The organism is Dyadobacter sp. CY343 (assembly GCF_021390335.1).
Taxonomy (GTDB): Bacteria; Bacteroidota; Bacteroidia; order Cytophagales; family Spirosomataceae; genus Dyadobacter.
Genome location: NZ_JAJUXK010000006.1, coordinates 115,344 through 173,014, shown reverse-complemented (window position 1 = coordinate 173,014; position 57,671 = coordinate 115,344). Strand labels below are relative to the sequence as shown.

Annotated in this window: 50 protein-coding genes and 1 riboswitch (2 of these 51 cut by a window edge); of the genes, 22 read left to right on the top strand and 28 right to left on the bottom strand. The window is 45.9% G+C overall.

Annotated elements, in window-relative coordinates; all coding sequences use genetic code 11:
• A protein-coding gene (locus LZG94_RS20545) for a YqgE/AlgH family protein (protein WP_233793655.1) crosses the window boundary here: on the top strand, positions 1-340 show its 3' portion. The gene continues 221 nt to the left of window position 1, outside the view; the window shows 340 of its 561 coding nt (coding positions 222-561); its start codon lies off the left edge, out of view; the stop codon is at positions 338-340.
• 7 nt (positions 341-347) lie between these two features.
• On the opposite strand, the gene LZG94_RS20540 is transcribed toward LZG94_RS20545, so the two are convergent.
• Positions 348-569: a hypothetical protein gene (locus LZG94_RS20540; RefSeq protein WP_233793654.1), complete on the bottom strand. Its 222-nt coding sequence runs from the start codon at positions 567-569 to the stop codon at positions 348-350.
• An 89-nt stretch (positions 570-658) separates the two neighbouring features.
• On the opposite strand from LZG94_RS20540, the gene LZG94_RS20535 reads away from it, so the two are divergent.
• The 3 genes from LZG94_RS20535 to gcvP all read left to right on the top strand — a co-directional run bounded on the left by LZG94_RS20535 (position 659) and on the right by gcvP (position 5,224).
• Positions 659-1,915: a metallophosphoesterase gene (locus LZG94_RS20535; protein ID WP_233793653.1), complete on the top strand. Its 1,257-nt coding sequence runs from the start codon at positions 659-661 to the stop codon at positions 1,913-1,915.
• Between the two features lie 82 nt (positions 1,916-1,997).
• The gene (locus tag LZG94_RS20530) at positions 1,998-2,204 is read left to right on the top strand and encodes a hypothetical protein (protein WP_229254736.1); all 207 of its coding nucleotides are present in this window, start codon (positions 1,998-2,000) and stop codon (positions 2,202-2,204) included.
• Between the two features lie 131 nt (positions 2,205-2,335).
• Positions 2,336-5,224: an aminomethyl-transferring glycine dehydrogenase gene (gcvP, locus tag LZG94_RS20525; RefSeq protein ID WP_233793652.1), complete on the top strand. Its 2,889-nt coding sequence runs from the start codon at positions 2,336-2,338 to the stop codon at positions 5,222-5,224.
• A gap of 76 nt (positions 5,225-5,300) precedes the next feature.
• Here gcvP and LZG94_RS20520 read toward each other — a convergent pair whose 3' ends face one another.
• From LZG94_RS20520 to LZG94_RS20450, 15 genes are all read right to left on the bottom strand, one after another.
• Positions 5,301-5,819 carry an NADH-quinone oxidoreductase subunit J gene (locus LZG94_RS20520; RefSeq protein ID WP_215234977.1) on the bottom strand — a complete coding sequence of 173 codons (519 nt, stop codon included), beginning with the start codon at positions 5,817-5,819 and terminating at the stop codon, positions 5,301-5,303.
• 33 nt (positions 5,820-5,852) lie between these two features.
• On the bottom strand, positions 5,853-6,446 hold the full coding sequence (locus tag LZG94_RS20515; RefSeq protein WP_215234976.1) for an NADH-quinone oxidoreductase subunit I: 594 nt from the start codon (positions 6,444-6,446) through the stop codon (positions 5,853-5,855).
• Positions 6,447-6,463: 17 nt separating this feature from the next.
• A complete protein-coding gene (gene nuoH / locus LZG94_RS20510; RefSeq protein ID WP_233793651.1) occupies positions 6,464-7,543 on the bottom strand; it encodes an NADH-quinone oxidoreductase subunit NuoH in 1,080 nt (359 codons plus the stop codon).
• Between the two features lie 22 nt (positions 7,544-7,565).
• Complete coding sequence (locus LZG94_RS20505; protein ID WP_233793650.1) at positions 7,566-8,681, bottom strand: 2Fe-2S iron-sulfur cluster-binding protein; 1,116 nt, start codon at positions 8,679-8,681, stop codon at positions 7,566-7,568.
• A 34-nt stretch (positions 8,682-8,715) separates the two neighbouring features.
• Positions 8,716-10,056 carry an NADH-quinone oxidoreductase subunit NuoF gene (gene nuoF / locus LZG94_RS20500; RefSeq protein WP_215234973.1) on the bottom strand — a complete coding sequence of 447 codons (1,341 nt, stop codon included), beginning with the start codon at positions 10,054-10,056 and terminating at the stop codon, positions 8,716-8,718.
• A gap of 28 nt (positions 10,057-10,084) precedes the next feature.
• Entirely contained in the window at positions 10,085-10,582 is a 498-nt protein-coding gene (gene nuoE, locus LZG94_RS20495; RefSeq protein ID WP_233793649.1) for an NAD(P)H-dependent oxidoreductase subunit E, read from the bottom strand.
• Positions 10,583-10,611: 29 nt separating this feature from the next.
• Positions 10,612-11,838, bottom strand: a complete 1,227-nt coding sequence (gene nuoD, locus LZG94_RS20490) for an NADH dehydrogenase (quinone) subunit D (protein WP_215234971.1) — start codon at positions 11,836-11,838, stop codon at positions 10,612-10,614.
• Between the two features lie 18 nt (positions 11,839-11,856).
• The gene (locus LZG94_RS20485; RefSeq protein WP_215234970.1) at positions 11,857-12,357 is read right to left on the bottom strand and encodes an NADH-quinone oxidoreductase subunit C; all 501 of its coding nucleotides are present in this window, start codon (positions 12,355-12,357) and stop codon (positions 11,857-11,859) included.
• Positions 12,358-12,362: 5 nt separating this feature from the next.
• Positions 12,363-12,905, bottom strand: coding sequence for an NADH-quinone oxidoreductase subunit B (locus tag LZG94_RS20480; protein WP_215234969.1), 543 nt, complete (start codon positions 12,903-12,905; stop codon positions 12,363-12,365).
• Between the two features lie 26 nt (positions 12,906-12,931).
• Positions 12,932-13,306, bottom strand: coding sequence for an NADH-quinone oxidoreductase subunit A (locus LZG94_RS20475; protein ID WP_215234968.1), 375 nt, complete (start codon positions 13,304-13,306; stop codon positions 12,932-12,934).
• A 196-nt stretch (positions 13,307-13,502) separates the two neighbouring features.
• A complete protein-coding gene (locus tag LZG94_RS20470) occupies positions 13,503-15,638 on the bottom strand; it encodes a sialate O-acetylesterase (RefSeq protein WP_233793648.1) in 2,136 nt (711 codons plus the stop codon).
• 160 nt (positions 15,639-15,798) lie between these two features.
• Positions 15,799-18,972 carry a sialate O-acetylesterase gene (locus LZG94_RS20465; RefSeq protein WP_233793647.1) on the bottom strand — a complete coding sequence of 1,058 codons (3,174 nt, stop codon included), beginning with the start codon at positions 18,970-18,972 and terminating at the stop codon, positions 15,799-15,801.
• 75 nt (positions 18,973-19,047) lie between these two features.
• A complete protein-coding gene (gene obgE / locus LZG94_RS20460) occupies positions 19,048-20,055 on the bottom strand; it encodes a GTPase ObgE (protein ID WP_233793646.1) in 1,008 nt (335 codons plus the stop codon).
• Positions 20,056-20,078: 23 nt separating this feature from the next.
• Positions 20,079-20,651, bottom strand: coding sequence for an adenylate kinase (locus tag LZG94_RS20455; protein ID WP_215234964.1), 573 nt, complete (start codon positions 20,649-20,651; stop codon positions 20,079-20,081).
• 151 nt (positions 20,652-20,802) lie between these two features.
• Positions 20,803-21,612 carry a T9SS type A sorting domain-containing protein gene (locus tag LZG94_RS20450; protein ID WP_233793645.1) on the bottom strand — a complete coding sequence of 270 codons (810 nt, stop codon included), beginning with the start codon at positions 21,610-21,612 and terminating at the stop codon, positions 20,803-20,805.
• Positions 21,613-21,783: 171 nt separating this feature from the next.
• On the opposite strand from LZG94_RS20450, the gene LZG94_RS20445 reads away from it, so the two are divergent.
• From LZG94_RS20445 to LZG94_RS20425, 5 genes are all read left to right on the top strand, one after another.
• Positions 21,784-23,583 (top strand): sensor histidine kinase KdpD, encoded by a 1,800-nt coding sequence (locus LZG94_RS20445; RefSeq protein ID WP_233793644.1) that lies wholly within the window; start codon positions 21,784-21,786, stop codon positions 23,581-23,583.
• Positions 23,584-23,661: 78 nt separating this feature from the next.
• Positions 23,662-26,304 carry a valine--tRNA ligase gene (locus LZG94_RS20440; protein ID WP_233793643.1) on the top strand — a complete coding sequence of 881 codons (2,643 nt, stop codon included), beginning with the start codon at positions 23,662-23,664 and terminating at the stop codon, positions 26,302-26,304.
• Positions 26,305-26,562: 258 nt separating this feature from the next.
• Positions 26,563-27,558: a class 1 fructose-bisphosphatase gene (gene fbp / locus LZG94_RS20435; RefSeq protein WP_233793642.1), complete on the top strand. Its 996-nt coding sequence runs from the start codon at positions 26,563-26,565 to the stop codon at positions 27,556-27,558.
• Between the two features lie 37 nt (positions 27,559-27,595).
• On the top strand, positions 27,596-28,933 hold the full coding sequence (locus LZG94_RS20430) for a DEAD/DEAH box helicase (RefSeq protein ID WP_215234959.1): 1,338 nt from the start codon (positions 27,596-27,598) through the stop codon (positions 28,931-28,933).
• A 69-nt stretch (positions 28,934-29,002) separates the two neighbouring features.
• The gene (locus tag LZG94_RS20425; RefSeq protein WP_215234958.1) at positions 29,003-29,743 is read left to right on the top strand and encodes a M48 family metallopeptidase; all 741 of its coding nucleotides are present in this window, start codon (positions 29,003-29,005) and stop codon (positions 29,741-29,743) included.
• 92 nt (positions 29,744-29,835) lie between these two features.
• On the opposite strand, the gene LZG94_RS20420 is transcribed toward LZG94_RS20425, so the two are convergent.
• Complete coding sequence (locus LZG94_RS20420; protein WP_233793641.1) at positions 29,836-30,915, bottom strand: DUF5074 domain-containing protein; 1,080 nt, start codon at positions 30,913-30,915, stop codon at positions 29,836-29,838.
• Positions 30,916-30,959: 44 nt separating this feature from the next.
• Positions 30,960-32,885, bottom strand: a complete 1,926-nt coding sequence (locus LZG94_RS20415) for a TonB-dependent siderophore receptor (RefSeq protein ID WP_233793640.1) — start codon at positions 32,883-32,885, stop codon at positions 30,960-30,962.
• Positions 32,886-32,961: 76 nt separating this feature from the next.
• Positions 32,962-33,162: riboswitch (cobalamin riboswitch) on the bottom strand.
• Positions 33,163-33,224: 62 nt separating this feature from the next.
• Between LZG94_RS20415 and LZG94_RS20410 the strand changes: the two genes are divergently transcribed.
• Positions 33,225-34,157 (top strand): DMT family transporter, encoded by a 933-nt coding sequence (locus tag LZG94_RS20410; protein ID WP_233793639.1) that lies wholly within the window; start codon positions 33,225-33,227, stop codon positions 34,155-34,157.
• An 87-nt stretch (positions 34,158-34,244) separates the two neighbouring features.
• A complete protein-coding gene (locus LZG94_RS20405; RefSeq protein WP_233793638.1) occupies positions 34,245-34,805 on the top strand; it encodes a DUF255 domain-containing protein in 561 nt (186 codons plus the stop codon).
• 4 nt (positions 34,806-34,809) lie between these two features.
• On the opposite strand, the gene prfA is transcribed toward LZG94_RS20405, so the two are convergent.
• On the bottom strand, positions 34,810-35,883 hold the full coding sequence (gene prfA, locus LZG94_RS20400) for a peptide chain release factor 1 (protein ID WP_215234954.1): 1,074 nt from the start codon (positions 35,881-35,883) through the stop codon (positions 34,810-34,812).
• 129 nt (positions 35,884-36,012) lie between these two features.
• Here prfA and LZG94_RS20395 point away from each other — a divergent pair, with 129 nt between their 5' ends.
• Positions 36,013-36,594 carry a hypothetical protein gene (locus LZG94_RS20395; protein ID WP_233793637.1) on the top strand — a complete coding sequence of 194 codons (582 nt, stop codon included), beginning with the start codon at positions 36,013-36,015 and terminating at the stop codon, positions 36,592-36,594.
• Positions 36,595-36,619: 25 nt separating this feature from the next.
• On the top strand, positions 36,620-37,534 hold the full coding sequence (locus LZG94_RS20390) for an S-adenosyl-l-methionine hydroxide adenosyltransferase family protein (protein WP_233793636.1): 915 nt from the start codon (positions 36,620-36,622) through the stop codon (positions 37,532-37,534).
• Between the two features lie 10 nt (positions 37,535-37,544).
• Here the strand turns inward: LZG94_RS20390 and LZG94_RS20385 are convergent, their stop codons facing one another.
• On the bottom strand, positions 37,545-38,420 hold the full coding sequence (locus LZG94_RS20385) for an aldo/keto reductase family oxidoreductase (RefSeq protein WP_233793635.1): 876 nt from the start codon (positions 38,418-38,420) through the stop codon (positions 37,545-37,547).
• 32 nt (positions 38,421-38,452) lie between these two features.
• The gene (locus LZG94_RS20380) at positions 38,453-38,809 is read right to left on the bottom strand and encodes a hypothetical protein (RefSeq protein ID WP_215234950.1); all 357 of its coding nucleotides are present in this window, start codon (positions 38,807-38,809) and stop codon (positions 38,453-38,455) included.
• 237 nt (positions 38,810-39,046) lie between these two features.
• Here LZG94_RS20380 and LZG94_RS20375 point away from each other — a divergent pair, with 237 nt between their 5' ends.
• Positions 39,047-39,382, top strand: a complete 336-nt coding sequence (locus LZG94_RS20375; RefSeq protein ID WP_233793634.1) for a single-stranded DNA-binding protein — start codon at positions 39,047-39,049, stop codon at positions 39,380-39,382.
• Positions 39,383-39,457: 75 nt separating this feature from the next.
• On the opposite strand, the gene LZG94_RS20370 is transcribed toward LZG94_RS20375, so the two are convergent.
• Positions 39,458-40,942 (bottom strand): xylulokinase, encoded by a 1,485-nt coding sequence (locus LZG94_RS20370; RefSeq protein WP_233793633.1) that lies wholly within the window; start codon positions 40,940-40,942, stop codon positions 39,458-39,460.
• Between the two features lie 316 nt (positions 40,943-41,258).
• Between LZG94_RS20370 and LZG94_RS20365 the strand changes: the two genes are divergently transcribed.
• From LZG94_RS20365 to LZG94_RS20355, 3 genes are all read left to right on the top strand, one after another.
• The gene (locus tag LZG94_RS20365; RefSeq protein WP_233793632.1) at positions 41,259-42,722 is read left to right on the top strand and encodes a M28 family peptidase; all 1,464 of its coding nucleotides are present in this window, start codon (positions 41,259-41,261) and stop codon (positions 42,720-42,722) included.
• A 10-nt stretch (positions 42,723-42,732) separates the two neighbouring features.
• Positions 42,733-43,542 carry a 4-(cytidine 5'-diphospho)-2-C-methyl-D-erythritol kinase gene (ispE, locus tag LZG94_RS20360; protein WP_233793631.1) on the top strand — a complete coding sequence of 270 codons (810 nt, stop codon included), beginning with the start codon at positions 42,733-42,735 and terminating at the stop codon, positions 43,540-43,542.
• 78 nt (positions 43,543-43,620) lie between these two features.
• The gene (locus LZG94_RS20355) at positions 43,621-44,232 is read left to right on the top strand and encodes a heme-copper oxidase subunit III (RefSeq protein WP_233793630.1); all 612 of its coding nucleotides are present in this window, start codon (positions 43,621-43,623) and stop codon (positions 44,230-44,232) included.
• Here the strand turns inward: LZG94_RS20355 and LZG94_RS20350 are convergent.
• Entirely contained in the window at positions 44,229-45,443 is a 1,215-nt protein-coding gene (locus LZG94_RS20350; RefSeq protein ID WP_233793629.1) for a TCR/Tet family MFS transporter, read from the bottom strand. The genes LZG94_RS20355 and LZG94_RS20350 overlap by 4 nt on opposite strands.
• Positions 45,444-45,544: 101 nt before the next feature.
• Between LZG94_RS20350 and LZG94_RS20345 the strand changes: the two genes are divergently transcribed.
• The gene (locus tag LZG94_RS20345; protein WP_233793628.1) at positions 45,545-46,711 is read left to right on the top strand and encodes an AraC family transcriptional regulator; all 1,167 of its coding nucleotides are present in this window, start codon (positions 45,545-45,547) and stop codon (positions 46,709-46,711) included.
• A 106-nt stretch (positions 46,712-46,817) separates the two neighbouring features.
• A complete protein-coding gene (locus LZG94_RS20340) occupies positions 46,818-48,005 on the top strand; it encodes an acyltransferase family protein (RefSeq protein WP_233793627.1) in 1,188 nt (395 codons plus the stop codon).
• Here LZG94_RS20340 and LZG94_RS20335 read toward each other — a convergent pair.
• From LZG94_RS20335 to ettA, 4 genes are all read right to left on the bottom strand, one after another.
• Positions 47,995-49,569 (bottom strand): OmpA family protein, encoded by a 1,575-nt coding sequence (locus LZG94_RS20335; RefSeq protein WP_233793857.1) that lies wholly within the window; start codon positions 49,567-49,569, stop codon positions 47,995-47,997. The two genes, LZG94_RS20340 and LZG94_RS20335, sit on opposite strands and share 11 nt — an antisense overlap.
• 17 nt (positions 49,570-49,586) lie before the next feature.
• Positions 49,587-50,183: a TIGR00730 family Rossman fold protein gene (locus LZG94_RS20330; protein WP_233793626.1), complete on the bottom strand. Its 597-nt coding sequence runs from the start codon at positions 50,181-50,183 to the stop codon at positions 49,587-49,589.
• A gap of 23 nt (positions 50,184-50,206) precedes the next feature.
• Positions 50,207-51,595 carry a UDP-N-acetylmuramate--L-alanine ligase gene (gene murC, locus LZG94_RS20325; RefSeq protein ID WP_233793625.1) on the bottom strand — a complete coding sequence of 463 codons (1,389 nt, stop codon included), beginning with the start codon at positions 51,593-51,595 and terminating at the stop codon, positions 50,207-50,209.
• Between the two features lie 245 nt (positions 51,596-51,840).
• On the bottom strand, positions 51,841-53,508 hold the full coding sequence (gene ettA, locus LZG94_RS20320; protein WP_233793624.1) for an energy-dependent translational throttle protein EttA: 1,668 nt from the start codon (positions 53,506-53,508) through the stop codon (positions 51,841-51,843).
• A 71-nt stretch (positions 53,509-53,579) separates the two neighbouring features.
• Between ettA and LZG94_RS20315 the strand changes: the two genes are divergently transcribed.
• Positions 53,580-54,860, top strand: a complete 1,281-nt coding sequence (locus LZG94_RS20315; protein ID WP_233793623.1) for a DUF349 domain-containing protein — start codon at positions 53,580-53,582, stop codon at positions 54,858-54,860.
• 1 nt (position 54,861) lies between these two features.
• Here the strand turns inward: LZG94_RS20315 and LZG94_RS20310 are convergent, their stop codons facing one another.
• Complete coding sequence (locus LZG94_RS20310) at positions 54,862-55,881, bottom strand: LacI family DNA-binding transcriptional regulator (RefSeq protein WP_233793622.1); 1,020 nt, start codon at positions 55,879-55,881, stop codon at positions 54,862-54,864.
• A 344-nt stretch (positions 55,882-56,225) separates the two neighbouring features.
• On the opposite strand from LZG94_RS20310, the gene LZG94_RS20305 reads away from it, so the two are divergent.
• On the top strand, positions 56,226-56,783 hold the full coding sequence (locus tag LZG94_RS20305; RefSeq protein WP_233793621.1) for an RNA polymerase sigma-70 factor: 558 nt from the start codon (positions 56,226-56,228) through the stop codon (positions 56,781-56,783).
• A gap of 189 nt (positions 56,784-56,972) precedes the next feature.
• Positions 56,973-57,671 carry the 5' portion of a mannonate dehydratase gene (gene uxuA / locus LZG94_RS20300; RefSeq protein ID WP_233793620.1) on the top strand. 501 nt of this gene lie beyond the right edge of the window, so the window shows 699 of its 1,200 coding nt (coding positions 1-699); its start codon is at positions 56,973-56,975; its stop codon lies off the right edge, out of view.

Genomic DNA, 57,671 nt, shown 5'->3' with positions numbered 1-57,671 from the left:
AAACACACTGCATTTTATTCATCGCCGGCCCGATCTGATTCACGGCGGGGCGGAAATTATGCAGGGTGTATATTGGGGCGGAGATTTTACGAGTGTGAAAACCCTGTTGAATATCAATACCTTGGGTCAGGAAGATATCCGGTTTTTTATCGGCTATTCAGGTTGGGGCGGCGGGCAGCTGGACGATGAGCTCGAACAAGATTCATGGATTATCACCAATACGACCTCCGATTTTCTGTTTTCTACGCCACCGGGGAACTTCTGGCGCGAAGTATTGCGCAATATGGGAGGCGAATACAAGTCAATCGCGCATTACCCGATAGACCCGCGGTTGAACTAAAAGCTCATTAATTGGGCTGATCCATTCCTGTTACAGATTCGTAATCCGACTTAATTCTGCTTACTTCCTTTGTCAGAAAGTATTGCAGCTCTTCATTAAATACTTTTTTGTCACTCTCCGAAAGAGAATCGTATAATTCTTTCAGCTCCTGATTAATGCTGGCCCTTTCTTCTGCCGAGGCTGCATTCATCGAACGGATATGGAATCTCTTGAAATCGTAATTGGGCATAAAACAGGATCTTGAAATTATCGCATAAACTTACCGAACGAGAAAATCCGGACAAACGTTTACGATCAATATGAAAACGAATATTTAAAATGCCAAGATCCGTCTTTTTTTTATTACTGACTTTCATCCTTCTTGCAATAGATTTTTATGTTTTGCAAGGTTTGAGATTCGCGATCCGCAATCTTTCTCCCGTCACGCAACGCTGGATCGGAGGTGCCTACTGGGCTTTTACGCTGCTTACACTTTTGGCTTATGTGGGAATGCAGCTGCTGCCGGCCGATTATTTCAAAAGTTCTACCCGGACTTTCGTGGTCGCATTCATTGCGATACCTTATCTGTCGAAACTACTGGCAGTATTGATATTGCTGGTGGATGATGTTCGCCGCTTTTTGCAGTGGATAGTGAGCTATTTCTTTCCCTCCGCAGCCACCATTTCACCCGAAACCGGCGAGCCGACCATTCCACGTTCACAATTTTTGGCAACCACCGCAGTAGTGGCGGGGACTGGATTAATGGGCACGTTTGCATTCGGGATTTTGTCGGGCGCCCACGATTACCGCATTCGGCGGGTAAAGGTGCCTTTGAAGAATTTGCCGCGCGCTTTTCATGGAATCAAAATTGCACAATTGTCAGATATTCACTCGGGAAGTTTTTTCAATAAAACTGCGGTGAAAGGTGGCGTGGAAATGTTGATGAAGGAAAAACCGGATATCGCTTTCTTTACAGGCGACCTCGTTAACGACCGGGCAAAAGAAGTACAGGATTATATTTCCATATTCGATAAAGTGAAGGCGCCGCTGGGCGTACATTCCATTCTTGGAAACCACGATTACGGTGACTATTTTCAATGGCCTGACATTAATGCAAAAAACAATAACCTGGCCGACTTGCAAAGGGCGCACAAGCTTTTAGGCTGGAATCTGATGCTGGATGAAAATCGCGCGATCCGCGTCGACGGAGAGGAAATCGGGTTGATCGGCATTCAGAACTGGGGCGCGGGGAATTTTGCCAAATACGGAAATCTTGCTAAAGCATACCAGAATACAGCCGACTATCCGGTGAAAATATTGCTTTCACACGATCCCAGCCACTGGGACCAGCAGGTTTTGCCACAATACAAAGACATCGACCTTGCCCTGGCCGGCCATACACACGGAATGCAGTTTGGTGTCGAGATCGGGAAATTGAAATGGAGCCCGGTACAATACAGGTACAAACGCTGGGCTGGTTTATATGAACAAAATGAGCAGTTTTTGTATGTAAACCGCGGTTTTGGCTACCTAGGCTACCCTGGAAGAGTGGGTATTTTGCCTGAAATCACTATCTTGGAGTTAGTAAAAGCATAATATTTGCGAATGCAGTCGGATGCTATACGGTATTTTGTATTCGCTACGTTGAATAAGTGACATTGTGTTGACTAATATAAAAATGATGAAGAAAATCACTCCCTGGCTTCTGATACTCGGCCTGACATTTGGCTTCTCCGGCATTGAGCAACTCCATGCAAAGCCCGTTAATTCCAAGATGGAGCTGATGGGGAAAAAGAAAAAATTCAAGGGCTACAAAAAGCCCAAGTCAAAAAAGATACTGGGCATATTCAAGCGGAAAAGCGACTGCGGCTGCCCTAATCATTGATTCTTTCAGACTATCAAAATTTGTACATATTCAAGAGTAAGCATTGAGACCAATCGCAAAAAGATTCGGTCGGATTTGCTTACTTTTGTATTTTAAAACTAATCAACACGAACGTTTTCGGTCTCACTCGAATGAAAATTAACCTTCGAAACCAGGATAAATTTGAAAACCGTCACCACGGTAAGGATGCGCAGGAATTACAGGAAATGTTGAACAAGATAGGAGCTGCATCGCTGGACGAACTGATAGACCAGACGCTTCCTTCGGCAATACGCCTGCAAAAGCCGCTTAATCTTCCCAACCCAAAATCGGAACGGGAGTTTTTGGAAGGGATTAAAAGGATAGCCAGCAAGAATGCGGTTTTGAAATCGTATATCGGCACAGGCTACTATGATACTATTACGCCAAATGTAATTCTCCGCAATATCCTCGAAAATCCCGCTTGGTATACTGCTTATACGCCTTACCAGGCTGAAATTGCGCAAGGCAGACTTGAAATGCTGCTCAATTTTCAAACTGTTGTGACAGATTTGACCGGGATGGAGATTGCAAACGCGTCGCTCCTGGACGAAGCTACTGCGGCAGCTGAGGCGATGACAATGCTGCACAGCCTGCGTGCGGGCGGCAGAAAGAAAGCCAACACGTTTTTTGTCTCCGAGCTTTGTCACCCGCAAACGATCGACCTGATCTACACGCGCGCAAGGCCGATCGGCATTGAGGTAGTAGTGGGCGATCATGCAACTGTTGACCTGACAGACGAAAATATTTATGGTGTTTTGATTCAATATCCTGCTACAAATGGCGATGTAATCGATTACACCGACTTTATCAGTGCGGCTCACGAGCTAAATATCTCTGTTGCCGTCGCTGCCGATCTGTTGGCACTTGCACTTTTGAAATCCCCTGGAGAAATGGGAGCTGATGTAGTGGTAGGTTCTTCCCAACGTTTTGGTGTTCCGATGGGTTATGGCGGGCCGCACGCTGCATATTTCGCAACCAAAGAAGCTTTTAAAAGAAATATTCCCGGTCGTATTATTGGGGTATCGGTTGATGGAGAAGGAAATCGTGCGTTGAGAATGGCGCTGCAAACGCGTGAGCAACATATTCGCCGAGAGAAAGCGACTTCCAATATATGTACCGCACAGGTATTGCTGGCTGTAATTGCGGGCGCTTATGCGGTTTACCACGGACCAGAAGGTATCAGGACGATCGCTTCACGCGTGCACGGTCTTGCTACTTTGTTTGTAGATACGATCAAGAAATTCCATTACGAAGTTGTTACAACTGAGTTTTTCGATACAGTAACGATCAAAACGCCGCTGACCAGAAAAGTGCGTGAGCAGGCATTGAAGTATGGTATCAATTTGCGTTATAATAAAGATGAAAGTGTGACAGTCGCATTCGACGAAGCAAAGAGTTTCGACGATGTAATTTCGCTTTTGAATGTATTTGCAGAAGTGTCTGGTTTTCAGGGTGAAATGGTAATTGATGAAGAGTTGGAGTTTTCGTTTCCGGAAAATCTTACCCGTACATCTGAATACCTGACACACCCGATATTTAATACCCACCACACGGAGCACGAAATGCTGCGTTACCTGAAATCACTGGAAAACAAAGATTTGTCTCTGGTTCATTCCATGATTTCGCTTGGTAGCTGCACGATGAAACTGAATGCGACTGCGGAAATGATCCCGCTTACCTGGCCGGAGTTTGGTGAAATTCACCCTTTTGCACCGACTAATCAGGTAGGAGGATATGCGCAGCTTGTAAGTGAATTGAATATCTGGCTTTGCGAGATCACAGGTTTTGCGGCGATGTCGTTTCAGCCTAATTCAGGCGCACAAGGTGAATATGCTGGTTTGATGGCAATTCGCGCTTATCACGCGAGCAGGGGAGAAGAGCACAGAAATGTGGCGTTGATCCCTTCATCTGCTCACGGAACCAACCCAGCATCTGCGGTAATGGCAGGAATGAAGGTGGTGGTAACAAAATGCGATGAGCGTGGAAATATTGATGTGGCCGACCTGAGAGCGAAAGCCGAACAATATAGCAATGATCTTTCCTGCTTAATGGTAACTTATCCTTCCACGCACGGTGTGTACGAAGAAAGTATCATTGAGATCTGTGAAATGATCCATTCGCACGGTGGCCAGGTTTACATGGACGGCGCTAATATGAATGCACAGGTTGGATTAACTAGTCCTGCTACGATTGGTGCGGACGTTTGTCACCTGAATCTGCACAAAACGTTCTGTATTCCTCACGGTGGCGGCGGACCTGGTGTTGGCCCGATCGGAGTTGCCGAGCACTTGATGCCTTTCTTGCCAGGACACGTCAATTTCAATATCCAGGGAGAACATCTTCCTAACGGAGAAGCAGGAGCAGTTTCCGCTGCGCCTTACGGCAGCGCGAGCATCCTGACTATTTCTTATGCATATATTGCGATGATGGGCGGAGAAGGTTTGACCAATGCTACCAAATATGCAATCCTGAATGCAAATTATATCAAGGAGCGTTTGAGCGGGTATTTCGATGTTCTTTATACAGGTACAAACGGGCGCTGCGCCCATGAGATGATCCTCGATTGCCGGTCGTTTAAAGCGGCTGGTGTAGAAGCAGAGGATCTTGCAAAACGTCTGATGGACTACGGTTTCCATTCACCCACATTATCTTTCCCGGTGGCTGGTACTTTGATGATCGAGCCTACCGAATCTGAATCGAAGGCTGAGCTGGACCGCTTTTGTGACGCGATGATCTCGATCAGAAAAGAAATCCAGGAGATCGAAGATGGTACCGTGGATCGTTCAGATAACGTGCTTAAAAATGCGCCGCACACTTCCCGCGTATTGTTAAGCGAAGATTGGGCGAGATCTTACAGCCGTGAAAAAGCTGCATTCCCGCTTCCTTATCTACGTTTCAACAAGTTCTGGCCAAGTGTGAGCCGCGTCGATAGTGCATACGGTGACCGTAACCTGATCTGCTCTTGCATTCCTGTTGAAGCTTACTCCGAGGTTGAGTAAATTGATAGCTCTTATAATGAAAACGGGCGGCGCTGAAGTTCAGCGCCGCCCGTTTTTTAATGTCTCAATTAAAATACTAAAAGTGTCTTTCTCCGATTTCTCGTTTACCAAGCATCACAGCTCCTACCATCGCCACAAGTAGCAAAATCGAAGCCAGCTCGAACGGAAGCAGATATTCCCGGAAAAGTATATGTCCAAGATTTTCTATCATACCAACCTGAGAATCAAAATTTTCTGGATTGAAAGCAGGAATTGCGCTTTTGCGGTAGGCTCCAAAAAGAATCACAAATACAGTCCCGCCGACAATCGTCGCTGCAATTTTAGCAATGTTGGTCTTGGCTTCTTCATTATCCTGCTTCATATTCAAAAACATGATCACAAATAGAAAGAGTACCATGATTGCCCCCGCATAGACGATAATATTTACGGCTGCCAAAAACTGCGCATTCAATAAGATATAGTGGCCGGATAATGTAAAAAAGGCCAGAATCAGATAAAGAACACTGTGAATAGGGTTACGCGATACTACCACCATCACTGCGCTGAGGATGGTGAGAAAGGACAAGAAATAGAAAAACGATACAGTTGAATTCATAGTAGTAGTGCTGCCGGACAGCCTGGTTTCTTTTCAGGGGATAGCTCTTGGGACAACATTAGTAGATTCGCCGCTCGCTCTTTTAGCGTCCAGCGCACGTGCCTCTTCCTTCGTCCAGGCTTCGCGTGTATAACGGTTTGTCATATCTTCAACAAGCAGATCTTTACCCCAGATCACCTGGTCACGTTCCGTAAAAACAGGAACAAATTCGTCGTGACGAAGGTATACTGCCTGTTTCGGGCAAGCTTCTTCACAAAGTCCGCAGAAAATGCACCGAAGCATATTCACTTCGTAAACCGCTGCATATTTTTCTTCCCGGTATAAGTTTTCCTCTCCTTTTTCTCTCTCGGCAGCCACCATTTGAATAGCTTCCGCAGGACAAGCCACAGCACAAAGCCCGCACGCCGTACAGCGCTCGCGACCATCTTCATCTCTTTTCAGAATATGTCTGCCCCTGAATACCGGCCCCAGGTATCTCTTTACTTCTGGGTATTCGATAGTTACTTTTTTAGCGAAAAAGTGCTTAATGGTAATTGCCAAACCCGTCGCAATTGCCGGGATATAGGCGCGTTCCATCAGCGTCATTTCTTTATTGCTAACCTGTTTGGAGCGATTTGTCAATTGCATAGCAATGTATTTTTATATTAGTTCAACCAGGCTGTAATCACCGGCTTAAGAAAAAGCACAGCAGCACCTGTGATGATAATGTTGAAAATGGCCAGAGGTATCAATTTTTTCCAGCCCAGGTTCATCAATTGGTCATAACGGAAACGCGGGATTGTCCAGCGTACCCACATATAGAAGAATATGAAGAACAACGCTTTTCCAAAGAATACAGCAGTTCCGATCAATGTAGCAATATTATGACCGGTTTCCGAACCTAATGCGCCCGTCAGCTGGCTGTAAACCCAATCCATTCCGGGATAGTTATAACCGCCGAAGTACAGCACTGAGATAATTGCCGACGAAATGAACATGTTGATGTATTCAGCAAACAGATAGAAACCCAGCTTCATACTTCCATATTCTGTGTGATATCCGCCTACGAGCTCAGTTTCGCATTCAGGTAAGTCAAAAGGAACACGGTTACATTCTGCGAATGAGCAGGTAATGAAGATCAAAAATCCGAGCGGCTGGTAGAAGATATTCCAGTTCATCCCGTGCTGCTGAGCCACGATCTCTCCCAATGAAAGGGAACTGCTCATCATTAATATGGCGATCAGAGAAAGCCCCATTGCTACTTCATAACTGATATTCTGAGAAGCCGCGCGGATCGCACCAAGCAGGGAGAATTTGTTATTAGAAGCCCAGCCCCCAACCATTATTCCATAAACTCCCAGTGCTACCACACCGAAAACGTAAAGAATCCCAATATTCGATTCCACGCCTTGGAGGACAATTTCGTGCCCATTTATCCGGAAAGTACTCCCAAAAGGAATTACTGCACTTGCCAGCAAAGCAGTGAGCATTGCCAAGCTTGGCCCAGCGATAAAAAGCCACTTATTTGCCAAAGCAGGGATAAAATCTTCCTTGAAAAACATCTTACCGGCATCAGCGAGCGGCTGCAATAAGCCTCCCCAGCCAGCGCGGTTAGGGCCCATCCTGTCCTGGATAAAGCCTGCAACCTTACGTTCTGCCCAGGTTGAATACATTGCAATAACCAGGGTGAGCACGAAAACAACGAATATCGTTGCGGTCTTAACTAGAAATTCGGTTAAATCCATTTATAAACAATTAATCAGCTTATCAGTTGTTTTTCGCCAGTAACGAACGGTGGTTCGCTTTGTCATTATTTTCAATGCTTTGTTGACGGATCGTATCTTCGTCAGTCACATAAGCGCGGTCATCGTCCACAGGTTTGTATTGTGAAGCTGCCAGTTTCAATGCAAAATCAGGTTTTTTAACAAGATCTGCGCGGTATTTGTTGGCAGAGATCACTGAGCTGCGTTTCACCTTAGTCGGACCTTCCAGTACCCAGTCGCTCGTTTTTTTCTTATCAAAACGGCAGGTGTTGCAAATGAAATCATTGACTTCACCCCAAGTGTTTTTGCGGGCAGTTACGCGTAGCACTTCATCTCCACGATACCACAAAGTCACTTTTCCACAACATTTATCACAATCCCGATGTGCGTCTTCCGGTTTGGTAAACCACACCCTTTGCTTGAAACGGAAAGTTTTATCGGTCAATGCACCTACCGGGCAAACGTCGATCACGTTACCTGAAAAGTCATTATCAATCGCTTTTTCAATGTAGGTACTGATCTCGGAAGCATCTCCGCGGTTCATTACACCGTGCACACGCTTGTCAGTAATTTGATCGGCCGTGTAAACGCAGCGGTAGCAAAGAATGCACCGTGTCATGTGCAGCTGCACGTGCGGGCCGATATCAATTTTATCAAAAGTTCTCCTTTCTTCCTCGTACCTGGTTTTAGCGGAACCGTGCTCAAATGCAAAATCCTGCAAATGGCATTCTCCCGCCTGATCGCATATCGGACAGTCCAGCGGGTGGTTAATCAGCAAAAATTCAACAATGCTTTTGCGCGTATCCAATACACCCTGATTGGTGGTATTTTCTACTACCATTCCTTCCTGAACCTGCGTAATGCACGAAGGAACCAGTTTTGGCATTGGCCGTGGGTCTTTGGCCGATCCCTGCGCCACCTTTACCAGACAAGCCCGGCATTTTCCTCCCGAGGCATTAAGCGGCTTATAATAGCACATTGCCGGCGGAACAAGCGCAGCCTGACTTTCATCGGCTTCCGCAATTTTCCGCGCAGCCTGCATGATCGTAGTACCAGGTTCCACCTCAACTTCAATGCCGTCGAAGGTAATTTTTACTAATTGGGGTTTTATATCTTCCATTCCAAACAATGTTCAAAAGTCTCGGTCAAAGCTGTTACGCCAGCTCCATTTCACCTCGGTAAACGGCCCCTGGTTGCGTAGCTTCGTGAGGGTTTGTTATATGCCAAACAAATTCGTCGCGGAAGTGACGTATCGCGCTGGCAACAGGCCAGGCAGCAGCATCTCCAAGCGGACAAATTGTATTTCCTTCAATCTTCTTTGAAATATCTACCAGCAAATCCACGTCGTGCATACTGCCGTGACCATGTTCAATGCGGTGCAGTACCTTTTCCATCCAGCCGGTACCTTCACGGCAGGGGCTACATTGGCCACACGATTCGTGGTGATAAAAGCGGGAGAAATTCCAGGTATTTCTGACGATACAGGCTGTTTCATCAAAAACAATAAAACCGCCTGAACCCAGCATGGTACCCGTCGCAAATCCGCCGTCGGAAAGTGACTCGTAGCTCATGAGCCTGTCTTCACCATTCGCGGTTTTCATGATCAGGTGGGCTGGCAAAATGGGTACGGAAGATCCGCCGGCCACCAATGCTTTCAAATGGTGTCCTTTTCTGATCCCGCCGCAGTATTCATCTGAATTCAAAAATTCTTCCACACTTACACCCAACTCAATTTCATATACACCGGGCTTCTCAATATGTCCCGAGGCAGAAATCAGCTTCGTGCCCGTGCTGCGACCAATACCGATTGCCGCATAAGCATCTCCACCATTATTGATAATCCACGACATATTGGCGATGGACTCCACGTTATTCACAACAGTTGGGCTTTGGTACAAGCCCTTCACTGCTGGAAATGGTGGCTTATTACGCGGGTTACCACGTTTTCCTTCCAGCGATTCCAGCAATGCCGTTTCTTCACCGCATATATATGCACCGCCGCCTGGTTGCACAATCAGTTCCAGATCATAACCGGAACCAAGAATGTTTTTGCCAAGAAAACCCTGTGCTTTTGCTTCTTCAATTGCTTTTTCAAGAATGCGGATCACGTACATCAGTTCACCACGTACGTAGATAAACGATTTGTTCGCGCCCAGGGCATAACTTGATATGATCATTCCCTCGATCAGCAAATGAGGGATCGATTTCATTAAATGGTGATCTTTGAATGTACCCGGCTCCGATTCATCCGCGTTGCAAACCAGATAGCGGGGAACACCTTCCGGTTTGGCCAGAAACCCCCATTTCATACCCATCGGAAAACCCGCGCCGCCTCTTCCTCTCACACCGGATTTCTTCGCCTCTTCCACCACCTCTTCGGGCGTCATGGTTTTAATAGCCTTTTCAACGGCGGTATAGCCACCTTGCTTCCGATATACATCGAAGGTTTCTATACCAGGTACATTGATGTGCTCCGTTAATATTTTCTTAGCCATTTTCAGGATACTATTTTAAGCCGAAAGCCTATTTGCTTAGATCTTCAATTATTTGGTCAACCTTATCATTGGTAAGGTTCATATAAAACTGCTCGCGGATCTGAAAAACGGGTCCCCAGCCACAAGCTGCCAGACATTCCACTTCTTTTAATGTAAAAAGTCCGTCGGCAGTAGTTTGTCCCGCTTCCACGCCCAGTTTTTGTTTCAAATGTCCGTATACATTTTCCCCGCCCATTAAGCAGCAAGGACCTGTCCTGCAATATTCGATCACATGCTTTCCAACCGGGTCGAGGTGGTACATGGTGTAAAATGAAGCGACCTCGTATACTTCAACAGGTTGAATGCTCAAAATGCCGGCGACATAATCCATAACCTCACTGCTCAGCCAGCCCCATTGTTCCTGTGCTACGTGCAAAACAGGTAAAAGGGCCGATTTTTGGCGGCCTTCCGGATAACGTGCAATGATTTCTTTTACTTTCTCAAGCCGCTCGGGTGTAAAGGCTACGAGATTGGGTGTTTCGGTCATTTCTTAAATGTAATCTGTTTTAGAAAAACTCAGGCGTCCAGTTCTCCGGCTATCACATTGAGGCTACTCATTGTCAAAATCGCATCGGAAAGTGTACTTCCTTTGCACATTTCGGGATAAGCCTGGTAATAGATGAAGCTTGGCCTACGGAAATGCAAACGGTAAGGTGCTCTTCCGCCGTCGCTGATCAGGTAAAATCCTAACTCTCCGTTTCCGCCTTCCACCGCGTGATAAACTTCGCCAGCCGGTGCATCAATCTCTCCCATCACAATTTTGAAGTGATAGATCAATGCCTCCATATTCCTGTATACTTCGTCTTTCGGAGGAAGGTAATATTCCGGTGCATCCGCGTAATACGGGCCTTCCGGTAAGTTATTGATCGCCTGCTCTACTATCTTCAGGCTTTGCCACATTTCCTCATTACGAACCATATAACGGTCAAAAGTATCTCCGGACTGGCCGATAGGTACATCAAACTCAAAATCCTGGTAAGAAGAGTAAGGGTTCATTACACGCACATCATAGTCTATACCGGCAGCACGCAGGTTAGGCCCCGTGAAACCGTATGATAATGCCCTTTCTGCTGAAATAGGACCGACGTTAATGGTCCGGTCCATGAATATCCGATTGCGGTTCAGCAGCTTTTCCAGCTCGCGTAATACCGCAGGGAATGATTTAATAAATTCGTGGATTTTCCGGATCGCAGTATTGGAAAGGTCTCTTTCCATACCACCCAGGCGGCCCATATTAGTAGTGAGTCGTGCACCGCACACTTCTTCATAAATCTCGTAAACTTCCTCGCGCTTCTGCATTACATACAAGAAACCGGTAAATGCACCGGTATCTACGCCAAGGATACTGTTACAAATAATGTGGTCCGTGATCCGGGCCAGCTCCATCATGATTACCCGAATGTATTGCGCTCTTTTAGGAACTTCCACACCCAGCAACTTTTCAACCGTCATGTGCCACCCCAGGTTATTAATCGGGGAGGAACAATAGTTCATGCGGTCAGTAAGCGTCGTAATCTGGTAAAATGGCCTTCTTTCAGCAATTTTCTCAAAAGCACGGTGTATATATCCAATCGTCTGCTCCCCTGACACGATCTTTTCTCCATCCATTTTAAGGATATTCTGAAAAATACCGTGAGTTGCGGGGTGAGTAGGGCCGAGGTTAAGGGTTGTTAATTCTTCAACCAGTTCAGGCAGCTCGGTTTGAGAAGGGACGTTATGAGGTAATAATTCAATATCTGCCATATTTTACTCAATATAAGGTCAACGGCCAAAAAGGGCATCAGTTTTGTCTTCACGCGTGGCATCTTCCATCGGATACTCTTTTCGCATCGGGAAATAGTCCATTTCTTCGATGTTCAAAATCCTGACCAGGTTTGGGTGTCCGTCAAACAGAATACCGTAGAAATCGTATGTTTCACGTTCCATCCAGTTAGCGCAGGCAAACAGCCCGGTCGCAGTAGGAATATGCAGATCCGACTCAGCAAGAGAAACTTTAATTCGCAGCCGGAAATTGTGAATGAAGCTGTGTAAATGATAAACTACCTGAAATTCTTTGCCTTGATTGTCAGGATAGTGTATTCCACACAGGTCTGTCATGAAAATAACCTGGTATGTTTTATGGTCCCGAAGAAAGCCAAGTATCGAAAGGATTTCTTCCCGGGTTGTAGAAAGTGTCAGAAGCCCGTAAGGTTCTTCAAAATCAAAAACCTGGTCACCAAATTTTTCCAAAAGTGCCTCGGCGACTTCCTGGTTAGTTAACATAAGGGTTACTGAATGTTATAAGAAGCTAATAATTCCTGGTATTCATCGGTATTCCGGCGACGCAGTTTCTCATTCTGGGCAAGATGCTGTATTTGCATCAGACCATCGATAATCTGTTCCGGTCTTGGCGGGCAGCCCGGCACGTAAACATCCACCGGTATGATCCGGTCAATACCCTGCAATACACTGTAAGTATCAAAAATACCACCGCTTGAAGCGCAGGCACCTACCGCCATAACCCAGCGTGGTTCAGCCATTTGTAAATACACCTGCTTTACTACCGGCGCCATTTTCTTGGCAATTGTTCCCATCACCATCAACAAATCGGCCTGGCGGGGAGAAAAACTAGGGCGCTCAGATCCAAAGCGGGAAATATCATAATGCGCTCCCATCGTCGCCATGAATTCGATTCCGCAGCAAGAGGTCGCAAACGGCAAAGGCCACAGCGAGTAGCTGCGGGCCAATCCAATAGCTTCGTCAAATGAAGTTGCAAAAAATCCAGAACCGCTATGTCCTTTCGGAGCCTCCACAATCGTTACTTCTTTCATAATTTCTCAGATCAAATGTTTGAAGCCTATTCCTCCCAGTTGAGTACACCCTTGCGGATCACGTAGTAAAAACCGGAAAGGAGCAAAGCCATAAACAGTAACATTTCCAGGAAGCCAAACATTCCAAGTTCTTTGAAATTAACCGCCCAGGGATACATAAATATTACCTCCACGTCGAACAAAACAAAAAGGATCGCCACCAGAAAGTACTTGACTGATATAGGCGTTCTTGCATCTCCGACGGATTCAATTCCGCATTCAAACGGATCATCTTTCAGCTTGCTTTTCCGGCTCGGCCCGATCATGTGCGTTACTATCATCGTTCCGCCGATGAAAGCTGCTGCCAGGAAAAATTGAACTAAAATGGGGAGGTAATCTGACGGGAGATAAGTGTTATTCATTACAATATCGCTATGCTGTTTCTGCTAAACCTAGTTCAAATAGATGGATTCATTACAATCTTTCTATTATCTCAAAATTAGCCTTTGCAACTTTATCAATCAAATTCCTGAGTTTTTCTTTTGTCTAATTAGGATCATACTAAATAAGCCCCGTTTATGGCGGGGCTTATTTGTAAAATTATTGATACTGGAAGGATTATCGGATGATGATCTGCTTCGTCAGACTCTGCCCCTGGCCTGTTACCCTCAGAATATATTTGCCGGTAGAAAGGTAACCCAGGTTAATCTGCAAGCGACTGTCCAGCAGGCGGGGAGTTGTAGTTTTAACCACCCTTCCATAAATGTCAAATATGGTAATGACCGCATCTGCGATATTGTCCCGGGACTCGATATAAACGAAGTTGCCCTGACTTGGATTTGGGTAAATTACCACATCGTTCTCTTCATTGGTTTTAAATTCCTGAGAAGAAGTGTCGGAATAGCAAACAAGCCGGTTGTTATCTCCGATTGTGTAAGTAACCCGGGCTCTGGTTGAATAAACCCCTGTTTTTAGTATTTTAACAATATCAGCAGCTGTTTCTGTATCGGTATCGGGTGTTCTCCATAAAAACTGTTCATCAAGGCCGGTTTCGGCAATACTCGCCGTAATGCTGAATGGGCCCGAAGCTGCGATAACCGGCTTGGAAATTTCCGTGCGAACTATTAGCGAAGAAGTTGCTGAGTTTTCAGAAACACAACCAAAAATGCTCTCGCCTTTTACATAATACTGACCGCTCTCACCGATTTGGGCGGTAGGTCCAACTGCCAGCGGCGTATTTGATCCCTGCTTGTACCAGCTGTAAGTGTCTGAACCCTCGGCCACTGCAAATTGAAAAGAAGAATCAGCACAAGCCTGTTGATCACCCTGTTGCAAAATACTCGGCCGTGAAGGTTTTGCCTCGTGGTCGAGTACCACTACCGAGGTAAGGATAGAATTTCCAGAATTGTCTCTCACAGTCGCCCGGTAAGTGCCGGGGGCAGATACCGTAATCGAGCTGCCTTTTTCGCCATTATTCCATTCGTAGGAAGAATATCCGCTTGGAAGACTGATCCGCACTGCATTGTTTTCTGTTACGCACGAAGCAGTTACTTCGGGTATTTCAGCGGGCCCGGCAGGAGTAACGGTTGCAAAGAAGTCAGGACCCAAAGTTTCATTCCACGCATTCGCAAGAATTGTGAGCGCTTCGGTACCTACGAAGTGAATACCGTCGGGCCGGTTTGGAACAAGCTGGTCAGTTTCGGGGCCAGGATAAGTTGGATTAAACTGAGTTTCAAGAACAGCGTTCTGAGCCGCGATGATCTGCGGATAAACTTTCGAAGGAATACGTCTGTCCAGGGAAGCGCGGCTTGTTCTGGCAATTACCCAGGTAATGCGTTTATCAGTATCGCTGCTCAGCCTGTTGATGATCGTTTGCATATTCGACTGATAAAACGAAGCAGTCGTTCCAAATGCACCGTCCGTCTCACCCTGCATCCAGAGAATTGCCCTTACACCATATTGGTTACCATAATTTTTAGCTGCAATACGAAGATTGGCATAAGGCATTTGCGGCGCGTATTTATAACCGTAGTAACTCTCGGTAGGAAGTCCCTGTGCACTTCGAGACCAGTTTTCAACCGCCGTTCCTTCCCAGGCTGTATTGATAAACATCACAGGCATGTTAAGTTTTTCGACAAGTAAGTCGCCCAAAATACCCCAGCACCAGGGAGTTTGTCCCCTTGGAGACATTGTTTTGAGGCCGGTAGTAATCTTTGAGAATTCAGGTGGAACGGGGTCGGTGAGCAGATCTTTATATTGACCTAATTCATCATTTTCGTAATTCGAAACATATATAACGCGGTCATCATTCGCCCCGGGTCCCGGGTATTCCTTAAGACCTTGTGCATTGGATTGTCCGGCGATAATAAAAACTTCTCCTACTCCAAAGCGCGATAGTACATCGCGACCAACGATTTTACCGTCAGAAACGCCTCTTACTTCCAATGTATACCAGCCCTGGAAAAGTGTAATCTTTCCTGAAAATACCCCACCAACCGGCTCAGTATCAATTTCCTTCCATGGGGTGTCTATTCCTTGTCCCTGCACAACGGGTACTGCACGGGCCTCCACTTTTTCCATCGGAACGCTGAAAGTTCCGGTTACAGTGATTTCGCGCTGGCCGGTAACGTCTCGCTGGTAAACTGCCTGAAAAGAGGGAGATGTAATCTTAATCTGAGAAAATGCTGCCGTTGTAATAACACAAATCAACAGCAGTGCCTTTGCCACTACCTGAAGAATAATTCTATAACGCATTGGGAATTCTGATACGGGTAAAATTTTTTATATCCGAACGATAAGAGTTTTTGGACTTTTCTAACGTAATCAATAGCAAAACGGACACAAATGTAAATGATTATTTTGGCTAAAATATAACCATTCAAATTTTTTGATCAGTGGAATGCGTTATCGGTCTTTACTGTACGATAATCAGTTTTTGACTTGCGGTGAAAGTGGTTGACAGAATGCGGACAATATAAATGCCGCTTGAAAGGCCGGATAAGTTGAAGAAGTGCTGGCGATCAAATTTCGCCACTTTGAAGGTTTTGTGAATTACGCCACGGCTGTCGATAACCTGCACTTCAGCATTAGTCACATTTGTAAGCGTTTCGACAGTGAGCTTACCAGTTGAATTTGGATTTGGAAATGCGACAAAGCCGGGATTAGTAGTATCAAGGAAAAAACTAAATGGTGCCGAGAAATCCGAAAAACAAGTGAGCGTTGGACTGTAAACAATGGTATTATTGACAACGTAACTGCCAGAACGTACCGCTTTCAGAATACCGCTGTTTTCTGTAAGCACATTTTCATTCAACTTCCAAACATGGTCACCCTCGCTGAGATTATTTTCAGCCAGCAAAGTAAACGGCCCGATCTGCCTGATCTGCGGAACGCTCGGCGACGGCTTTACGTCAATTGCTATTTCAGGTGAATAGGGTGAGAAGCATCCTGCACCATCTTTGATACGTGCAGAAAATGTTCCTGACTCGAATACCGAAATATTTTCGCCCTCTTCCCCATTATTCCAGAAAAACAGATCACCGTTTGTTGCTTGCAGTGTTATCGTGTCTCCGTCGCAAAATGTGGTCGCACTCAGTGCTTTAACAATAGGGGCGGGAGGCAGAGCCAGTGTCGTTGTCTCGATCCTGTTGCTAGGGTCGGAATAGCATTTGAACTCGTTGATCGTTTGAACCGAATAATTTCCGGCAGTCGTAACCTTGAGGGTTTGAGTAGCTGCTCCATTGCTCCACAAAAATCCTGCTGCTGCGGTCGATCGCAGGTTCACACTCAAATCCGCACAAAAAGTGGTCGGTCCGTCAGCCGTGATCACCGGCGTGGCAGGCAACGGATTCTTTACGACTTTGGTAACCGGTGAGACGGGCGATACACACCCATTTTCGTCTCTTGCCGCAATTGTAAAGTCGCCTGACTCACGTATTTCAATCTCGCGGTTATTATTTCCGTTGCTCCATACATAAGAGAAAGCTTCGCTGCTGCGCAAGGTTGTAAAATCCCTGTCGCAGAATGTGGTCGGTCTTACAGCTGTAATAGTAGGTGTAGCTGGTAGTGGATTTACTTTTACGGCTATTACGTCCGAAGTCGATTCACAGCCGTTGGCGTCGCGCTGCTTTAATGAAAAGTTGCCTGATATGGTGATAGAGATCGCCTTAGTAGTAGCTGCATTGCTCCAGATATTCCCGGTGTCGTAATTGGATGTCAGGGTAACGTTCTCACCCGCGCAAAAAGTAGTAGCACCGCCCACGGCGATCTCAGGTTTGGCAGGAAGCGGGTTCACTTTTACAGCAACCACATCAGAAGCAGGTGAATAGCAGCCCGCATTGTCCAATGCCCTTACCGTGTAGTCACCCGAATTTTTTACGGTTATGCTCGCATTCTCGTCCCCGGTTGACCACACATTTTTAACTTTCGAATCGGAAGTAAGCTTTACTTCCCCTCCGTCACAAAATGTAAGCACGCCGGAAGCGGTGATCTTTGGCTTGTCCGGCAAAGGAGAAGTCACCACTTTCATTGTTATTTTGTCAGAAGTTGCTTCGCAGCCGTACACATTTTGAGTCGTCACAAAGTACTCGCCGCCAACAGTCACAGGCAACCTGTCACTTGTTGAGCCGGTGCTCCATCTGATATTTTCCGAAGTACTTGAAATTAGTGTAGCAGTATTTCCAAGGCAGACTGGATTACTGCCTTCAAGTGAAATAGTGGGCCGGTTAGGCTGGATACTCTCGTAAACTTTAATTTCAGGTGAGAATATATAAAATCCCCTGTCGTCCCGCGCAAACGCACGATAACTTCCGTTACCAACCCGGACACTACTCGAATTCTGACCGTTATTCCAGCTGAAAGAGTTGAGACCGCCGGTATCTGCATTCAAATTGATACTACCATCACCAGCGCAAGTTGCGCTGATCTTCATCGGACTTACACCCTGATAAGGCTCTGATCTTGAAAAGAAATCGTCACTTAATTGCTGCGTCCAGGCATCACCAAGCTGTACAAGGCCATCATCTTTGAAATGGACACCCTCTTGGTCTATCCTCGGGATTTGTATATTATCGGTCGAAGGTCCTTCAAAGACATTATTAACTGTATTGATAACCTTTCTCTGGCCCTCGATTACCCGCTGATTGCTTCCTTTTCGGTTATTATAAGAAGTGAGCGAGACTACCCAGGATATATTCTTTCCGGATTCATTCCGCGAAGCTTCGATCACCGTTTTAAGATCCTGTGCGTAGCTGTCCGTAGAAGTACTTACATCATTATCCGCCTCGCCTTGCAGCCACAAAACCCCTCTCAGCCCTGTAATTGGCGTATAGCGCTGAATAACCGCCCGCATATTTTTGTAAGGCATTCCGCTTGGTTCGATAGGTACTCCCGTGTAAACCGAATAACCGGTACCGTTTATACTTTCACGCCAGGTCCTGACTGCAGTTCCGTACCATCCTACATTATAAAACAGAATAGGGACATTCAGTCTGGCAGCAAGATTGTCGCCCAGTTTTCCCCACGCCCAGGATGAATAACCTCGCGGGGCAATTTCAGAATCAGCATCCAGATGCTCGAAATGTGGATAAGGAAGGTCTTCGTAAAGTCGTGGGGCGTCGGTATTGTTGTAGCGGATACAGTTAACCCTGTCATCCTGAGCGCCACGAGCGCCCATATCTTTGTAACCTTGTGAGTTGGATTGTCCCGCAATGAGGAAGACTTCGCCGACACCTACGTGTGGAACTGTATAAGAGCCCACCATTTGATCGCCTTTCCACGCACGCACTTCCAGTGTGTACCAGCCTCCTTTTGCATCGTCCAGTCTTTCTGAGAAAAAACCACCTTTTGGATTCGTTGCGATTGTTTTCCAGTCCTTATCAGTACCCTGGCCATTGATCGGGCTAAGCTTTGCCTCGATCCGGTCGACTATTTTGGTGTAGGTTCCTGAAATATAGATGGTCGCTGAATTGTTTTTATCGCGTTGAAAAACAGACCGGTCGGTAGGGTATTCAACGGTGACTTGTCCTAAGCTGCTTAATGATAAAAAGCTTAATACTACCAAAAAAAAATACGGTAGATAGTGTTTCATAATTGACTGAAGATTCTGTACGTAACTCCTCGGACACACAATATGCGTCACTTGGTTGCTTGTTTCAAGAAATTATTATTTTACGGGAAACGGTGAATTGATGAGCTCCCATACCTTGTCTTTCAATTGTTCAATTCCTTCTTGAGTTATTGCAGAAATTAAAAGAGTGGTGATGTTTTCCGGAAGCTTTTCCCGCAAACTAATTTTTTCCTGATCGGTTAGAATATCAGTTTTAGAAACGGCGAGGATTCGATTCTTGTCTAGAAGCGAGGGATTATAAATCTTAAGTTCCTGAATGAGTGTTTCATATTCGGCTTTAATATCCTCACTGTCAGCAGGAACCATGAACAGGAGAATAGAATTTCTTTCAATGTGGCGCAGGAAGCGAAGACCAAGACCTTTGCCCTGGGAAGCGCCTTCAATGATCCCCGGAATATCCGCCATTACAAAGGATTTGTAATCACGGTAAGAGACAACGCCGAGGTTGGGGACTAATGTGGTGAAGGGATAATCGGCAATTTCGGGCTTTGCAGCAGATACTACCGAAAGCAATGTGGATTTTCCTGCATTCGGAAACCCGACCAGACCTACGTCTGCCAGTACTTTCAATTCAAGGATAACCCATTCTTCCAGACCGGGCTCACCTGGCTGCGCATGCTGAGGAGTTTGGTTTGTAGCTGATTTAAAATGGTCATTTCCCATTCCGCCGCGGCCGCCTTTCAGTAGAATTACTTCCTGACCATCTTCGGTGATCTCAAAAAGCTCTTCTCCTGTTTCTGAATTACGGGCGATTGTGCCGAGCGGTACTTCTAGGATAATATCTTTCCCGATCGGGCCTGACCTTCTGCCGCCTTCGCCGGCTTTTCCGTCAAAAGCTTTTACGTGTTTGGTATATTTCAGGTGGAGCAATGTCCAGAGCTGCGCATTGCCTTTTAATATTACGTGGCCACCGCGGCCACCGTCACCGCCGTCGGGCCCGCCTTTTTCAACGTGTTTTTCACGTCTGAAATGAAGTGCACCCGCGCCGCCATTCCCCGAGCGGGCGTTTATTTTTACGTAGTCAATGAAGTTTGATGAAGCCATGTGTTGTATAGTGCAAATTCAAATTACGCCGCCGAAATGGCTTTTGTAATTTCACCGAAAATTAATTCGATATCCCCGATTCCGTTAACTGCTACAAACTTACCCTGTTCCTGATAGTAATCTGCTACCGGGCGGGTTTTGTTATTATATTCCTGAATACGTTTTGTAATCAGTTCTTCATTCTGATCGTCTGGCCGGCCGGAGGTTTTGCCCCTGTTCAGCAGTCTTGCAAGCAGTTCATTATCATCTACCACCAATGCGACCATCACAGAAATGCTCTCATTATAGCGAGCCAGCAAATTGTCCAGCGCTTCCGATTGTTTTACTGTTCTTGGAAAACCATCAAAAATGAAACCTGCTGCATCGCGATGCTCTTTCAGCTTGTTATCGATCATTCCGATCACCACTTCATCCGGCACCAGAATACCCTGATCCATTAAAGTTTTGGCTTTTAAACCCAATTCTGACCCGGCTTGAATTTCTGAACGGAGCAGATCTCCGGTCGAAAGATGGATCAAATTGTACTTCGCGATGATTTTTTCACTTTGGGTACCTTTCCCCGCACCCGGAGGGCCAAACAGTATAAGATTCAGCATATTGCTCTGGAAATTGATGTCGCAGTCTTTGGTGGTTTTAGGCAAATTTACAATTCTTACTAGATGTCAGCCTAATTGTCTAGCAAAATTTACAAATAAAAAATCCCCTTAATATTTCTAATTAAGGGGATTACTACCTGAAATGTGCCTGTTACGGTACCACAATACGCTTTACGGTACCATCTTCGTTTTGTACTACTGTGACGAAAAGCGTGCCTTTTGTATTTTTCTTCAATTCGATCTGGCCCACGAATTCCCCTTCAAAATCCTTAATCGATTTGGAGCCGACTTCTTTCCCCTTAGTATCTGTAACAGTGATGTTTACGTCGCCTTTCTCAGGAACGCTGAATCTTAAATTGAGCATTCCGTTGTCCGGATTATTAGCATAAACATTCAAAGATCGGACACTCGCAGGTTTCATCACTTCCTTTTCCCAAACCTCTCCGAGGTTCTTTCCAAAATCCTCCATATCCCGCATAAACACTTTCGCTTTCGGCCGCATTTCTCTTTCGAAACTCCGCATATTGTTACGCAGCTTTTCTGTATCAAAATTGAAATCGTAGGAAAAATCATTATCCCAGTGAAATGCGAGGGGTTCGCGGTCGTCGCGGTGATCTATGATTGCTTTCCTGCGTTTTTTAGCGATAAGCACATCGGTATCTCCATCGTCCATCGTGATCGAAATCGTCTGTTTTTTCTTTTTATCAACGCCCAGCGAGTCCAGCACTTTTTCTACAAACTTGTCGCGCTCTTCGCTGGTCATTGCACCTACTTCGTAACTTTTCTCAATATCCTTCGTTTTTCCATCCTCCTCTTCTGTTACACGAATGTGGATTTGCGACTTTCGCTCCTTCTTTTCTGATTTGGTCGTTTTGTCAGATTGGGCGGAGGCGGTACCAACTGTTACTGCCGAAATCAGCAATAGCGAGAAGGTGAGTTTTGACAAGAAAATAGCTTTCATATATGCGTTTTGTTATGTGTATGAATGATTTACAATAATATAAGAAACCCTTTTTAACCGTTGTTAAATAATGTTAAAAGGCCAGTCGGCACAGCCGGATATCTTAAATTTGTTTTCGGCAAGAATGTCGGTGAAAAGGCTGAGGGCGTTGCACCGGAGAAATGAAAATTTATGAGTAAGCGGAAAATACAGATCATAGTAGGGTTAATGTGCATTGCGCTGATCGGGCTGATCGGGTTTCAGTGGTATTGGATCCGGGAGGCTATTTCGATCCGGCACGATCAGTTTAATCAAAAGGTGTCGGAGTCGGTACAGGAAGTGGTACACCGGCTTGAAAAGCAGGAAATGATGCATTTGCTGCAAAGAAGGATCGAAGCAGAGCAGCAAAAAAGCAAGCTCGACAGGATCGCCCAGCTGCGCGATATGCCCATTAAAAAAACTGCCCCTAAAAAAGTCGAGGCGCAGCCCGAACAGGTTGTACGCGTTCAACCAAAAATGGAAATCGCAATTGGCCCGAATGGGGAGGAAATTCATTACCAGATCATTACAGAGGCGGTACCTACTGACGTTTTGAGTCCGAATTTTCGCATTATGGTCGACCACCAGCAGCGGATCATGGAAGAGTTTTTCCAGGCCCAGCAATATGGAATGGTCGGTATCGACGAGTTTATGCGGAGGCGGATGGACGATGAAAAACGGCTCGGCAATGCATTTCGTGGTATCTACGATTCTGAGTTAAGAAAACCCGCCCGTGATTCCGGATCAGGAGCGGCTGCCAACCGGAAAGTAGCCCTGCCACGAAACGGTAAAAACGCCCAAAAGAATAAGATAGCCTCTAATACCGAACCCGACCGTGCGGAGCTTTTGAAGGAGGTAATGAAGGATTTCATTTATACTAAAAGACCTATTGAACAGCGCGTAAACCGGTTTTTGCTGGATACTTTGCTTAAAAAACAATTAATACAAAACGGGATCACATTACCCTATGAGTTTGCGGTGCGCGGCCAGTCGAATGATAGTCTGATATTTTCGACTGCCAGTATGCGCCCGGGCGACTGGGAGCAGATATCCTACAAAGCGGCGCTTTTCCCCAACGAAACCTTCAATACCCAAAGCGCGCTATACGTCTATTTTCCTGACCAGCAGCGATATATCCTGAGCAATATGGGCGTGATGTTCGGCGGGTCCGGGGTATTGATATTGGTAGTAATGGCGTGTTTTTATATGGCGGTCACTACGATTTTGCGCCAGAAAAAGCTGTCGGATATTAAAAACGATTTTATCAATAATATGACCCACGAGTTCAAAACGCCGATTTCAACTATCGCATTGGCTGCGGAAATGGCGCATGAGAATTCGGCGAGCCTGCCTCAGGGCGGTAGTCCGCGGCTGGACAGGTATTTGGGTATTATTAAAGAAGAAAACCGCCGGCTGGGTACCCACGTCGAGAAAGTACTGCAAATGGCGCTGCTGGACAAAGGGCACGTGAAACTGAAAATCAGTGAAGCGAATATTCACGACCTGATCGGCAAGGTACTGAACGGACAAAGTGTGCAGATTGAGCAGAAAGATGGGGAAGTGGATCTCGACTTCGAGGCGGTCGATGAAATTGTGTCGGCAGACGAAGTGCATATCTCGAACATACTCAACAATCTGGTCGACAATGCAATTAAGTACTCGCCTGAGAAACTGCATCTTGCAGTAAAAACCTGGAACGAAAACGACGGTATTGCGATCTCTATCGCCGACAAAGGGATCGGTATGACGCGCGACCAGCAGCACCGGATCTTTGACACATTCTACCGGGTACCTACCGGAAATGTCCACGATGTGAAAGGTTTCGGGCTGGGATTAAGTTATGTAAAGAAAATGGTAGAGGCGCACGAGGGTACGGTAAATGTGCAAAGCAAACCCGGTGAAGGCAGTATTTTCACGGTTTGGCTCCCGTTAAGCAAAGCGGCGATCGCTTAGAAATATCCGCTGCAAATCCTAACTTGCCTGCTTTTACATTGAAGCAACTGCCGGTTAAGGTAAATTTCTGACTACACAATGATTTCCAAAACATACGCTCCCCAGGAAATTGAGGACAAATGGTATTCCTATTGGATCGATAACAAGTTTTTCAGCTCCAAGCCAAATCCTGACAAGGAGCCTTATACGATTGTAATCCCTCCGCCCAATGTGACCGGCGTGCTGCATATGGGGCACATGCTCAATAATACGATCCAGGATATTTTGGTCCGCAAGGCGAGAATGGAAGGAAAGGAAGCCTGCTGGGTACCCGGCACCGACCACGCTTCTATTGCTACCGAAGCCAAAGTAGTTGCAATGCTCAAAGAAAAAGGGATCAACAAGAAGGATCTCACCCGGGACGAATTTCTTGAATACTGCTGGGAATGGACGCACAAATACGGCGGCATTATCCTGAAACAATTGCGCAAACTCGGCGCTTCCTGCGACTGGGACCGTACCCGTTTCACAATGGAGCCCGACTTGTACGATTCGGTGATCGACGTTTTTATTGACCTATATAATAAGGGTGAAATATACCGCGGCCACCGGATGGTAAACTGGGACCCACAGGCGCAAACGACCGTTTCCGACGAAGAGGTGATTATGAAAGAGGTGAATCAGCGATTGGTTTATCTTAAATATCCTTTGTTAGGCGAGAATGGCGAAGGAAGTATGGAGGAAGGGGTTGTGATTGCTACTACGCGGCCGGAGACGATTATGGCAGATGTGGCGATTTGTGTGAATCCAAACGATGAGCGTTACCAGCATTTGATAGGAAAGAAAGTGCTGATTCCGCTGATCAATCGCGCTATTCCGATTATTGCGGATGAATATGTGGAAATGGAGTTCGGTACCGGCTGCCTGAAAGTGACACCGGCGCATGATACCAATGATTATGAATTGGGTAAAAGACATAATCTGCCGATTATCGACCTGTTGAATGAAAACGGTACGTTGAACGAAAAGGCGCAGATATTGGTGGGCGAAGATCGATTTGTAGCGCGCAAAAAGATTATTAAGCTGCTTGAAGAATCAGGTAATCTGGTTAAAACAGAAGAATATAAGTCTAATGTCGGCCACTCGGAGCGGACGAATGCGGTGATCGAGCCGCGGCTTTCGGAGCAGTGGTTCCTCAAAATGGAGAAGATCAGCAAACCTGCATTGGACAATGTAATGAACGATACAGTTCAGCTGATTCCTGCCAAATTCAAGAACACTTACCGGCACTGGATGGAGAATGTACGCGACTGGAATATCAGCCGCCAGCTTTGGTGGGGCCACCGCATTCCTGCCTACTACCTCAACGACGGGACGGTAATTATCGCGAAATCGAAACGGGAAGCATTGCGCAAGGCGCAGCACGAATACCAGCTTTTTGCATTGACGGAAGAAGATCTTACCCAGGATCCCGACGTACTTGATACGTGGTTTTCATCATGGCTGTGGCCGATCTCGGTATTTAACGGGATCAAAGAGCCTGATAATGAGGATGTAAATTACTATTACCCTACAAATGATCTGGTTACTGCGCCCGAAATCCTGTTTTTCTGGGTTGCGAGGATGATCATCGCGGGTTATGAATATAAAGGTCAGTATCCTTTCAAAAATGTGTATCTCACTGGTATTGTGCGGGATAAGCAAGGCCGGAAAATGTCCAAGTCACTTGGTAACTCGCCTGACCCGATCGACCTGATCAATCAATATGGTGCAGATAGTATCCGCACAGGAATGCTTTTCAGCTCGCAGGCAGGGAACGATCTGCCTTACGACGATAAGTTGGTGGAGCAGGGAAGGAATTTTGGAAATAAAATATGGAATGCATTCAGGCTGGTAAAAGGCTGGACGATTGATAGCGGACTGGCCGCTCCCGAAGGATCGCAGATTGCGGTAAGGTGGTTTGAAAGCAAGCTGAACCAGACGCTGGAAGAAGTGCAGGACCATTTTTCCAAATTCCGGATTTCAGATGCATTGAATGCGGTTTACAAACTGATCTGGGACGATTTCTGCGCGCAGTACCTGGAAATGATCAAGCCCGGTTTCGAGCAGCCGATCGACGTCGATACCTACGATTCTACTCTCGATTTCTTCGACCGGTTAATGCGGTTGTTACATCCATTCATGCCATTTATCTCGGAAGAAATCTGGCAGAATATCATCGAGCGCCCAGCAAACGATTCCATTTGCATTGCCAATTTCCCGAAAGCGCTGGATATCGATCAGTCGCTGCTGAATGATTTTGAGATTCTTTTTGAGCTGGTTTCGTCGGTTCGCAATATCAGGAATACAAAGGGGATCAGTCCCAAAGTCGCGCTTCCGCTGGCGATCCGTACGGATTCGAAGGAACGTTACCAGACACTTGAAAGTCTGATCGTGAAGCTGGCCAATGTGGAAGGTATCAGCTATGTAACCGAAGAAGGCGAAGGAACTTCGTTCCGGGTGAAGTCCGACGAGTTTTTTGTAAACCTGGCGGATGAAGTGGATGTAGAATCTGAAAAGGAAAATCTGGAAAGAGAACTGGGTTACACGCAGGGATTTCTGGATTCGGTTTTGAAAAAGCTGTCAAACGAACGTTTCGTGCAGAATGCAAAGGGTGATGTGGTTGAAAAAGAAAGACAGAAACAAGCGGACGCAGAAGCGAAAATCGAGACTTTAAAAGAAGCGCTGGCCAGATTGGGTTAGTCCTTTGAAATAAGAATAGAGTTCGGCACAGTGCGAAAGCGCTGTGCCTTTTTGTTGGAATATATTGGCGGTTTCGAGATACCAGTTGTAAAGAAAGTGCAAGGCGACGACCATCTAAATCGTTCACCCTTAGGATAAAACGATTATTTAATTGAGAGAAAATTATATTCAATTATTAAAATATTTTATTAGTTAAGAGACATTGAATTGTAGAAAATGAAGGCGTAGATTTCATTATTCAAATATCTCCCAGCGACTATGGATACCAAAACTGCCCAGGAACTTGCATTGCCGGTTGGTGTGACGCTCGATCGATTCATTATGCACAGTCAAAGTGCATTTCCCTACGCGACCGGCGAACTTTCACAACTTTTGCGGGATATTGCATTAGCTGGAAAGATCATCAACAGGGAAATTAACAGGGCGGGTCTGGTGGATATTGCTGGTGGAAATGGTACTGAAAATGTGCAGGGTGAAAATCAGCAGAAGCTCGATATAGTGGCGAATATCCGTTTTATAAGAGCTTTGAAAAATGGAGGGGAGGTTTGTGCGATCCTCTCGGAGGAAGATGAGGATATTATTCATACAGGAAATAACCATGGGAAATATGTGGTAGCGATGGACCCGCTCGACGGCTCTTCCAATATCGACGTCAATGTGTCGATCGGTACCATATTCTCGATTTACAGAAGGGTAACCCCGATTAACGGACCAGCTTCGATCGACGATTTTTTGCAGGGCGGCCGCAAACAGGTTGCCGCAGGTTATATTTTGTACGGATCTTCAACGATGCTCGTTTACTCCACCGGAGACGGAGTGAATGGATTTACGTTTGATCACTCGCTAGGTGAATTTATTTTATCACACAAAAACATTTGCTCACCGGCGAAAGGCAGTATTTATTCGGTTAATGAAGGACATTTTCATAGTTACCCTGCATTTGTCCAGAACTATATTGGTCAGTGCAAAGTGAAAAATCTTAGTGCGCGTTACATCGGTTCGCTTGTGGGAGATTTTCACAGAAACCTGCTCAAAGGAGGCATTTACCTTTATCCCTCTACCAAAAAAGATCCGAAAGGAAAGCTGCGGCTGCTCTACGAATGCTATCCACTCGCATTTATTATAGAACAATCGGGCGGGAAAGCGAGCGACGGATTTGGCTGCATTCTCGACATTATACCCACTTCATTTCACCAGAGATCCCCCGTTTATATTGGTTCCATAGAAATGGTTGATGCAGTAGTAAAAGCCTGAAAGCCCGCTACTGTATTAGTTTTCGTAACTTTGCGCGATGCAGACTACGCAAAACACTTTCGAGCAATTCAAGCTCAACCGTCAATTACTGAATGCAATTGAAGAAGCAGGTTATACAGAACCGACCCCTATTCAGGAGCAGGCGATCCCGCTTGCATTGGCTGGACAGGATATATTAGGCATTGCCCAAACCGGAACAGGAAAAACGGCAGCTTACTCCTTGCCACTATTAATGCGCATTAAATATGCACAGGGCGAACATCCGCGTGCGCTGATTATGGCACCTACCCGGGAGCTCGCTATGCAGATTTCTGAGGCTATCACGCAATTGGCCAAGTATACAGATATCCGCACAGTCGTATTGTACGGCGGTGTGGGGCCAAAAACGCAAATCGAGAATTTGCGCAAAGGCGTCGATATTATTGTGGCCACGCCGGGCAGGTTTATGGACCTGTATTTTCAGGAAGAGATCGTGGTGAAGCATTTGAATGTGATGGTGCTCGACGAGGCGGACAAAATGATGGATATGGGCTTTATGCCGCAGATCCGGAAGCTCCTTGAAATCATACCGACTAAGAGACAGAATATGCTTTTTTCGGCTACATTCTCGGAAAAGGTAGAGCGGCTGTCGCACGAGTTCCTTGAATTTCCTACGCGAATTGAAGTTACTCCGCAGGCTACCACCGCCGAAATGGTCTCTCAGACTTTATATGAAGTCCCCAATTTTCGTACAAAAATCAATCTGCTAACCTATTTCCTGCAAACCCGCGAGGATTTTAACCGGGTTTTGATATTCACGAGAAGCAGAGAAGTTGCCGGGCTTGTTCACGATAATCTGCTCAATAGGGTAGTCCGTGAAAGTGAATTGAAGGTAATACATGCAAATAAAGGTCAGAACACGCGGATCAATGCGATGGAAGCATTTCGGGCCGGCTCAGTGCGCGTTTTGGTGGCGACAGATGTGGTGGCCAGGGGGATTGATATTACAGAAGTGAGCCACGTGATCAACTTCGATGTGCCGCTTATCTACGAAGATTACGTGCACCGGATCGGTCGGACGGGCAGGGCCAACAAGATCGGCGAGGCGATCACTTTTATGACGATGGCGGATGAGTATCATATTCGCAAAATCGAGAAAATCATACGGATGGAGATCCCGAGGGAAGAGCTGCCGGAGGAACTTGAAATAGCGTCAACACCGGCTCCTGAGCGGCAGGATATGCTTCGGGAGATCGATAATCAGAAGCGGAAAGAGGATCCTACGTTTCTTGGCGCATTCCACGAGAAGAAGAAAACTTTCCATAACAGCCCGAAAGCAACTGGCCGTGGAGTCTCAAAACGCAAAGGTTCTGGCGGGCGAAGTAAACGGAAATAATGCAATACATTCTAAATAAATCCGTTTAACTTGGACAATAGAAAACCTGTTTCTCTATTTAAGTTACATATGAAAGAATCTGTTTTTGTTTGGCTTGCGGTGTTAATACCTGTATTCGGCCTGGCTCAAAACACGCAACTTGCGAGCGCCGCGCACAGCTCGGATACGAATGCAGCTCAAAAAAAACCATTAGAATTAAAGGAAAGACGCGTACTTCCATTGTTCGGAGAAGTTAGTAAAACCTCTGAGCAAATCGACGAAGAGATTAAATTCCTGAGTGAATGCGACAAGTCTTTTTCCAGCCGCCCCGAGGCCAGCAGCTTTTTCACTGCCCGTGCCTGGGAATATCTCCAGGAAGGTTCGTTGGACACTGCCTGCTACCGTTTTAATCTTGCGCACCTTTTGAATGACAAAAATGTCGAAGCCTATTGGGGTTTGGGCGTAGTGTCCTATCAAAGGGAAAACTGGGTGGATGCAAAGCGAATGCTTAGCAAAGGAATCAGTTTGCAGGGCGACAATGTGCCGCTGCTCGTTGACTTATCGACCGTCGATCTGAAATTATATGCGATCACAAGCCGAAAGGAAGAACTGGACGAAGCCGGAGAATTGCTGAAACACGCGATGACGATCGATTCAACGTACGCTCTGGGTCAATATAACCTGTCGCTGCTCCATTATAACCTGAATGAGCTCGACAAAGCTTGGGAGTATCTGCACAAAGGCCGCGTTTTAGATCTGTCTCAAATGAATTTTGAATTTGTAGAGCTATTGAAAGCCAAGTTGCCGGATCCGCAAGGGTTCTTTAAGTAGCTTTAATTCAGGTATCAATATATTAAAAAGCCTTCTCCAATGCGGGGGAAGGCTTTTTTAATGTTCAAGAACTCAATTCTGGTCCTCAACTTTTACTTAAAAAAGAAACCGGTAGGAGCTACATTCACTTTAATAGAATCCACAAGCGTACCGTCGGCGCGGTAGCGTACTGCGTATCCTGCCTGCGCATAAGATGGGGTAACTCCTGCGTAGATCAATCCTTGCGACGGATCAACCGCCAATCCTGTGAATACGCGTTTGATCAACGGGGTCGCCAGGCTGATCTGGGTATCTGCAATCCCGAATTTGTAGGTTTCGCCGTGCGCCACAAAGTTGGCATCATAATAGGATAGGTTATAAACCACAGATTTCAAATCCGACGTAAATGCAAAATGACCTGCGAATTTCCTGCTGTCAGCACTAATCGTAAGCGTATTTTCAACTGCATAACTGGCCGGATCAATGCGTACTGCTTTCAATCCTGCGCCTACCCATAATTTCCCGTTTGCATCGAGACCGATCGGCGTAACTGAACCGTCGAGCACGATTGGTTTCGCGATGGTTTCGGTCGCTGCGTCAATAACAGTCAGTGTTTTTCCACCACCATCAGACACTGTTCCTACAAACAATTTGCCGCTTGCAAATACCATGTTTTCAGGGCCGCTGGCGATGTTTATTTTTTTGGTTACCTTTTTTGTATTCAGGTCAATAATTGCGATATAACCGGTTGCATAGGTGTAATCCGCATTGCTTCCCCAGCAGGAAACATACGCTTTATTGCCTGCTACCACTACTTCGCGCGGGTTTTCGATATCCGGCGCGCCAATTGTTCCCTGACGTTGAAAGGTATTGCTGTTGACAAATTCAACTTTGTCCATTCCCGCATTTGCATTGTCGACAAGGATCACGCCTTGCTCGCCGATTGCCGCATAACCCTGCACGCCGCCGGTTAATGCCGAGCCGTTTACTTTTGAAAATATGTCCGGATCAGCTGTGGTTTGCTCCCGTGTGAAGAAGGATACTGCGCCGTTATTCTGGAAAAAATTGCCTTCGTTCAACACGAAAACGCCAGCTGTATAATCGCCTTTTGGTTCGGGGTCGCTTTGCTCACAGGACGAGACCAGCACGGAAAATGCTGCGAAGAATAGAAGTCCCGATAATTGTTTTTTCATCTTAATTGAATTTATGTAAAAAGTAATAATGCGAAATCGCTCGTTTAATTTTCCAGGATCGGAAGCCTTTTCGGACCTTTCCGAAACGCAGCTACCATATTAATAGCGAAGCTTCTTCCGGGCATTGCGTTGTTTTGGGTATTGAGATAAAAGGTATTCGAAACATTATTAATCTGCCCCTGAACCCGCAAATATACCGCAGATAACGGAATCGTTACCTCCCCGATCAGGTGTACCAATGCATATTCTTTCAGAAACGTAGAATTGTCGAAAGTAATGTAACGCTTACCAACAGACTGAACCTGAGCAGTTAATCTCATATTTTTGTATTGAAAAAAAGTATTCAAACCCGCACTGTGAAGTGGTACAAAACGCAATTGTTTTCCAATCACATCCACCGAATAGGCGTCGTAAGCTTTTTCCTGTACACTTTTATTCCATGCATAATTGAAGTTCAGGCCGGACTTTGCAGCGCCGAAATCCCGTCGCCAGCTGAGTTGCAGTTCAAGTCCGCGGGCGAGTACCTGCTGCAAATTCTCGACCCGGTAATTTTTCGTCGGATTCCAGTAAGTCCAGTCTTTCACGCGATTATGGTAACCCGTGATGGAAGCTGTAAAAACGTCCCCAAATGTGCTTTTTAAACTTTGCTCTAAACCAATCTCCTTATTCCAGCCACTTTCGGGTTTAATATCCGGATTACCCAGAACTGCCCAGTAGCGTTCATTCAGTGTGGGCACGCGGTAGCTTCTGGCCAGAGAGCCTTTCAGTTTTAGTTGATAAGAATTTCTTTGAAATAGCTGATATTCAGATCCTATTGAAGGCGTAAACGGTGGATTGTATCCGGTAACCAATGCTTGTCTCAGATTAAGAGAAACCACGAGCCGCCGGTTGGCCTGCCAGCGAGTGAGCAGGAAAATATCCGCGCGATCTTCGGTGATAAGAGGTTTTTCATAGCCCGCCACACTGGTGCGGTAATGCGTCCATTCGGCCCCGGCCTTTATATATATATTGCTTCCCAGATTATTCAAATTCCAAGTGAAATCCTGCTCGGCGCGCGTGGAAAACTTGTCTGTAACCGCGTGATCAACATTCTCAAAATCACCTTTTGCATAGTCAATCACGTCGCGGACCCACGCAGTCCGTAAGGTCAGATCGCGAATGCGGTAACGCAACATGGTCCGGTAAGCTTCCGTAAGTGTGAGCTCGCGGCCGACCAGATTTGCGGGCGACGTGACTAGTTTATTACCAGTAAGCCACACGTGTGCGGAAATTTCCTGGTCATTTTTGGAAGTCAGAAATATATCCTGTATCAATCCTTTTTGATCGGCCTCCGCCGGCAGCAATGCATATTCCCTTCTTTCCCGGTAAGGAAAATGGTTGTTCATCCGATTGAAATAGCCGCTCGTTTTTCCCGAAATGCTCCATTTTTCATTTAAAACCGAATGATACCTGGCGGCTAATTGCATCTGGTAATTGTCAAAACTTTCGATCTGGCCTGCTACGGAAGCTTCGTTTGTCTGATTTTGGGGAATGCTGCTCAAAAGAATACTCCCGCCAACCGCATCCGTACCCACAATACTTGAAGCCGAACCAAACTGGACCGACATTGCATCGAATCCTGCGACGGGAATGGTCGAGAAATCGGTTTGTCCCAGGATCGGGGAATTGATATTCAAACCGTTCCACAGAACAGCCGTGTGATTTGCGGAGGTACCCCGAAAAAAAGCTGTCGTCAGTTGTCCTGGCCCATATTTATTGAATGCGATAGGCGTAAAAACGGACAGTAGTTCGCTGATATTCTGGAACTTGTAAGTGTAAAGAATAGCCGAGTCGATCTGTTGTATTTTTAAACCGCTCATGAATTTTTCGGGAACAAAACCTTTGATATTGACCGGTTCCAGCGAAACAGAGTCAGTTTGCGCATAACTATTTCCTGACAAAAGCGCACCCGCTGTCAAGGTAACAAACAATACAAACTTTTGATAAACAGTCACTTAGATACTCCTCACGATAGCTAACCGCCTTTTTGCTTTTCCTCCGAAAGCATTCAGATCTAATTGTTCTGGCAGGTCTCCTGGCTCGTCTTTTGTTCCTGCGCCTTCCCGTTTTTACACAGTGGCTTTGAAGATCAGGTCAATATAGCAGACTTACAGTTGCGGGGACAGCTTCCGGTTTTGACGGAATTCCCTATTAAGCCACAAAAGCAATTTTGAAATCGCTGCGGGCACCAAACGCTGGCAAAGGTAGCTATTCGCATTCATTTAATTATGGGTCGCGTTATCGCTTATCTTTGCCCAAAATGTAATTTGTTGACTTCGAAACCTGAAATTCTCCCGGCTGACGCTCCCCTCAAAGGCATTTACCTGATGCTCGGCGCGGCTTTTTTCTTTGCGCTCACTTCTGCGATTTCGAAGTGGCTGGGCCGTGAATTTCATATTGTACAGCTGGTATTTTTCAGAAATATCGTTGGCGTGGTCTTCGTGGCGACGAGTATCTGGAAACGACCGCTGATCCAGGAGGGCGGGAAGCTGGGGCTGCTTATTTTTCGCGGGGTAGTGGGTACGCTGTCGCTTTATATGCTTTTTTATGCGATTCAAACGCTGGGATTAGGCCGGGCGTCGACTTACCAATACACTTACCCGATTTTTTTGGCGCTGTTTTCCTGGCTGCTCATTGGCGAAACTTTGAATCCGCGCGAGTGGCTTGCGATTTTTATTGGCTTTGCGGGAATTCTCTTCGTATTCCGGCCCGATCTTTCGATTTCACTCCGCGACAACGCTCTGGGGCTAGGTAATGCGCTGCTCACAGCCGTTTCCTATTTGTCCATCCGCCAGCTTGGACTTGTGTACGATACGCGGGCGATCATTTTGTCTTTTATGCTGAGCGGAATTGTCATGCCGGTCATATCCATGCTGGTAGGAACTTACTATCCAATGGAGAACCTGGACTTTCTGATCGGCACTTTTAAATGGCCTGACAATGCATTTCAATGGCTGGGTTTTCTGGCTTTGGGATTGACTGCATTAATGGGTCAGAAAATGCTTACCCAATCTTTTACCCACGATAAAGCGGGTAGGGTGGCGGCAATCGGTTACTCCAATATATTGTTTTCGGTTTTGATCGGATTTTTAATGGGTGAATCTTTCCCGTCCGTTTCCATGTTGATTGGTATGCTGCTAATTGTTGGCGGAGGTATTTTAATATCCTTCGCGAAGCAAAAACAAAAGGTGGCTGTGAAATAGTGAATTTATTTTGCTCACTTTCAATTTATTAGTAAGTTGGCCAAATAGTGTGAACTGTTTTTTGTTAGCAGATCAAAATAAAATAGCATGAAAAACTTCATCACAAGTACCATTCTTTTCGTAGTTGTTATATTGACTTCGACTGGTTTTAAGTCTGATTCCCTAACGCGTAATGCCGATCAGATCAATTGGATCACGATCGAAGAAGCTTACGAAAAGATCAAAAAAGAGCCCAAGAAGGTGATGATTGATTTGTATACCGACTGGTGCGGCTGGTGCAAGGTAATGGATAGGGAAACTTTTAAAAATAAGGCTATCGTCGAATATGTCAACGCAAATTACTACGCGGTGAAGCTCGATGCGGAGCAAAAGAAGACGATCATTTTAGGCGATAAAAAATTCGAATTCCTTCCGCAGGGCGCAAAAGGTATTAATCAAATTGCACTGGCGCTCACGAATAATCAGCCCAGCTATCCAACAACGGTCTTCCTCGACGATCAATTCAATATGATCCAGCCCCTTCCCGGCTACATGAAACCCAAAGAATTCCATGAAGTAATCACTTTTTTCGGGGAGGATTTTTACAAAAAAGAAGACTTCGAAAACTACAAGGCCAAGACGTATAAAGAGAAGTACCGGGCGAAGTAAAGCTTTAAACCGTTTCCCCTTCCTGCATCCGCTCAGCATTTTCTGCGATACGCAGTCTTTCGATAAATTCGGCAATATCTCCTTCCATTACCGCAGGGAGATTGTAAACCGTGTACCCGATCCGGTGGTCCGTAATGCGGCTTTGGGGATAGTTATAAGTGCGTATTTTGTCGGACCGGTCGCCGCTCCCTACCATTGATTTCCGCTGCGAACTGATTGCATCATTATGCTCTTTCAGCTTGATCTCATACAACCTTGAACGCAAAACGCTCAATGCACGATCCTTGTTTTTGAGCTGCGAACGTTCATCCTGGCAACTCACAACCAAACCCGACGGAATGTGGGTAAGTCGAACCGCAGAATAAGTAGTGTTAACAGATTGTCCACCCGCACCCGACGATTGAAAAGTATCAACCCTCACATCGTTCATATTGATCTGCACATCCACTTCTTCCGCCTCAGGCAATACCGCCACCGACGCTGCTGAGGTATGGATACGTCCCTGCGATTCAGTCTGCGGAACACGCTGAACCCGGTGCACACCCGATTCAAACTTCATTTTTCCATACACATCCTCGCCTTCTACTTTGCAGATAATCTCTTTGTAGCCGCCGTTGGAGCCTTCGGTAAAATCCATAATAGACGAGCGCCAGCCCATCTTTTCGAAAAAACGCTGGTACATACGGAATAGGTCTCCTGCGAAAATAGCCGCTTCGTCACCGCCGGTACCCCCGCGAACTTCCAGGATAATATTTCTGCTGTCATTCGGGTCTTTTGGAATAAGTAACTCCTTGATAGCCTGTTCAACTGCTTCCAATTTAGGAGTCAGGTCATCCAATTCCTCCTTGGCCATATCGCGTAATTCTTCGTCCTTTTCAGTCGCGATCAGCTCTTTGTTGCCGGCAATATCCTTTTGCAGTTTCAGATAAAGCTCATAATGCTCCACGATCCTCCCGAGATCTTTATATTCTTTACTTATTTTGGAATAACGGGCAGAATCCGAGACGATTTCCGGCTGAATTATTTGTTGGGAAACCTCATCAAAGCGTTCTTTTATGGCTTCTAACTTATCGATCATCTTTATTGAATATCTTTGGCAAACTACATTTGGGGCACGAAGATACGCATTTTAGATGTAATGAAAGTTGAGCCGCGGATCCCGTGTCGTAGTACTTTATTGTTTCGCTTTTAAAAGTTTCAGATCAATATGAAAAAGGGATTTTGTATTCTAATAGTCGCACTGGCGCTTTATGGCTGTGATTCCAGCGGGCGCGTGGAGCAAACGAAGGCACTTACAAATGAAATTAAGGCGTCGCAGATCAAGCGGGTAACCAATACGCAACTCGTTTATTCGGCCAATGAATGGGGTAAAAAAATATCCCAGATTGCCGAAAAATCATTGAAAGCGGAGATTGAAAAGAACCCTGAGAGCGGAAAGAAATTTTGTAATACATTGGATGAAATTCCGGTGATAGCTGCATTGCAAAAAGAATACGGCGTGCAGGTAGAACTATTGGGCGAAGGTGATTTGAAAAGCAGCAGGCTGGCCCCGAAAGAGCAGGAGCTTTTGGACGCATATTTGTTCAGTGCGAAAAGTAAGACAGCGGCAGGCGATAATTTGCAGCAGCTCGGCGATTCCATGCTGGTATATAATGCACCGGTGCCCGTGGAGAGTATTATCTGTAAAACCTGCACGCAGAATGCAGAAGTGCCATTTTCAGTCTGGCGGTTATTGTTCAATAAAAAGGATATTATCCGTAAACTGGATGCAAAACAGTTGAAAAAGTAGTTTTTGGTTTTAAATATCAGAACTAATGCAAAAAATAGCGTCGAGGCAGTTTTTGGCTGCACTATTCATTTTCCTGTGCTGCCTGGGCTGTGGCCGCGACGACAGACCGAACTTTACGCTCGTTTTTCAGTCCGACTTCGGGTTGAAAGATGGAGCAGTGTCAGCGATGAAAGGCGTGGCTTCGGGTGTTTCAAAAGATATCCGGATTTATGATGTAACCCACGAAATACCTGCATATAACATCTGGGAAGCAGCTTACAGACTCGTGCAAACCGCTCCGTACTGGCCAGTCGGTACAGTTTTTGTTTCAGTGGTTGATCCCGGCGTAGGTACCAAACGAAAATCTGTCGTTTTGCTCACCGAGTCCGGCCATTACTTTGTGACTCCTGATAATGGAACACTCACTTTAGTGGCTGAGCAAATGGGCATTAAAGAGGTGCGTGAGATCGATGAAGTAAATAATCGCAGAAAGAATTCCAATGAGTCTTATACTTTTCACGGCCGCGACGTATATGCATTCACCGGCGCCCGACTTGCTTCCCGGGCAATTTCATTTGAAGAGGTAGGTCCAAAGCTACCGGCGAAGGTTGACACTTTGCCTTATCAAAGAGCCGCTTTCAAGGATGGAAAAGTTTTTGGCAGTATCCCCATTCTGGATGTTCAATACGGAAATGTTTGGACTAATATTGATAAAAAGCTCTTCGAAAACTTGCACATAAAAATGGGCGAGGCTGTTACCGTGACGATATCAAAAGGGGATTCCAGTGTTTTCCAGGGAAGAGTTCGCTATGTAAATACATTTGGCGATGTGCCGAAGGGAGAACCGGCGGGCTACTTTAATAGCCTGCTCCAATTCTCTCTTGGCATTAATATGGGTAGCTTTTCCGAAAAGAAAGGTGTCGGAAGTGGGAATAACTGGAATATTATATTGAGTAAATAGCTGAGATGGATTATTTCCCGGAAGCGTGGTAGATCTCGTACCAATCTTCACGACTGAGTTTAATTTCCGACGCGCTCGCCGCATTTCTGATCCGGGATTCTGACAAGGAACCAATAATTGGGAGTGTGCCCAATTTCATCAGCCAGGCTACCGCAGTCTGTTCGATGTTAGCATTGTATTTCCGCCCTACCTCTTCCAGTTTGGTTCTCAAACGCACTACTTTTTCGTCTGTCCCGTTCAATATCTTACCCCCTGCGAGCGGCGCCCAGGCAAGTGGTTTGCTGAAACTTTGCTTGATAAAATCAATACGACCGTCCTCGATAGCCGAAGTGTTCATTAGGTTCAGCTCAATATGATTGGTCACGATCGGGATCCGAAGATAGGAGGCCAGTAATTGATGCTGAAAAACAGTAAAGTTCGCGACACCAATATGCCGTGCCTTACCTGACTTCACAACCTCCGCGAGCGCCATTGCAGTTTCTTCGGGGTCGGACAGAAAATCACTTTGATGCAAAAGGAAAATATCGAGATAATCGGTCCTCAGCCTTTTTAGCGAACTATTGATGCTATTGACAATATGGTCACGCGAAGTATCGAAATAGGTCAGATACTTGTTAGGAGTTTGCCTTACGCCGCATTTGCTGAACAAAACAATATCCTCGCGTTTAAAGGATTTATTGTGAATGATCTTGCCAAAATGCTCTTCAATGCTTCCGTCTCCATAAATATCGGCATGGTCAAAAGTATTAATCCCCAGTTCAAGACAGAGATTGACTGTTTTTTCGATCTGCGAAGTAGTCGCAATCCCTTCATCCGTCCATCTCCAAAAACCATAAATCGCTTCTGAAACCTTTGGTCCTGAGTCACTGAGGCTTACTTTTTTCATTCCAATGAATATTTGATTCGGTGCAAAAATATTTATTTCTCCAATCGTTTATCCTTCACGATCAGATAAAAATCATTTTCAAGTTCAAGATAACCGTAGTCATAAACGAAATAATAGACGCTTCCTTTCAGCGTAGTCCGGATACTTGTGATCAGATTGAAATCAAAACCTTTCCCTATCAATGCACTTTTGGTAGTCTTTGATTTATCCTCCGGGCAAAGATCTTCAAGTATCCTGCGGTTTTTTCGCAGCTGATTGTTCATGTTTCTGACCACATTGTAAGAGTCAGAGTTCAGCCGGTTATTGTAGCTGTTCCGGCACATATCTGAGCAGAACTTCTTGTCTACTCTACCCATTAATGGTTTTTCGCATTCCAGGCAGTTCTTCATTTCTGACTATTTGATTCAAGTCCGCTTCCGGACTTTACAGTGTGCATACCTCTACTGGCGCAATATAGTAAAATTCGCATCAGACCTACAAAGCCCCTTTTCCGTTTGCAAACGGCTGCAAATGTTTTTATATGCTTATAAATGATTAATAACCGAATCATTTTTTGCTCTCGCCACACATTTGCATTGTCGTTCAGACAAACGGTATTGTCAAATTACATTTTAAACATTAACAAGATGAACTCAGTAAAACTGATTGGAAACGTAGGACGTGAAATCAATGTCAGAGACTTTGAAGGCGGAAAAATTGCAACCTTCTCGATGGCGACGGATGAGAATTACCAGAATAAGAACAAGGAGGAAATAAAAAGCACGACCTGGCATGCGATCGTAGCCTGGGGACAGGTTGCTCAGAAATGTGAGACGCTTTTGGAAAAGGGCAAGATGATCGTCGTAGAAGGTCGCATTAACTACCGCCAATACCAGAATAAGGACGAACAAACCGTAAAAGTCGCGGAAATAGTCGCTTTCAAGGTTGACGAATATGTGAAAGCGGCCCCAGTGAGTGCTTAACCTGTGCTTTAATTGTTGAGAAGCAGATATATAAAGTTGCTGGTCTCATAGAGAACCTATGAGACCAGCGCCAACTTATAAACTTGATTCCAGGGCTTCTTTCCACCTTTCGTAAGCATCCTTCGTAGCAGAGGTAGCTTCTCTATTGGGTTCTATTGTCTGCAATGCGGTCAGGCCGGTGAATGCGTCAGCGCGGTTCTTGTAATATCCGAGACCGAATCCGGCCGCGCGGGCTGCACCCTGAGCTCCGTCCGTATTATAGAGCTCAACGGTAGCTCCGGATACATTGGCAAATGTCTCGCGGAAAACAGGGCTCAGGAACATATTGGCTTCGCCTGCGCGAATGTTTTTCAACGAAACACCAACAGTTTCCATGATCTCCATTCCGTAATATAATGCGAATACAATGCCTTCCTGGGAAGCCCGGGTATAATGGTTCAAATTATGGCGACTAAATTGCAAGCCTTTGAAAGTACTGCCCGGGTCCTGGTTTTCCAGCATTCGCTCGGCCCCATTTCCAAAAGGAAGACAGTAAAGTCCGTCGGAACCAATAGGGGCTGCCGCCGCGAGTTGGTTCATTTCGGGATAGCTGATATTGCCCTGGAAAAGAGAATTTCTGAGCCAGCCGTTCAGGCTGCCGGTTCCATTTACGCATAGTAAAACCCCATATCGATCTTCCTGCGACACAGGATTAACGTGGAGAAAAGTGTTAACACGAGATTTGGCGTCAAACTTGATCTGATCACTCACGCCGTATACAACCCCCGAAGTTCCCGCTGTGGCCGCTACTTCTCCCGGTTCGAGGACATTGAGCGAGAACGCGTTGTTAGGTTGGTCGCCCGCGCGGTAGGTAACTGGAATGCCCTGCTTCAAGCCAAGCGCTTCCGCCGCCTCCGCGGTAATGCGGCCCTGGTCAGAGAACGTTGGCAATACAGTAGGAAGAATATTTTGATCGAAACCAAAATGGTCAAAAAGGAAGTCGGCAGGACGCTTGTTAACAAAGTCCCAGAAGATACCTTCCGATAAGCCTGACGGAGTTGTAACGACTTCTCTCGTCATACGCATCGCGAGATAATCGCCGGGAAGCATGAACTTATGGACTTTAGCGTAAACGTCTGGTTCGTTTTGCTTCACCCAGCCAAGTTTGGCCGCCGTGAAATTTCCGGGAGAATTGAGCAGATGAGGCAATACGTATTCTTCACCAAGCTCCTCCATCGCTTTGTTACCTACTTCCACAGCCCGGCTGTCGCACCAAATGATAGACGGTCTGAGGACATTCAGTTGTTCATCAACTACAACCAAACCATGCATCTGATATGAAATACCGATCGCTGCTACCTCCTCCGGTTTAATACCAGCTTTTCTGACTACCGCCTGAGAGGCGAGGCAGGCGTTTTTCCACCAGTTTTCTGGCTGCTGCTCAGCAAAGCCAGGCTTGGGCGCATCAATTGTCATTTCCCGTTCAGGGAAAAAAGCGGAGGCCGCGACTGCCCCCGTATCTGCTTGGATGAGACATGCTTTAACAGAAGAACTACCTAAATCGAATCCCAGGAAATACATTAGCTATGAATATTTAATGCTTTGATAACACAATAATTTTTAAATATAACTACTGAAAAGTACAAAAATATCCACTCTAACAAGAAAACTGCAATTTTAAGTGTAAAGTTTACAATTAAAGATTTGCTGATCTGAGAGCTGAAATTGACAACGATTTTGCTAAGACAGGCTTGTAGAAAAAATTCTCTATATTGAAGTTCGCAAATGAAACCAGACAGACCGAATTGTAGTTTGATTTGTGTTTATCTTGCATAAGCTCAAATATCTATCAGATATTTGTGTTCTAATAAACCGGTGACATCCTTTATCAGGAACTATGAGAAAATTTATACAAATCTGTTTGGTTGGGGGGAGTTTATTGTCGCTGCTGAGTGCGACTTCGGCCGACAAAAAATGGGACAAGCCGTTTTCACGCATCGACAGCGAAGTAAGGAAAAATAGCAAGGCTTATACTACGCTGGAAAATGCGACCAAAACAATCGGTCACAGGCTAACGGGCAGCGCCAATGGCGAAAAGGCGGAGGAATATGCCTTCAAATTGCTCAAAAGCTACGGTTTTACAGATGTGAAGTACCAACCGTTCGAAGTAGAAGCTTGGATGCGCGATACAGTAACCTTATCGATCGCTCCGGGTAGCAGCGACAATTTCAGAGATGTACCCGTTGTTTCCCTGGCCCATTCTCCCGAAGAATCTAATTTGCAGGGGGAGATTGTGGATGTCGGTAACGGGCTCGAAGAAGATTTCGAAAGTGTCAAGGATAAGATCAAAGGCAAAGTGGCGCTTGCCAATATCAATCTGGTAGGCGTAACAGGTAAGAAAAATCTGCACAGATCAGAAAAAACCGCTCTTGCTATCAAGTACGGCGCGACTGGTGTGATCATGGTCAACGGAGCGCCGGGCCAGATTTTGCTTACGGGCACAGCTTCGGTAACGGGTGCAATTATTTCTATCCCGGCGGTATGTATTTCAAACGAAAGTGGGTTCGAGGTGCGTAAATGGCTTAAAGAGGAAGGGCCTTTGCTGGCGCATATTGATATGCATAATACCTCGAAGGCTATCAGAGCGAGAAATGTAATTGCAACCTTGAAAGGAAAGTCGGATGAAAAGGTGATCATCGGTGGTCACCTGGATTCCTGGGACTTGGCGACGGGCGCGATTGATAACGGGATCGGATCTTTTGCGGTGCTTGATATTGCAAGAACGTTCAAGGCGCTGAAAGTGAAACCTGAAAAAACAATACAATTCGTTCTCTTCATGGGCGAGGAACAGGGATTACTTGGCTCAAAGCATTTTGTAGGAGAGTTGAAAAAATCGGGTGGAATAGAGAAGGTGAGCTATATGATGAACCTGGACATGACGAACGATCCGAGGGGTGTTAACGCTTTTGGAAGAAATGAAATGAACGATTTCTTTGCCAATGTAGGAAATGCGATCCACCAGGTTGACGGCAATTATAAGAACGAGATCATTAACCGTGCTGGTCTGCACAGCGATCACCAACCTTTTATGCTGGAAGGTGTTCCTATTGCCGGGCTTTCAGGACATCTTGACCCGGAGGTTCTGCAATGCTACCACGCCGACTGCGACGATTTCAGCCTTGTGAATAAAGAACAACTTGAAACGACAGTGCGTATTGCCGCCATGTATTTATATGCGCTTTCCAATACCGATAAAATAAGTGTTAAGAAATTGTCCGATCAGAAAACGAGGGATTTCCTTATTTCCCAAGGCCTTAAAGAGGAATTGATAATAGGGCAGGAGTGGCGCTGGGAGCAGTAACCTGAATAGCATGCTAGTTTTTCCGAATGCGAAAATAAATATCGGGCTGAATATTGTAGAAAAGCGGCCAGATGGATTCCATAATATTGAGTCTTGCTTTTATCCCGTGGGATGGAAGGATGCATTAGAGATCACAACTGCTCCAGCGTTTTCTGTGGAGTTTGATGGGATTACGATTCCGGGAGATCAGAGTGACAACATATGCGTCAGGGCCTATGAATTGATTGCAGAGGAGTATCCTTTGCCAGCAGTTAAGATCCATTTGCTGAAAGCAATACCAATAGGTGCGGGCTTAGGAGGCGGGTCGGCTGATGCAGCTTTCGCAATAAAGGCGCTGAACGATTTGTTGCAATTAGAAATATCTTTTGAAAAACAACTTTCTTACGCACGTAGATTAGGTAGTGACTGTGCTTTTTTCATTCTTAACCAGCCAGCCTACTGTTTCGGCAAAGGTGATCAATTCGAGCGGATTGATATTGAATTGGCGGGAAAATGGATAGTTTTAGTAAACCCGGGTATTCATATTTCGACAGTTCAAGCTTATGCAGGTGTAGTGCCAAAAATGAGCGCGTCGGATCTGAGAGAGGTACTCAGGCTTCCGGTCTCTGAATGGAATGGAAAAGTTAAGAATGACTTTGAAGCAACACTATTTGAAAAGTATCCTCTTTTGGAAGAAATAAAAGCGGAGTTGTACAAGCAAGGTGCTGTCTATGCATCCATGAGCGGATCAGGTTCGACAATTTTTGGAATTTTTGACCAGGAAAAAGACTTAGTAGAAGTGTTTGAAAGATACAAAGTTTGGCAAGGTGCGTTGCGATAAATTAATTTATGAACACTATGTTTCGCCTCGCCCGTAATCCGTTATATTAAACACTACACGACTATAAAAGAGAAAGCAATGAGTGCAAAGCCGACAACCAAATTAAGGGAAAGTCCTTTCACGAAGCGACGCGAACCACTCGGGTTTATGCTTTGGCTGGGCGTGATCGGCAGCTCGCTAATATTTACCTCGATCTTCATTATCTTTTTTGTAAGCCTTCACAAGGACATCAGTCACCTGGACTCACTCCCGGACATGTTCTGGCTTAGTACATTAGTAATCCTATTCAGCAGTATTACCCTCCACGAAGCGAATCTGGCTTTTGCAAATGAGCGCTTTTTACATTATCGTGTATTTCTAGGCGCTACCATGTTCTTGGGCCTGATGTTCATCGCATTGCAGATAGGAGGTTGGATCGAAATGGTGAATTCACAAGTTTTCAGCAGCCTGAGTACTTCCAAAGGATTTATCTATTTGTTAACAGGCCTGCATATGCTGCATATGTTCGGGGGGGTACTTTATCTGATTTACCTTTTCAGAAAAGCTGTCAAGAACCGCGCTTATGTAGATGCTTTTGTTTACAGTGTGAACCCGCCGAACCGGCTGCGCATTAAACTTTTTACACGTTACTGGCACTTTACCGGCGCACTCTGGCTGGTGGTTTTTGTGGTGCTGATTATGATGTATTAATCAAAATTTCTTTTCAAACTCCTTCTCGCCAGAATTGTGCTGACCAGTGTCAGTGCAGCGGCAGCCAGCATTGGTGCGCCAGGCAGATATACGGGAGCTGTTGGTCCGGTGAAGACAGAAAACAGGTTTGTCATCAACGGAGGCCCGATAATCGAGGTCAGACTTTGCAGGCTTGTTAAAGCGCCCTGAATTTCACCCTGTTCATTAGCTGCCACCTGTGTGGATATGATGCCCTGCAAGGCTGGACCCGCAATACTACCTAAAATATAAGGAACCATAGAAACGTACATCATCCAGCCCTGTGTAGCGAAAGCATAGAGCATAAATCCTACCGCATAAAGCAGCAGACCCAGATAAATGCCACGTTTCTGACCAATCTTAGGCAAAATCAACCTGATCAGATAGCCCTGAACAAACGCACTCAGGATACCCACCGCGCCAAGGGAATATCCGATTTGCGCCTCGTTCCACTTGAATTTTTCCATTACATAAAATGACCAATTGCTTTGAACCGCATGAAGCGCAATGTAAACCAGTCCTAGCGACAGGATCAGGCCATAAATAATCGGGTAACGTTTCAGGTTTTGAAGGGAGCCAATCGGATTTGCACGCGACCATTCGAATTTGCGTCTGTTCTCAGGTTTAAGTGATTCAGGTAAAATGAAATAGCCGTAGAGCCAGTTTAAGAGTGAGAAACCGGCGGCAGCCATAAAGGGAACCCGCGTCCCATATTGGCCCAGCAATCCGCCGACAACTGGACCGATAATGAAGCCAAGACCGAAAGCTGCGCCCAACAACCCAAAGTTCTGCGCCCTTTTCTCAGGAATACTGATATCGGCAATGTAAGCGGCTCCGGTAGTAAAACTTGCGCCCATGATCCCCGCAATAATGCGGCCTACATACAGCCACGCGAGCGTTGGCGCAAAGGCGAGGAATATGTAATCAATCCCAAAACCAAAAAGGGAAGCAAGCAGGACCGGCCGCCTGCCAAACTGATCGCTGATGCCGCCAATAATAGGTGCACAAAGGAATTGCATTGCCGCATAAGCGAACAAAAGCCAGCCACCATCTTTCGCCGCGGCACTGATATTGTCGCCCGTGAGCTCGCTGATCAGCTTCGGCATCACAGGAATAATGATTCCCAATCCGATTACGTCTATTAGAAGCGTTACAAAAATGAAACCAATGGCGGGCGAGCGGTTTGCGGACATAGAGATGAAGTTTGGAATCAAAAATACCTTAAAATTTTGGTGTTGATCTTCAACAGTACATACGTTCTCGATTTTGTATATTTGGCAACCAAGATCTCCTTATGACGCCAATTGTGCTGCCGGTCCGTATCGATTTGTTTTCAGTATTTATGCTGCTAGGCTGGGTTCAGGGACTGATTTTGGCATTTTTCTTCCTCTCTCATTTTAGTAGGAACAGGCTTCCTAATCTGTTTCTGGGCATTTTAATACTTGGGATGTCATTAGTCGTATGTGACGTCTGGCTGGGTTATACCAACCTGATGTTCCACGTTATCTGGCTCAACGACGCGACCGAGCCGCTCAACCTGATCATGGCGCCAATGGCGTATTTGTACATCAGAACGAGTGTTACTAATCGTAGCGATAAATTCGTCTGGCTGCATTTCCTTCCTTTTGCGTTATACCTGGTCTATATGTGTATCATGGTGTATCCGCAAAGTAATGCATTCAAATACCACTGCTACATGGATTCCTTTCACCCCGAGCGGGCGGACATACCTTATACCTATTACGGAAACAAATGGATGTTCTTCCCAAAAGGAAATATTATCAATTTCACACTGATCAGTATGGCGGTGTACAATGTGGCCACTTTCTTTTTTCTTAAGAGTACCTTTGCCGGGCAAGGCCGCTCTTTTTTCTCGAAAGAGAAAGATAAATTATCCTGGTACCGCGACATTTATCTGCTTTTGCTGGTGTTAGGGATTATTTTCTTTGCTGTCCGAACTACCTTTCCCAACGATCTGGGCGACCATTTCATAGCGGCATTTATCGGTATCATCATTTACGTTACCGGGTTTTCTGTGCTGAGAAGGTCATTGTTTTTTCAGGAAACACGTACACGTTCCGTTAAAAAGTATGAGAAGTCGTCGCTTACGGAGGAAATACAATCGAATACCCTTCGTAAGCTGGAAGAAGTAATGCAGAAAGAAAAGTTGTTTCTCGACCCAAGCTTTTCAATGCCGGTGCTTGCCAAAAGACTGGGTATTTCCACCCACCATTTATCTCAAATTCTGAATGAGGAAGTGGGCCAGAACTTTTTTGATTTTTTGGCGACCTACCGCATTCGCGAGGCTCAGCGCATCTTAAGTAATGGAGAAAGCAACTTTATCAAGATTGAAGAGATCGCTCAAATGGTCGGCTATAATTCTAAGTCGGCATTTAATACTGCATTTCGGAAAATTACCGGCGCTACACCCTCGGAGTTCAAAAAAGCCAGTGCAAGATGAAAGTAAATTCATGTACGTTTTTATCGGGAAGAACATCATGCTGATAAGAACGGTCGCCGCTAGCCGAGCTAGCAGCTAGTTTTGGGTATATTTCAAAACTGCTGTCATGGAAAAACAAGTTACTGCATCCTACAATTCCCCTCTCAACCGCCGCTATGATCTCGACTGGTTACGGGTTATCGCCTTCATTATCCTCATTTTTTTTCACGTAGGAATGTTCTTCAACTACTGGGGCTGGCACATCAAAAACAACGAGCAGAGTAGTCTCATTCAGATTCCGATGTACTTTTCAAGCTGGTGGAGAATGTCGCTGCTTTTTATGATCTCTGGTGCAGGAGTGTATTTTGCGCTGGGCAGTCGCAGTTCGGGCGCGTTTGCGAAAGAGCGGGTTGTCAGGATTTTCATTCCTTTGGTTTTTGGAATGTTCGTAATAGTACCTCCGCAAATTTTCATTGAGAGGCTGACGCAGGGAGCCACGTTTTCCTATGCGGAGTTTTATAAAACCGTTTTCGATTTCAAACCTTATCCGTCCGGCAGTTTCAGCTGGCACCACCTTTGGTACCTGGTCTATATCTTTTTTTACTCCATCGTTGGTTTGCCGCTGCTGCTTTTTATTCGTAAAAATGAGGCATTAACAGCAAGATGGGCGCAGTTTTTCAGGAATCCGTTTGCATTGATTGTTATACCTGTGCTGTGGCATGTGATGGGGGATATTTTGCTGGAAGCGCGTTTTCCAACAACAAATGATTTGATACACGACTGGAAACAGCATTTTCATTACTTCACGCTGTTTGTTTGCGGATTTATTCTTTGTACGCAGGAAGCGTTTTGGGAAGGTTTAAAAACTAACAGGAAGGTTTTATTGCTAGTCTGGCTGATATTATCGCCTATCGTTTACTACTATTATTTTACTGAAAGGGAAATAGGAGAGGGAGAGCGAATCGTTTACAGATTTATCAGGACGACCAATACCTGGTGCATTTTGCTGTCTATCTTTGGTTTTGCCTACATTCACCTGCGGTTTACAAATCGGTTTCTCAGGTACGCCAACGAAGCGGTTTATCCATTTTACATCCTGCATCAAACGGTGATTATCTGTTTGGTTTACCCGATTATCAATGCACAATTCTCGATACTTTCAAAATTCATCTACTTATCGGCGGCGACATTCGCGGTTTGCCTGTTCTTCTACCATTTTGTGATCAGCAGGCTGAACATTCTGCGATTGTTCTTCGGATTAAAGCCTTTGAAGTCTAAAAAATTGACAAAACCGGAGACGGCGCCTATTTCTTAAGGATCTTAAATTCCACGCGCCGGTTGAGCTGCTGGCCTTCCGGGGTGTCGTTTTTGGCTACCGGTACCGTTTCGCCGTAACCTTTGCTGGCCACGCGGTCGGGTTCAATGCCTTTTCCGATCAGGTATTCGCGAACTGTATCAGCGCGATTTTGAGAGAGGTCGAGGTTAAAAGCGGCGCTACCGGTATTATCCGTGTGGCCGCCCAGCTCAATCGCGAGCGTTTTATTTTCAACCATCGATATCACGATCCGGTCCAGCTCAGGGAAGGATTCCTTATTGAGGGTAGCTTTCCCGGTGGCGAAGAAAATGTTATTGAGGCGAACAATCTGCCCTTCTTCAATCGGGATCAGCTTTAAAGATTTGTTAGCGATTTCTCTGAAATTTTTACCAGCCCCACCTGTCGAGTCAGTAAGGTCAACACTTTCTCCCTCAGCAATAAAATTGGGTGCAACGGCCCGCATACTGTATTTCTGACCATAAGGAAGCACAATTTTGTATTCACCCGTGGTTGGGTTCGTTGTAGCCGTACCCACTTCTTCTCCGTCGGCCAGATTTTCATATATAATAGTAGCCTCGACCGGTTTTCCCGTTTTCGAATCGATCACCTTACCACTGATCATCACAACCGGATCGGCTGCGGGTATATTTGCAATCGGCGCTTCGGTGGTATCCCCGGGCGTCACCTTCGGGCGGAGGTCAAAACGTACTACATCGCCTTTTCCTTCAGTACCCTTAAATGAGACCATATATGCGAAATCACCAAGGGCCGAAATGGTATAATATGCGTCGTACCCATCGGAATTGATCGCGGGACCGAGGTTAACAGGCCGGCTCCAGCGTTTCCAGGATTTGTCAATGCGTTTGCTGTAATAAATATCGTTGCTACCCTGGCCGCCTTTCCGGTCGCTCGAAAAATAGAGTGTTACTCCGTCAGGAGCGAGAAATGGAGTGGTTTCGGTAAATTCATCTGTATTGATTTCCGCTCCAAGGTCCATCGGTTTCGTCCAATTGCCATCCTTTTGTTTAAAACTTACATAGAGATTATCAACCTTACTGTTCTTCTTTTCACTAAAAGACATAACCAAAGTCTTCCCATCGGTAGAGAGGTAGCCGCAGTCAAATTGACCCTTACTCAATTTTGTATAGCCCGGAATTTCAATTTTATTCGGCGCTGACCAGCCTCTTGCAGTCTTTTTACTGGTCGAAAATCCGCGCGTTTCGTACACACCATTTTTGTAGGAACCCTTGATCAACAGTGTATTACCGTCAGGGGTAATGCTGTAAAGCGAATTATAATCCTCCTTGTTTAGCGGCGGCGGCAATCTTCTGGCTTGCGTCCACTTGTCATTTTTAAGCTCAGAAAACCAGATATCCTGGCTGCCTTTTTGCCCATGCGTGTTCTGAGGGTGACTTACCCGTGAAAAATAGATCGTTTTGCCGTCGGGGGCAATAATCGGGCTGATTTCGTTGTATTCGGTGTTTACTGTCTTTCCAAGACTTTCCAATTGCCCATAAGAGCAGAATGAAATTGAGGTAAACAGCAGCAGTACTAAAATACGCATCATTGAAGGAGAGGTAACTAGGTGTTATCTACATATAACGAGCTATCTAGAGGCTTATTTTCCGGATTTTGCTGCCGGAATATCTCCATTTTTTCTAAAAGTCCCGCAGGATCGTTATCAACCACCAGTAATTGATGAGTTAACGGATGCAAGAAACCTTCCTCTACCATTTTTTCGAGTTGAAGCAGTAACAAATCGTAGTACCCATTTACATTCAGCAAGCCAACTGGGCCGTGGAAAATCCGAAGCTGCGCCCAGGTAAGTATTTCGAACAGTTCGTCCAAGGTACCATAGCCCCCCGGCAGCGCAATCACGCCGTCGGACATAGCGACCATTTTTGCCTTACGTTCGTGCATGGTATCGACGAAATGCAGTTCGGAAAGCTCTTTGTGGGCCTTTTCAAGATTGGCGAGGAAATTGGGGATAATGCCCGTCACAAATCCCTTGTGATCCATCGCACCGTCGGCCACGCGGCCCATTAAGCCCATATTGCCTCCACCGTAAATCAGCTTAATGTCCCTGTTAGCCAGCTCTTTGCCCAATTCATAGGCAGTCTCCGCGTAAACCGGTTTTTTGCCAATATTAGAACCGCAGTAAACTACAATCGATTGCATGAAACAGATTTTGTATTAGTATTTTACTGATTTTCAAGAATATCTGCGGCCAGCGACTTCATATCCAGATCGCCGAACGTGCCGGAGCTCATCAAAAGCAGGTTGCTGTCTTTCCAGGTCAGCGATCTCAAAAATGCATTCAGATTATCGGAACTGGTGAATATGTGCAAATCGTCCCTTTTGAATGCGTTTTTGATATCTTCCTCTGAAATAGGTTCCAGCTTTTTGTGCTCGATCGTCAGCGGGTTGTAGTATACGATCGCCACATCAGCAGCTGTCAGTTTCCTCCGGTATTGTTTGAGAAAAAGTTTGTTCAAACTACTGAAGGTGTGCAGTTCTGCGCAGGCAACGAGTTGCCTATCAGGGTATTGTTGCTTTAATGCGGCGGTTGTAGCTTCCACTTTGGAAGGTGCGTGTGCAAAATCACGGTAAATACTCACAGTATCTGAGCTTCCCAGCAATTCCAGTCTTTTTGAAGCACCTTTAAATGTTTGAATCGCTTTGTAGAACTCTTCATCTGTAATACCAAGCCGCTCGCAAACTGCATGTGCGCCACTGATATTCTTCATATTATGATTTCCGAAAACCAGAACCGGCACCTCGCCTTGGTCGGCTGTCAGCAAAATCGTTTTACCATTCTCGATCTTGTTCGGATGCACATTATAAGGAATACTCGCAACGTCCGGGCGATCCTTCTGGCCGATCACGTCGAGCATATCGTCGGTTTCGTCAAAAATAATGGCGCCAGCTTTCGGCAGCGAATCCGCAAGAAGTTCAAACTGTTTCACATAAGATTCCCAGGTAGGAAACACGTTGAAATGATCCCACGCGATACCGCTGATTAATGCGATATGCGGCTGGTAATGCATGAATTTGGGAGTGTGGTCCAGCGGCGAGGTGAAATATTCGTCGCCTTCGATGATGATCACCGGCGCATTTTCGGAAAGCTTTACCATATTATCAAAGCCTTCGATCTGCGCACCGACGAGGTAGTTGAAAACGCGGTTATGGTATTTCAAAACGTGCAGGATCATCGAAGTCGTCGTGGTTTTTCCGTGACTTCCTGCGATCACAACGCGCTGTTTGCTTTGACTTTGCTCAAAAATATATTCAGGATAAGAATATACCTTAATGCCCAGTTCCTTCGCTTTCGCCAGTTCCGGATTGTCCTGCCGGGCGTGCATACCGAGAATAACCGATTCCAGGTCGCTGGTGATTTTTTCTGGAAACCACCCGGTAACCGCCGGAAGCAGATCATATTTGGCAAGCCTACTTGCCGAAGGTTCGTATATTTCATCGTCCGATCCTGTAACGATATATCCTTTTAAATGCAGCTCGATTGCAAGGTTATGCATGACGCTGCCGCCTATCGAGATGAAATGTATTTTAGACAAAGACGGATTTGAACTCATTGAATATTAAAAACGGGTTTTGTGCGAAAGTTAGCAAGAATTGATCTTTGAGCCAATCCCGTTTCGGCTACGCTCAACGTGACAGCTAGGTTGAAAATGTAAAACGCTACCGCCTTGTCATATTGAGCTCAGTCGAAGCAGTGTCGCCTTGTCACGTTGAGCGAAGCCGAAGCGGTGTCGCCTTTGTCACGTTGAGCGAAGCCGAAACGGTGTCGCCTTGTCACGTTGAGCGAAGCCGAAACGCGCTAAGCTAGTTTTTTGTATTTGATGCGTTTCGGAGTAGCATCGGTTCCTAGTCTCTTGCGGCGGTTTTCTTCGTATTCAGAAAAGTTACCTTCAAACCAATACACCTGAGAATCACCTTCGAATGCAAGAATATGGGTAGCGACGCGGTCGAGGAACCACCTGTCGTGGGAAATGATCACTGCGCAGCCTGCAAAGTTTTCAAGGCCTTCTTCCAATGCACGTAATGTATTGACATCCAAATCGTTGGTCGGCTCATCGAGTAATAGCAGGTTACCACCTTCCTTCAATGTCATTGCCAAATGCACCCGGTTTCTTTCTCCACCAGATAAATTACCCACCTTCTTTTCCTGGTCGCCGCCGCCGAAATTGAACCGGCTCACATAAGCCCGCGCATTCGATTGCTTTCCACCGATCATAATCCAGTCATTTCCGTCTGCAATACTTTGATATACAGTCTTGTTGGCATCCAGATTATCGTGCTCCTGGTCTACATAAGCAAGCTCGACGGTATCGCCCACATCAAAGTGGCCCGTCAACGGTTTAAGCTGTCCGGTGATGAGTTTAAATAAAGTGGTCTTACCAGCTCCGTTTGGCCCGATAATCCCTACAATACCGTTTGGCGGCAGTGCAAAACTCAGATTTTCATACAAAAGCCGGTCTCCAAAACCCATTGAAACGTTGTGCGCTTCGATGACCTTGTTGCCCAATCGCGGACCGGCTGGAATGAAGATCTCCAATTTTTCTTCTTTCTCCCTGCCTTCCTCGCCGAGCAGCCTTTCGTATGCACCTAAGCGTGCTTTGGATTTCGCCTGGCGGCCTTTTGCGCCCATTCTAACCCATTCCAGCTCGCGCTGCAACGTTTTCTGGCGTTTGGATTCTGTTTTCTCTTCTTTTTTCAAACGTTCCTGCTTCTGTTCCAGCCACGAAGAGTAATTTCCTTTCCACGGAATACCTTCGCCGCGGTCAAGTTCCAGGATCCAGCCAGCCACGTTATCAAGGAAATAACGATCGTGGGTAACTGCTATAACTGTTCCTTTATATTGTCTTAAATGTTCTTCCAACCAAAGTACCGACTCGGCATCCAGGTGGTTGGTAGGCTCATCGAGTAGCAAAACGTCAGGCTGGCGAAGGAGCAGGCGGCACAATGCGACGCGCCGTTTTTCACCTCCCGAAAGTGTCGAAACCAAAGTATCCGAAGGTGCGCAGCGGAGTGCGTCCATCGCGATTTCAAGTCGGTTGTCCAGGTTCCAAGCGTCGGCGACGTCTAGTTTTTCCTGAACTTCTCCCTGTCTTTCAAGTAGTTTGTCAAAATCTGCGTCCTCTTCTCCGAAAGCTTCGTTGATCTGGTCAAACTCTTTCAGCAAATCGACAATCTCCTGAACACCTTCTTCTACCACTTCTCTTACCGTTTTGGAGGGGTCCAATTTCGGCTCCTGTTCCAGCATTCCGACGGAATAACCGGGCGAGAACACAACGTCGCCCTGAATATCCTTATCGATGCCGGCGATCACACGCAGCAATGTTGATTTTCCTGAACCATTTAATCCAAGAACCCCGATTTTTGCACCATAAAAAAAGGATAAATAGATATTTTTAATAATATGCCGGTTGGGAGGAATGATTTTGTTGACTCCCGACATTGAGAAAATAATGGTTTCGTTACTCATTTTTTGTTTAATTTGTGCGTAACAAATATCGTTATATATCCCTACACTTAGCAGATAAAAAAATTGAAAGAATGGAAAATGCCACATTGAATGATGAATACGGCTATGTTAAAGACAGCAAAGTATTTTTAAAGGGGTACCTGGAATTCCCCGACCGGCAAATTGGAGAAGTGAAAAGAACGGAGCAGGAAGCGATTGATTATTTCAAAAATCGATTCAATATCGTCCTGAACAAAGTGGAGCAATTGGAACAGGAAATTGACGAGGCCCTTAACAAAGGTTCTTATCTCACCAAGCTGATCCAGCTGCAACGCAAGCTTAAAGGTTTTGATGCACTCGGGGATTTTGTCCCTTTGCTGCGCCGACTGGAAGAGAAAGAAGAGTATTTGAAGGGTTTGATTGAAGTTAATCAACTTAAAAATCTTGAAATAAAACGTGCGCTGATCGAAGACGTAAAAGCTGCGGCTGCGATTGAAGATTACGCCGCTGCCACCGATCAGATTCAGGAGATCAAGGCGAAATGGATCCGTACAGGTCCCGTTGAAAAAGAGTATCAGGAAGAAGTGGAAAGCACTTTCCAGCAGATCCTGGACGATTTCTTCCAACGCCGCCGCGACTATTTTGACGAACAGAATAAAATTAACCAGCATCGTATTGAAGAGTATGAAAAGCTCATCAAAATCACCAAAACGCTGAGTTACTCACGCGACCTGGACGATGCTTATGCCAAAGCAAGAGACGTGCGCAATGCATGGAACAACATTGGAGAAGTGCCACCAAAGCGTTTTTTCAAGGTTAATAAGGCGTACAGGCACTTTTTGAAGCTGTTTTATGACAAGTACAACCTGGCTAAAGGGATAGAGCCAAAGGTACGCGTCGACCCAAGAATTGTAGAACAGCAGAAACTATTGGCGCAAGCTGAAACATTGCTGAGAAGCCAGGATATCGTGGAAGCTTCGCAGGAGGCCAAAGTTCTTTTGAGCAAATGGAAGGAGATTAAAATACCTTTCAAAATGGCAGATAAGGAACTTGCCGAGCGTTTTCGAATGGTTTGTGATAAGATATTTGAACTGAGCTACCTGGCCCGCGTGATCAGCAGAAAGTATCCTGCATTCGACCTGAAAAGTCCGGAAGAACAGCTCAGAACAAAATACCGCGAGCTCGAATGGCTTGCAAAACGTGAGAAAAGCGACCTTGAATTTGCGATTCTTGAATTTGACAGAACAGCCACAGGCGATCCTGAACTGGATAAACAGGCGGCCGGACGTATCAACATTCAAAAACGCAAAGTGCAGATGAAAGAACGCATTCTGGCGGAGTTTGATAGAAAGTTAAAGACGATAACGGGTTAATTTATTTCATAGACGACTTGTTGATCACCAAATTAGAAGGCAATACCCTGGTCTCATATTCGGCCGGGGTATTTTTGCTTTCAATCAGATCCAGAAGCAAAGAAGTCGCCTGCTGGCCCATTTCAAAAGAAGGCTGGGTAATGGAGCTAACCGGCGGGTCGAGTAGCGAGGACATAGCGAGGTCGCAAAAACCCACTACCGCCACATCGTCGGGCATCCGGTAGCCGAGTTGCCGCAATGCGGAATGGATTCCCATTGTAATTCTATCGCTGGCGCCGAAAATCGCATCGGGCCGCTCGCGGAGCGCCATTAACTGGTAGGTCCGCTCGGTACCTCCGGCCTGGGTGATCTCACTGTGTAAAACCCACTCTTCCTGGAATTTAATATCGTGTTTACGCAATGCATCCTTGTACCCTTCGAGCCGGAAGCGAGTGATCGATACGGGCTTGGGCCCGGCAATATGCGCAATGCGCCTGCAACCACGTTTAATAAGGTGCTCAGTCGCATCAAATGCACCTTTGTAATCATCTACGCGCACCTTATGTGTTTGCATCGCATCACTTACCCGATCAAAAAACACCACAGGAATACCCTGCTCCTGCAAGGAAACGAAGTGCTCGATGTTCTCTGACTGGCTGGAAATAGCAACTACCAGCCCATCGACCCGCCGGGAAGCGATATGCCTGGAAGCGGAACGCTCGCGTTCGAGCAGCTCGTGACTTTGGTAGATCATCGTGTGATAGCCGCGGCTGTACGCAATATCCTCCACGCCGCCGATCGCCGATGAATAGAAACGGTTGGCAATATCCGGCACGATCACGCCGATCGTCTGCGTCCTGTTTTTCAGCAGACTGATCGCAATCGGGTTGGGGTAGTAATTCAGTTCTTCCGCCAGCGCGATCACTTTTTTCTTGGTCTCCTCACTGATTTCACTGCTGTCGCGGAGGGCGCGCGAAACGGTAGACTTGGAGATATCGAGCTGCCGGGCTATTTCTTTAATGGTTATGGAAACCTTTTTCATGAGGGATATGGGAATAATGCAATCTTACTATTAATCCTAAGAAATGCACCAGAATGCACAAAAGTGAGAATGTTGCACAAATTACTAATCTACGGCCTAAGTTCCGGGAATAATTGCGCTGACGGGAACGGTTCCGGGAACGGTTGCGTAGATTTGTTGATTTTTTTCAAGATTTATTTTTGTGTATCATTGAATCAATGGTTAAACTAGATTCATTGTTGACGAGGGTCGGCTACCTAATACCACTACCTATCCCGGAAATTTTCTATAAACCAACTTAACGTGAATCAATGGAAGCAAAATCGTTTACCTGCACCACATCCTCTGCCCAATCCCAGAAAAGCATGTTGGAGAATCTTTTCGGCAAAGTGGTGACAAGCGGCGACTACCACGCGTTTCGGGAATTATTCAACCACCACTACCGGTCGCTTTGCAATTATGCGATGCGCGTAGTTGTAACCCGCGAGATTGCGGAGGAAGTTGTGTCAGATGTTTTTGTAAAGCTTTGGAAAAACCGTGAACAGATTGAGGTGCATACGTCTTTTCAGGCTTACATTTACCGGGCTGTACGCAACCAGGCGCTTGACTATCTGAAATTACGGATACATCGCCAGAATGAGCGCGAATCGCTGGAATCGGTGCAATGGAATATGTCGCACGCGGATCATTTTTCACCTGCGGAGGAGCTTTCGTTCAACGAATTTTATTCGCACGTAGAAGATTGCATTCAGGCGTTGCCAAGACAATGCCAGCTCATTTTCAGACTAAGCCGCGAAGAGGGCTTGCGCTACCGGGATATTGCCGAAAAACTTGCTATATCTGTCAAAACCGTGGAAACGCAAATGAGCCGGGCCTTGAAAGTGCTCAGAGAAAGGGTACCGGAGCACAGGTTGGTGGCGTGAAGTTTTTAGCTATTGGCTTTTAGCTGTTAGCTATTGGCTGTTAGCTATAAGCTATTGGAGAAAATGACCGATTTGATAATTGTAAGATAAAGAAAAACATAAACCGTGAAGCGATTAACCTGTTGCTAAAAGCTAAAAGCTAAAAGCTAAAAGCTAACAGCCAACAGCTAATCGCTAACAGCTAAAAAAATGGCATTAGAACAAACTTGGCGCTGGTTTGGGCCGAATGATCCTGTTACGTTACAGGATATCCGTCAGGCCGGCGCGACCGGAATAGTAACTGCATTACACCATATTCCCAATGGTGAGATCTGGGAGGTTGCGGAAATTACTGCAAGAAAAGAAATGATCGAAGCGGCCGGACTTACCTGGTCGGTGGTGGAAAGTGTACCTGTGCATGAGGCGATCAAGACGCGGACAGGTGATTTTGAAAAATACATTCTTAATTATCAGCAAAGTTTGCGCAACCTGGGCCAATGCGGGATTGACACCGTTTGCTACAACTTCATGCCGATCCTTGACTGGACCAGAACCGATCTGGACGCGCCGATGAAAGACGGTTCGACTGGCTTACGATTTGACGCGGGGCAGTTTGCGGCATTTGATCTTTATATACTAAACCGCACAGAAGCCCAGGATTTGTATACCGACGAACAAAAATCGAAAGCTAAAAAATGGCTTGACGGAGCTTTGGAGGAAGAAGTGCAGAAACTCGTGCGCAATATCATCGCTGGTTTGCCCGGTTCCGAAGAGAGTTTTACGGTTGAAGAATTCAGGAAAGTACTCGATACTTATAAAGAAGTAGGCGACCTCGAATTGCGGACGCATTTATATCAATTTATCCAGGCAATAGGACCTGTGGCTGAGGAAGCGGGCATTCGGCTGGCT

What these genes read in the sequence shown, in the direction of transcription:
- LZG94_RS20540 (WP_233793654.1), bottom strand. Translation starts at nt 569, where the DNA reads ATGCCCAATTACGATTTCAAGAGATTCCATATCCGTTCGATGAATGCA.
- LZG94_RS20395 (WP_233793637.1), top strand. Translation starts at nt 36,013, where the DNA reads ATGAAAAAGGGATTTTGTATTCTAATAGTCGCACTGGCGCTTTATGGC.
- nuoH (WP_233793651.1), bottom strand. Translation starts at nt 7,543, where the DNA reads ATGGATTTAACCGAATTTCTAGTTAAGACCGCAACGATATTCGTTGTT.
- LZG94_RS20450 (WP_233793645.1), bottom strand. Translation starts at nt 21,612, where the DNA reads ATGAAAGCTATTTTCTTGTCAAAACTCACCTTCTCGCTATTGCTGATT.
- LZG94_RS20345 (WP_233793628.1), top strand. Translation starts at nt 45,545, where the DNA reads ATGACGCCAATTGTGCTGCCGGTCCGTATCGATTTGTTTTCAGTATTT.
- LZG94_RS20470 (WP_233793648.1), bottom strand. Translation starts at nt 15,638, where the DNA reads ATGCGTTATAGAATTATTCTTCAGGTAGTGGCAAAGGCACTGCTGTTG.
- obgE (WP_233793646.1), bottom strand. Translation starts at nt 20,055, where the DNA reads ATGGCTTCATCAAACTTCATTGACTACGTAAAAATAAACGCCCGCTCG.
- LZG94_RS20485 (WP_215234970.1), bottom strand. Translation starts at nt 12,357, where the DNA reads ATGTTAACTAACCAGGAAGTCGCCGAGGCACTTTTGGAAAAATTTGGT.
- LZG94_RS20370 (WP_233793633.1), bottom strand. Translation starts at nt 40,942, where the DNA reads ATGTATTTCCTGGGATTCGATTTAGGTAGTTCTTCTGTTAAAGCATGT.
- LZG94_RS20480 (WP_215234969.1), bottom strand. Translation starts at nt 12,905, where the DNA reads ATGAAAGAAGTAACGATTGTGGAGGCTCCGAAAGGACATAGCGGTTCT.
- LZG94_RS20445 (WP_233793644.1), top strand. Translation starts at nt 21,784, where the DNA reads ATGAGTAAGCGGAAAATACAGATCATAGTAGGGTTAATGTGCATTGCG.
- LZG94_RS20355 (WP_233793630.1), top strand. Translation starts at nt 43,621, where the DNA reads ATGAGTGCAAAGCCGACAACCAAATTAAGGGAAAGTCCTTTCACGAAG.
- ispE (WP_233793631.1), top strand. Translation starts at nt 42,733, where the DNA reads ATGCTAGTTTTTCCGAATGCGAAAATAAATATCGGGCTGAATATTGTA.
- LZG94_RS20340 (WP_233793627.1), top strand. Translation starts at nt 46,818, where the DNA reads ATGGAAAAACAAGTTACTGCATCCTACAATTCCCCTCTCAACCGCCGC.
- murC (WP_233793625.1), bottom strand. Translation starts at nt 51,595, where the DNA reads ATGAGTTCAAATCCGTCTTTGTCTAAAATACATTTCATCTCGATAGGC.
- LZG94_RS20440 (WP_233793643.1), top strand. Translation starts at nt 23,662, where the DNA reads ATGATTTCCAAAACATACGCTCCCCAGGAAATTGAGGACAAATGGTAT.
- LZG94_RS20425 (WP_215234958.1), top strand. Translation starts at nt 29,003, where the DNA reads ATGAAAGAATCTGTTTTTGTTTGGCTTGCGGTGTTAATACCTGTATTC.
- LZG94_RS20350 (WP_233793629.1), bottom strand. Translation starts at nt 45,443, where the DNA reads ATGTCCGCAAACCGCTCGCCCGCCATTGGTTTCATTTTTGTAACGCTT.
- LZG94_RS20315 (WP_233793623.1), top strand. Translation starts at nt 53,580, where the DNA reads ATGGAAAATGCCACATTGAATGATGAATACGGCTATGTTAAAGACAGC.
- prfA (WP_215234954.1), bottom strand. Translation starts at nt 35,883, where the DNA reads ATGATCGATAAGTTAGAAGCCATAAAAGAACGCTTTGATGAGGTTTCC.
- LZG94_RS20305 (WP_233793621.1), top strand. Translation starts at nt 56,226, where the DNA reads ATGTTGGAGAATCTTTTCGGCAAAGTGGTGACAAGCGGCGACTACCAC.
- LZG94_RS20375 (WP_233793634.1), top strand. Translation starts at nt 39,047, where the DNA reads ATGAACTCAGTAAAACTGATTGGAAACGTAGGACGTGAAATCAATGTC.
- LZG94_RS20420 (WP_233793641.1), bottom strand. Translation starts at nt 30,915, where the DNA reads ATGAAAAAACAATTATCGGGACTTCTATTCTTCGCAGCATTTTCCGTG.
- LZG94_RS20530 (WP_229254736.1), top strand. Translation starts at nt 1,998, where the DNA reads ATGATGAAGAAAATCACTCCCTGGCTTCTGATACTCGGCCTGACATTT.
- LZG94_RS20475 (WP_215234968.1), bottom strand. Translation starts at nt 13,306, where the DNA reads ATGAATAACACTTATCTCCCGTCAGATTACCTCCCCATTTTAGTTCAA.
- LZG94_RS20335 (WP_233793857.1), bottom strand. Translation starts at nt 49,569, where the DNA reads ATGCGTATTTTAGTACTGCTGCTGTTTACCTCAATTTCATTCTGCTCT.
- LZG94_RS20430 (WP_215234959.1), top strand. Translation starts at nt 27,596, where the DNA reads ATGCAGACTACGCAAAACACTTTCGAGCAATTCAAGCTCAACCGTCAA.
- nuoE (WP_233793649.1), bottom strand. Translation starts at nt 10,582, where the DNA reads ATGACCGAAACACCCAATCTCGTAGCCTTTACACCCGAGCGGCTTGAG.
- LZG94_RS20455 (WP_215234964.1), bottom strand. Translation starts at nt 20,651, where the DNA reads ATGCTGAATCTTATACTGTTTGGCCCTCCGGGTGCGGGGAAAGGTACC.
- LZG94_RS20380 (WP_215234950.1), bottom strand. Translation starts at nt 38,809, where the DNA reads ATGAAGAACTGCCTGGAATGCGAAAAACCATTAATGGGTAGAGTAGAC.
- nuoD (WP_215234971.1), bottom strand. Translation starts at nt 11,838, where the DNA reads ATGGCAGATATTGAATTATTACCTCATAACGTCCCTTCTCAAACCGAG.
- LZG94_RS20465 (WP_233793647.1), bottom strand. Translation starts at nt 18,972, where the DNA reads ATGAAACACTATCTACCGTATTTTTTTTTGGTAGTATTAAGCTTTTTA.
- LZG94_RS20405 (WP_233793638.1), top strand. Translation starts at nt 34,245, where the DNA reads ATGAAAAACTTCATCACAAGTACCATTCTTTTCGTAGTTGTTATATTG.
- LZG94_RS20365 (WP_233793632.1), top strand. Translation starts at nt 41,259, where the DNA reads ATGAGAAAATTTATACAAATCTGTTTGGTTGGGGGGAGTTTATTGTCG.
- LZG94_RS20505 (WP_233793650.1), bottom strand. Translation starts at nt 8,681, where the DNA reads ATGGAAGATATAAAACCCCAATTAGTAAAAATTACCTTCGACGGCATT.
- LZG94_RS20310 (WP_233793622.1), bottom strand. Translation starts at nt 55,881, where the DNA reads ATGAAAAAGGTTTCCATAACCATTAAAGAAATAGCCCGGCAGCTCGAT.
- nuoF (WP_215234973.1), bottom strand. Translation starts at nt 10,056, where the DNA reads ATGGCTAAGAAAATATTAACGGAGCACATCAATGTACCTGGTATAGAA.
- LZG94_RS20330 (WP_233793626.1), bottom strand. Translation starts at nt 50,183, where the DNA reads ATGCAATCGATTGTAGTTTACTGCGGTTCTAATATTGGCAAAAAACCG.
- LZG94_RS20515 (WP_215234976.1), bottom strand. Translation starts at nt 6,446, where the DNA reads ATGCAATTGACAAATCGCTCCAAACAGGTTAGCAATAAAGAAATGACG.
- LZG94_RS20520 (WP_215234977.1), bottom strand. Translation starts at nt 5,819, where the DNA reads ATGAATTCAACTGTATCGTTTTTCTATTTCTTGTCCTTTCTCACCATC.
- ettA (WP_233793624.1), bottom strand. Translation starts at nt 53,508, where the DNA reads ATGAGTAACGAAACCATTATTTTCTCAATGTCGGGAGTCAACAAAATC.
- LZG94_RS20390 (WP_233793636.1), top strand. Translation starts at nt 36,620, where the DNA reads ATGCAAAAAATAGCGTCGAGGCAGTTTTTGGCTGCACTATTCATTTTC.
- LZG94_RS20535 (WP_233793653.1), top strand. Translation starts at nt 659, where the DNA reads ATGCCAAGATCCGTCTTTTTTTTATTACTGACTTTCATCCTTCTTGCA.
- fbp (WP_233793642.1), top strand. Translation starts at nt 26,563, where the DNA reads ATGGATACCAAAACTGCCCAGGAACTTGCATTGCCGGTTGGTGTGACG.
- LZG94_RS20385 (WP_233793635.1), bottom strand. Translation starts at nt 38,420, where the DNA reads ATGAAAAAAGTAAGCCTCAGTGACTCAGGACCAAAGGTTTCAGAAGCG.
- gcvP (WP_233793652.1), top strand. Translation starts at nt 2,336, where the DNA reads ATGAAAATTAACCTTCGAAACCAGGATAAATTTGAAAACCGTCACCAC.